The following is a 54,788-nucleotide window of genomic DNA, read 5'->3' on the forward strand; positions in this document are numbered from 1 at the left end:
TTATAAACATATTCCAGAATAAACATATGAAAAAGATAAATAACTAATGTAATGGATCCTATTTCAGTAAAAAATGTATGCTTTTTAGGAACAATACAAAAAAAGCAATAAGTTGCTGCTCCCATGATTAAATAAACGATCAACTTATATATAAAACCGAGGGCAATGGAACCTTCCATTAATTCCTTATAACCTAAACGGCCATAAAACCATTCCCTCCAAGTAATTTCACCATAGAAATAAATGCCGGCAAAGATTAACCCTAGTACACCCCAGCCGATTATGGCATTACTTTTCTTTTTAACCCATTCAAAATGATCTTTTTCTAAAAAATGTCCAATTAAAAAGAAAGGAAAGAAAAAGAACGTTCTCGACAAACTTAACCATTCATTTACTTCACCAATGTAACCAATTATTAGAGATACCATTATCGAAAAAACGATTCCATATTTCCTGGAGGAAAATATAAACAATAATATATTCCAACAGAATAAGCTTATTAAGAACCATAAGGCCCATCTTGGAGTCAAAATGGTGAATTCAATTGGTTCATCAAATAACCTCTGATAATAGAAGGTATAAATCACCTGGAATATTACATAGGGAATTAATATTTTCTTTATTAGCACCCAGAGGTCCTTTTTACTTTTTATCTTTCTTGAAAAATGGCCGGATACTAAAATAAAAGCTGGCATATGGAATGAAAAGACAAACAAATAAATAGTTAAAATCCATTCGTTTTCTTCCACCATTCGAGCTAATGTGTGTCCCAAAACCACTAGTACGATTAAAACAGCTTTCGCATTATCAAAATAAGGATCACGTTTCATTAAATCTTACCTCCTCTAAAGAAACCGCTAGTTATATCTCCTAATCCTTAATTATGCTTTGAATGAAAAAACCGGCTTTCCTCTAAAAAAGGATTGCCGGCTTTTTCAGGAAATTCATTGGAGTTACTACCATATCATAGCTTGTTTACAGTATAGTTAATGGAAAATAACAGTTTGATAACAGAGACTTAAACCAGGGGTCCAACCGCCAATCGCAGCCTTCTTATGGCACACGCACCCGTTTAGTGACTTGCCGGAACGAACAATCCCTTCCAAAATTCCAAAACTCCAAGCATCTCCATACGTTTTCGCCTTACCAAAACGGGTAGTGTATTATAGAAGCATGAGTATGATAACGTCTCTCTATAGGAGGAATGTTCATGAATCCGGTCATTTTATTTGATGGTGAATGCAACTTTTGCGATTCGAGTGTCCAGTTCATCATAAAGCGGGATCCGCAGGGGCTTTTTCATTACGCTTCGCTTCAAAGTGAGGCGGGACAAGAGTTGCTGAAGAAGTATGATGTTCCTGCAGATATAGATAGCATGGTGCTGATCGAAAGGGATAAGGCATACTATAAATCATCTGCAGCCTTGAGGATTTGCCGCCGCTTACAAGGGGCGTGGAAATTGCTTTACGGTTTCATCATCGTTCCAGGCTTCATCCGGAACTTCGTTTATGATTTCATTGCCAGAAACCGTTACAAATGGTTCGGAAAGAAAGAAGAAAGCTGTATGCTGCCGTCGCCAAGTGTTCGAAAGCGATTTTTATAAAAAGACGAGCAAAAAGGACATCTAGTATACGAGGTCCTTTTTGTTTGTTGTATTAGAAATGTTCAAAAAAAGGACGATCAGCGATATTGGCTTTTCGTCCTTTCATTGTGTAAATGTGGAGTATCTCCATAAATGATTGGCCGTAGGATGCGCCATCATTTCGAGGCCTTTGTTTTCCGCTAGGTGCAGGGGTTTCCAGTTTTGGTCATCTGCCTCCTTTAGGTAGACTTCGTGATGCGGTGCCTGATCATGATAGCCTGCTATATTGATTTCGCCATTTCGGTAAAAGGTCCCGATCACTTTATAATCCACGGCAGGAGAAATGATGATTGGGTTGCCTACAGAGTGTGACAGCTGAATTGTCGTTTTCTCATGATTGGATAATACGCGCTTCACTACAATGTCTTCATCCGAGGCAACTCCTTCCTCTAGGAAATCCCCATCATGATTGTAGGCCTCACTTTTCCCGACTGCTTTGGTAAATTCAATCTCGGCTTCACTTTCCTTTTCGTGAATGTACACATCGACCCTAGTCCTGTATCGGGGTGATTCAGGATCAAACCCGCGGTTGTCTCCTTTAAAATAGGGAACCTTTGAGGCAAGATTGGGGTTTTTCAGCCACTCTTCCGGTAAAAAGGTGGAATAGCGCAGCTGCCAATTTCTTTTCTTTATACCATCCACATCGTTTTCAACTGGCTGTAAAAGCTGTTTTACAGGTCCTATCTTTTTCGTATTCGTTATTTCCTCGATCGCTGCCTGTGCTTGGGATGAACCTTTTTTTACGGCACCGACAATACTCGCTACAAGTGATTTCACGGCATAGGACTCCTGCTCAGAACGCGGAAGGGGTCGCTTGGCTTTAATGGTATATGTGTATTCCCGATCTTCACTAATACTCCGATCACTGAAGGAGCATCCACCCACTTTCCCAATATCCACGCCGTTTCGGTAAATCGTATACTCTTTTATTCCTTTGATGGGCTCCCATTCCAGGCTGGCTTGGCCCTTTGCGACAATCGTGGTGAATACCAAATCCAAAAGGATATTATCCTCTTTTTTATTCTCGGCGGTCGTTGATGTCTGTATTTTCATCCTGTTCACTGCCTGTTCTTTTTCATTCAAGCTATCTATCGTGTACGTATAGATGGTTCCTGGAGTCAGTCCCCGATCTGCCATCCTTGGCTCCCGTCCGCTGTAAATCAGCTCTCGCCCCCTAAATACCCGATAGAAACCACCTTCATCAGGCCAAATAAGCTTAATGGAATCTTCTTTCCGTTCGATCTTACACATCAATGAAGCCGTTTTGAATACCGCTTGATGCTTCCTCTTATTGGAAATGAGATAAGCGATGCCCGCAAGACCAAGGGCAAGCAATGAATGCCGTGCAGTGAATGTAACTCCGCCTACTTTTAAACGGGGAAATGAATAATGGGCGATCAACTTCTTCATCACCTCTTTCTTTTCTAGGTGTTATTTCTTTACCCACTTTAATTTCCAAGCACACTTTGTAATGTGCTGTGAAGGGAATTTCCATGGGACACTTGCTGATGGCAGAAAAAAACCGAGGGAATGGTTACTCCCTCGGTCATTTATGAGATGTTTCCTGGATTATATATTAACGGCGGCTTTTTTCTCCGCCTTTACGTCCTGCTTCTTCACGGCTCATTTTTCCATTACCGGAACCGTCAGAGCTGCCGTCGCCATCTCGTTGATTGGCCCGTGCCTCTCCGCCTTTTTCGCCGATTTCCTGATAGAATTCCTTGCCATGACTATCGGATGTCGCTTCTCCGCCTTTTTGGCCAATCTCTTGATAGAATTCCTTATCATGATTTTCGGATGTTGCTTCTCCGCCTTTTTGGCCAATCTCTTGATAGAATTCCTTATCATGATTTTCGGATGTCGCTTCTCCGCCTTTTTGACCAATCTCTTGATAGAATTCCTTATCATGATTTTCGGATGTCGCTTCTCCGCCTTTTTGGCCAATCTCTTGATAGAATTCCTTATCATGATTTTTCGCTGTAGTTTCTCCACCCTTACGGCCTGCTTCTTCACGACTCATTTTATCATTGTTGTTAGTCATTAAAAATTCCTCCTTATTATTTGGATTTTCCATGAACTAGCTACATATGTCATGTACCCGCTTGAACAGCTATAAAACTGGAATCTGCTAAATACTTCAGGTCGCTTATTCTATTTAGCGGCGACTTTTTTCCCCGCCATTAAGTCCTGTTTCTTCCTTGCTCATTTTTCAATCATCGGACCCATCACGTTGATCGGCTCGAGCCTCTCCGCCTTTTTTGCCAATTTCCTGATAGAATTCCTTATCATGATTTTCGGAAGTGGCCTCTCCGCCTTTTTGACCAATCTCTTGGAAAAATTCCTTATCATGATTTTTTGCTGTCGTTTCCCCGCCTTTGCGGCCAGCTTCTTCCCTGCTCATTTTTTCATTGTTGTTAGTCATTAAAACTCCTCCTTATTGTTTGGATTTTTGATGAACTAGCTACAGTTTTATGTATACCCGATAGTTTTGATATGAAACTAGAATCTATTAAAACTTTTCCATTTCAAAAGGAAAAAGCATCATGAATGGTATCACTCATGATGCTCCCCGCTTATCCTTAACCTGACTTGGGAATCCCTTCTCGCAGGCGATCTGGCAGCTCCACAAGGGTTTCATTCAAAGTATCCAATTTCGTTTCAATCCTATGAAGCAAATAAAGGGTAACAATGATCGGGAACCCAATATCACTGACAAATGGCAGGATTTGATCCACTTTTATTCACCTCACTTCCAGGGTGTCCAACAAGATGACCTTCCCGTCCGTCAGATGAGTTCCACTTCCTCGACATTCCGCTCGACAAGGCGTGCCGCTTTCAAATCGGTGAAATCCCCAGAAGATGTAACGAACACATTCCCAGCAATGATTTTTTCCATTGCCAGTTTAAGCGTATTTACCTCGACCGGCTCCTTCGGATTATCAACGGAAATCGTCGCTGACTTTCCTTCCTCCGTAACGAAAATCATTTCCAGTACTTTAGCCATTTCAAATCACCTCCCCCTCGTACGACATCTCTCCAAAACCGATTAGCCAATCAATGAATACGTATCCACCCGGGTCACTTCACCCATTGGATAATTCTGCACACTCGCGATTGCAACAGCTGCCGAAAACAACTGATCCGCCGTCGCCTCGACCTTGATGTTCGAAAATGCCCTCCGCTTGAAAACGATGGCCCCTTTATCATTTAACCCCGTCTCAAAATCGATCCGCAACGTACTTGATACTGGAATCTGACTTGCCATGCCACTCACCCCCTTTCACACTCTATATAAACTTTTTCAGGATGAAAGTAGCATGGCCTTAAAATTTTTCAGGGGAAACGAAAAAAAGCTCCCCATCATTTAGGCAGCTCTTGATCCGTATTTTTAAAATCCATCGGTTTTCCTTTAAACCCATATCCACATTTTGGCCATTATCCATTGTCTTCTTCTCTCACTAAAAAATCTTTCTCAATTATTGGCGGTTTTTCTACAAAATTAATTCTTCTCATTATTTGTTGTATTACTCCCGGAAAAAAGTAAGCTCCAAAGAAAGCACAGATAAAAGCCTGTGACCAAGTTTTTAACCATTTAGATAAGAATATATGATCATAACCACTATTTATTGAGACTAATATAAAGGAAATAAAAAAGGACATACTAAAAGCCATAAAAAATGCATAAATAATCTTTCTGTATTTAACATTAATACTCATTATCTTTCTACTTCAACCCCTACCTAATAATTCTTCACAACTATATTTTATTTCTTCTATTTACATTAGTAAAACCAATTTTTATAATAGATCTATTAGAATTACTAATGTAAGGGGGTTAGTGAGGTTGAATTCGTATTATGCTTTTATCAAAACCATAGAAACAGGCAGTTTTACAAAAGCTGCTGAAGAACTTGGCTATACCCAGTCCGCCATTAGCCAAATGGTGCATTCATTAGAGGAAGAACTTTCCACCACTCTTATTTTACGCTCTCGAAAGGGTATTACACTGACACCAGATGGCGAGGAATTTTTGCCATTTATCAGGAAGATTTGTAATTCACATAGGGAACTGATTGAAAAGCATAAAGAGATGGAGGGACTCCAAAGTGGCCTTATTCGAATTGGCACCTTCTCCAGTGTTACATGTCATTGGATACCGGGATTGATCAAAGATTTTAAGGAACTTTACCCAACTGTTCATTTCGAATTACACCAAGGAAATTATACGGAAATCTCAAATTGGATTAAAGAAGGAAACGTAGACTTTGGCTTTGTGAATTCAAATGTTACGGATTTAACTACGATACCCCTGCAGGAAGAAGAAATGCTGGCTGTAATGCCAGTAGATCATCCTTTAGCATCATCCACAAAAGTATCATTGAAAGAATTGCTAAAAGATCCTTATATTCTGTTGGATGAGGGAGTTATTAATGAACCATTAATAGGTTTTAAACAGTACAATTTTGAACCTGATACACAATACCGAGTATTTGATCCCTATGCGATAATGTCGATGATTGAACAAGAGCTTGGCATTTCGATTTTACCGAAACTTCTCTTAAATAAATGTCCCTATAATATTGTAACGAAAGCTATCTCTCCTTCCATTATTCGAACAATTACTTTGGCGTATAAGGATAAAAGGGTATTGCCAATAGCAAGCAGGTATTTTATTGACTTTATTATTGAAAGGTATAGGGAAACTTAAAAAATTCGTTATCCATAAATGGGGCCGGATTCAAAAACGTTCGATAAAAATCCCTTCTAAATAATGAAGGGGTTTTCCAAGTTTTCATAACGCTTCTTTATATATTTTTCCACCCTTGATACCACTTTGATAGTTCAATCTTCTCAAATACATTACGGTTTAACTTGCTGACTAAATGTCTTAACTCATTTAACAATCCGACCCGGTTTGCTCCTCAGCCATTCCTTAAAAATGAATACCATAAAATACGATTACCGTTTTTGCCATTCATCTTATTTTCCCTTTACATTACTTTTTTATAACTGACATTTTCATTTTTTTGTTGAGCATTTGGCTTTAAATGGCACGTCATGTTCGTGTTTTCTGGGAAATAATAATCACGAAAGGATGTGGATGTTGATGTCATTAGAATGGTTTGACAGAGTTAGCGGGGAATTGCAGGATCATCTTCAATCAATTTGTGAGAAATACGACCGAAATGGCAGTATGATCGTGGAGCGCGGGTCGAAGCATCCACGGATCGAGTTTTATACAGAGCTGGATGACAATGAGAGGGATTATTTTTCCTCGCTGTTTTTTGATCCGTATAATGAAGAATTTTATATGGAATCGTTTGAGCCGGATTTAGGGCAGATCAGCAAGGTCATCCTTTCAGACATTGAAGATATCGTCGATGCTGTCCACGAGAGCTTCCATAACTATTTGGAAGAGGATGATGCCGATTACGAATATGATTTGGATATGGATGATGATAAAGATGATTTATCTGATCCAGACGGCGAAGGTTCCGATATATACGAAATCGATGTAGAATGGGAAACGCCTGAAGTGACCGCCTATATCCAGGATAATGAAGTCGAGGTCACGTATCAATTCGGTATCGTCCAGGAAACAGGTGATGGTGTGCTGAAACGGATCAATCGGATTCGGACCTCGGATGATGATCTGATAAAGGATGAAACGAATTTCATTTTCAGCAAGGAAGAAGCAAGCACGATTATCGCCATGATCGCCAGTCATATGGATTCACTTAGTGAAATGGAATAAAAAAACCAACAAAACCTTGTCCATGATCATCATGGACAAGGTTTTATCATATAAGAATCAGTTCATATACCTCTGATAATTGCGTGACCCGCTCCGTATCACTCGCTTCCTTCGCATGCTTGATTTCCTGAGGAAGAATATGGTTAAGGAGGCTGGCCTCTTTACCGGATAGCTTATTGACGAGTTCTTCTTCAGAATGAAAATGTCCGCTTTTGATTTTATTATAAATTTCCTGCGCTTCAGGATATTGGTCCGTATAGTTAGATAATATCTCACGTAAGTAACCAATCGTACGATCCATCAAACCATCCCTCTCGAATGTTAGATTTTTGCTTACATGCTATACCTTCCCCCATTTTTTGATGATAAATTCCTAAAAAAAAGATATCCAAGTCAATGGATACCCTACTCAGTTTTCCTCCCAAAACAAATCATCCAATGTACGCGATAATGCTTTACAAATACCGACACACAAACTCAATGAGGGATTATACTTTCCTGATTCAATCAATCCTATCGTTTGCCTGGAAACGCCGACAATTTTGGCCAGTTCATCTTGTGACAAGTCTTTTTCCACTCTCGCAAGCTTCAGTTTTATGTTTTTCAAGGGATTCGCACCTACAATTTCTTATTATCTTCGCTATTTTTCATTCCGATTTTCTTCGCCAGCAAGTATATACCACCAAAAAACAGAAGTAAAATCGGCAAATAGATCATAACGGATACAAACGATACCAATACAAAATACCATACGCCTTGGGAACTGCTATCCGCATAGGATACAGCACTATTCACCCCCATGAATATAGCGATGATGAGTGCTAAAGCAACCGTACCAATAATCGTCTTCCTGCTCATCGGTGTTTTGCTTGTGCGGTCATGCATTTCCACTTCATCCCAAAATACACCTAAGAAAATGGAACGAGCTAAGTAATACAGCCCTCCTGCAACGATGATCACGAATTCCAGATATAGCTCCCCGCTGCCTGCACCATATTTATATAGTTTGAAAAGTGCACTCACCAGGCAAATGGCCAAGATGACGTGATACATTTCTTTATAAATTTTATTTCTTACATGCTCAACCCGCTCATCCGTGATCTTTTTCGTTCGTTTAAATAAATTCATCATCGATCGACCTCCAATTAATTCCATCGCTCACTCTTATTATATGGTTGATTTAACTTTTTGCAACATATATATTACATTTTATAATTTATAAATGGCAAAACGCATAAAAAAAGGAACCCACACATCATGTATGGATACCTATTTATAGTTTTACTCGTAAGTTTTGGGGATTTACTCGTGAATTCTAAGCATTTACTCGTGAGTTTTGGGGTTTTACTCGTGAATTTCAACGTTTTACTCGTGAATTCATCATTTTAAATAATACAAAGACAGCCAATGATTTAATGACGGTGATCATGAATAAGCTGCTCAACGATTGTCTATGCGGCTACACGGTGCATCACTTCGGGTGAGATATTATCCGCGGGGACATGTTTTGAAAAAAAATACTTCAATAAACTAAGAATTTCATATATGGACTCATAAACAGATAGCAAATGAAATTCCCTAACAGCAAAAGCAAAAACTCCCTCATTAGTTGATGAAGAAATTTATATCATCATGCTTATCCTTCATTAAGATGATAGCAAAGTTGAACAACGCCAGAGGAAAATCTTTTTGTATCAACCAGTTTTAGATTCAATCTCTCCTTCATGTCAATAAACAAAGGTTTCCCTTCCCCTAAAACAACAGGGTGAACAGATAACCTAAATTCATCAACCAGTCCATATCTTATAAAAGTTGTAATAAGACTTGCCCCGCCATAAAGCCAGATGTCTTTACCTGGTTTTTTCTTTAATTTATTTACTTCTTCAACAATATTATCATTTATGATTGTTACTTTATCATCCGTGCCTTTTTTTGTTTTGGAAAACATGAATTTTTCTTTGCCATGTACTAACTTCCACATTTCTTTTTCAGTATCAGATACCTCATTTTCTGGAGTATATTGTCCCCATAAATCATAGCTTTTTCTCCCATAAAAAATAGTATCCATATCATTTAAGAAATCAATGAACCCCATTTCAGGGTCCATAATGCACCAGTCAACTTCACCTTTCGGCCCTTCAATAAATCCATCTAAAGTAACTGCTAAATCTAAAATTATTCTTCTTGGTCTTTCGTTAATGGCCATACTTTTATCTCCTTTTGTCTTATAGAATTTCATATGGTTTTGACCGCCCAGCGATACAGCCCCTGACCGATACCGGACAAATACCTCATGCTTTTAAGCATTCATTCAAAAGTTTCTTCCGTTTCGCTTACATGTAGTTTTATATTACAGCTTCTATCATAGTATTAAAAGATTGTATCAAAAACTAAGGAGACTCGCGATGAAAGCAATGGTATGCACAAAATACGGTTCACCCGATGTACTGGAACTCAAAGAGGTAGCAAAACCAACGCCCAAGGACAACGAAGTTCTGGTAAAGATTCATGCGGCAACAGTGGCTTCAGGAGACATAAGAGTCCGTAGTTTCAATAGCCCCTTCTTATTATGGCTGCCGATGCGGATCTTCCTGGGTCTTAGAAAGCCGCGAAAATCGATACTCGGAGTGGAGCTGGCCGGGGAAATAGAGGAAACAGGAAGGAATGTGAAAAAATTCAAAAAAGGCGACCAGATTTTTGCGATGACTGGAATGAATTTCGGGGCTCATGCCGAGTACACATGTTTACCTGAAGACGGCGAAATAGCTATAAAGCCTGCCAATGTGACCTATGAGGAAGCGGCCGCCATTTCTTTTGGGGGAACGACAGCCCTGCATTTTTTCAGAAAAGCCAAGATCCAGGACGGACAAAATGTCCTCATTTACGGTGCATCCGGGTCAGTAGGAACTTCAGCCATACAGCTAGCCAAATACTTTGGAACAGAAGTTACCGGAGTTTGCAGTGCAGCTAATTTTGAATTGGTGAAATCATTGGGAGCAGATGAGGTAATTGATTATACGGAGGAGGATTTCACGGAAAGACAAGAGCGATATGACATCATCTTTGATGCAGTCGGTAAAAGCTCGAAAGCCGCATGCAAGAAAGCACTGACCCCGAACGGGCAATACGTGTCCGTCGAAGGACAAGGAATAGCAAAGGTACTTACGGAAGACTTATTACTCCTCAAGGAGCTTATCGAAACTGAAAAAATAAAAGCGGTCATTGATAAACGCTACCCGCTGGAACAGATTCCCGAGGCTCATAGATATGTAGAACAAGGACATAAAAAGGGAAATGTAGTCATAACTGTTCCTCATGAATAAGCCCTGACAAAACCTACTTCAAATGCTTGGACATGAAAATACCCCTTAGACATTTGGATCTGAAGGGGTATTTTCGTCGCGTGATTCGTGTGTCATTATGCAGGAAGTGTTGAAACTTTTACCAGGAACAAACGTATATGGATGGTAGTTAGTAATTTCTGGAGGACTTAATGAATATAGATGCAATCGTACGATTAGTTTTAATGTTAGGATTCCGTCCTTCATGATGTGGCGGGGTTATAAAAAGATGTCAGAAGAAGAACGAAATGAAGCGAAGACTGATTTTACTAGTAAGCGTTTTATCTTTACTGGTGGTTTAGTGGCACTCAGTTGGGTACTCTTGTTGCTCGAACCAATTTTTGAAATGACATGGATGAAAACGGTTGGCACTGTACTTATTTCTATCGGAGTATTGGTAGGCATTGTTTTGATATGGCTGAATGCTCCATCAAAGCGGAAAGCCGTGCTAAAAATCATCCCCTTATTGATCCTTTTTCCCATCTTTTTATGGGCAAATTACTAAATAGGTGCAGCCCTTTGCACCTATTCTTCTCTCCTGTTATCATTTTTCTCCCTATTCATTAATGAATGCAAATGCCCTCGAAGTTAACAGCAGATTGCTGAAAAGAACCGTAAGACCGTAATTGAATTCTACGAAATCGATTAAGCCAATAATTAAGCAGATAAATCTATCTGTTTCAGACTGTAGACAAAATCGGAGAAAGTGGGCTTGCCTACAGTTTTTTTCTAAAAAATGTTCCAGTTGATTTCAGAAATCTAAAAAACTATTAAGAAAACCATAGTCTTGTAATCTGGATCGGGATGAGCCATCCGCCCCCTCCAGACTATAGCCAAATTGGAAGAAAAGTCAGATTGCCAATAGTTTTTTATTTAAAAAACGTTCCAGTTGATTGGAACGGAGGGTACGAGACTCCTGCGGGGAAAGCGCGTCTAGGGGAGACCCCGCAGGCGCAAGCCGAGGAGGCTCCACGACCGCCCGCGGAAAGCGAGTGCCTGGAGTGGAAATCAACGATCAGATTACAAACCCTCAAAAAAAACGTTCCAGTTGATTTCAGAAATCTAAAAAACTATTAAGAAAACCATAGTCTTGTAATCTGGATCGGGATGAGCCATTCCGCCCCCTCCAGACTATAGCCAAATTGGAAGAAAAGTCAGTTTGCCAATAGTTTTTTATTTAAAAAACGTTCCAGTTGATTGGAACGGAGGGTACGAGACTCCTGCGGGGAAAGCGCGTCTAGGGGAGACCCCGCAGGCGCAAGCCGAGGAGGCTCCACGACCGCCCGCGGAAAGCGAGTGCCTGGAGTGGAAATCAACCTTATTATCGACTTACACCTCCTTAAACACGAACATTATATTATATTTATATTTCAACGTTCACTTTTTTATTGATTATCTATCATTTGTTTGTTATATTAGCAAAGTAATAATCGTAATTTACTCGTATATGCTCGGAAATATGGTCTGAGCGTTTCTACCTGGTTCCCAGTGAAAGAACTAGACTACGAGTTAAAGTATTCGGCTGCCCGCTTTCTTGAGCAGCTAATGATTTAGCATTATAATCATCTTTACTTTAACTATCGTAGGTCTAGAAGGCATTAATCATTCTGCCGCTCTGGACCTTTTTCTTTGACCGCAACTGCGAGTGTATCAAACAATCGAATAATATGTTTTAAGGAGAAATTATATGAGAAAAAACATGTTCAAAAAGTACACTATATTAGGAATCATTACATTACTTTTCGTGTCGGTGATTGCTGCATGCAGTTCTGCTTCCAAAAATGAAACGGTGGAAAAAAAGACTCAAAGGCCTATCATAATTCAAGGTCCAATGCCGATCGAAGCTGAAAATTTCGCGAAAAGGTTAAAAAATGTTAAAGAAGAAAAATCAGGGGATTTTGTATTTTACATTGGAACGTTAGACAATTATCCTGTAATCGTTGCAAAAACAGGTAAAGGGATGGAAAACACAGCTGCCGCTACAGCATTGGCCATTGAAAGATATAACCCTATTGCCATCATCAATCAAGGGACATCAGGCGGACATGATCCAAGCTTAAACGTTTTCGATATTGTTTTAGGAAAAAGAACGGTAAACCTAGGTTCATTAAAAACAGCAGATAAAACTGAAAACCAAGGAATTGATCCAACCATTTGGAAACCAATGGACCTAATGGCTTCTGAAGGAAGTGCGGGAGAAGATCCTAACGCTGAAAAACCACGCTTCTACGAGGGAGATAAGGATTTACTCGCAGCTGCTCATGCAGTTAAAGATACCTACACAAAAGGTAAGGTTGTCGATGGTACTATCGGTTCTGCAGACGTTTGGAATAATGAAGTGGATCGAATTAAATGGTTCCATACGAAATATGGTACATCTGTTGAAGAAATGGAAGGAGCTTCGGCAGCACAAATCGCTAAAGCTTATGATGTGCCTTTCTTAAGTATACGAGTGCTATCCAATAATAAAGTGAATGGCGGTAAATATAACCCTAATACAGCAGCAGCCAATCAAGAATATGTTTATGAAGTAGTCAAAAAATATATCTCTACGATGCCAAGCAAATAAGACCGGGCTCGGAGCATATAAAAGAATGAGAATCTTTTGGTCAACTATCCCTATAGTGAAATAAAGAAGAGCACATATTATATACGATAATATGTGCTCTTCTTTTATTCGCGGAAGACTGTGCCCGATTCTTCCTCCTTGCAAAATAATAAGCTGAGGTTATTCAATGTGTAAAGTCTAGCGGTAAAAATGAATAAGTCACTGTAGTTGTTTTCAACGTACTCTTCAATGATGCCCATCCCTTTCCTGAATCTATCAACTAATAAATGCGTGTAGTTTTCATCCCAAGTAAACCGATTGATTCGTTTAAGTTCATCTGCCAATACTTGAAACTTAAACTCCTCAACAAGAAGCTTCAATTGATACAATTTATCTCTATTTAAACAAAAGCAATTATTTTCTTTTTCATGATTTTCCCGGACGAATGTAATGAAACCATTTATATTATCAGCCAGCATATTCGCTATTTGCATCTCGAAGTTCATTTCTAACATCTCCTCAACTTCTAAAATCTATATGAAGAGTGTATGATTTGAAATGATATTTTAACACCAACAATTATTCTTAGAGTAGATTTCCTTATTTCGTACTATGATAGATTTTACAAAAAAAATTGCCCCCTTTCCTTCCAAGGGGACAATCTCACTTTTTCGTTATCACATCGAATCCAGAACTAAAGAGATAAGCAGGCCGGCTGCGGTGAATATCCCCGTGATCGCTCCTCCGTCTTCATATGCTTCAGGCATCATCGTTGAGGCAATCATGGCGATGATTCCGCCGCCTGCAAATGCTGCCATCGCTGCCAGGACATAGTCCGGGGCATGATCGAGGAATAGATAGCCCGACATCGAGGATAGTGCCGAAATGAGCAGGACGGAAAACCACAGCAGCATGATCTTCTTCTTGGAATAATCACTTTTGAGCAGACCAGTTGTACTCGAGAGCCCCTCCGGAATATTACTGATGAAGATGGCAATGACCAATAGCCAACTTACCGAGCCACCGCTTATTAAGCTTGCGCCAATCATGATCGACTCCGGTATGGCATCCATCACCGTCCCGATGAAAATGGCCAGGCCCGCTTCCTTCGAAGAGCTATTATTGGACCGTTTCCTTTTATCCGCACCTTTTTTGGAAATAAGAAAATCCAAGGCAGTAAATACGGCGGCCCCTGTTATGAATCCGATTGCAGTCGGCCAGATTCCTCCATCACTCACCGAATCAGCAAGCAGCTCATATGCCGCTGCACCAATCAATACACCTGTACCAAAAGCCATAATATAGCCAATGATGTTTTTCTTAATAGGAATGAAGATGGCGGCTAGTGCGCCAAGCAGGACAGCAGAACCCGAAACCCCTCCCCAAAAGACCGCATTCCACATAGAATTCCCCCATTTCCTGTTTATAGGATAGTGTACCCTGGTAGATGTTGGGGTAAACAAGGTGCCCCTTTTTGCAAATTCCAGCAAAAAAAAGCAGTTATATGCGCTGCCATGTTTTTTGTGTATAGAATAGTAGAGTGGCATGATTATCCTAGCCTTCGCTGCCTTATATGACGGATATTTGCGGTTTTCCTTCTTCTCTTTCACTAACCTTTTCAATTTTATCGACAAACATTTGGAAAACCTTTCTCTTTTCTTCCAGCTCTTTTATTGATTCTTTCAATTCGTTCAATTTTTGTTCAAAAGGTTTATGATATTGCTCGCGGATGTTTCTAATAATTTCATCATTTATAGTGGATTGTACAACTTGCTTGGTGATATTGAATTTATAGGAATAAACCTGAAGGTCACGCTTAACTTCTTCATACTCTTTTTCTATCCCATTTAATACATCACTAATTTCTTCATTCCATTCTACTAAAGCCTTTTTCACATGTTCCTCCACCCTTAATCCCCCTCTTTAACTAACAAAAAATCCATCTCCATAAAAACTTATTTTATCAAAAGTTCATTTCGGTTTCTTTTCGGCTTGGTTACTTAACATATTAGTTTCATTAAAAACAGATAACAGCGAGTTCGAAACACTTTTGAAAAATCACATAGAATGAAACATGACAACTATAACCTATGGAGGTGTTCAGTCTGATTCATACAGTTAAACCAGGTGAAACACTGACACAGATATCCAGGGACTACCGGAAACCGCTATCTGAAATCATCACCGCTAACCCGACCATAAACCCAAATGTCATTTATCCTGGTCAACCCATTATGATCCCTGGTTTTCCTCCTGCTGATACCATTCCATTTCAGATCGATGTGTCCGTTAACAATCGTAAGCTAAGGCTGCTAAAAAATGGAGTACTGCAAAAACAATATCCTATTGCTGTTGGAAGAATGCTTTTCGGTACACCAGTAGGACAATTCATCATCATTAATAAAGCCCCCAATCCCGGAGGCCCATTCGGTACAATGTGGATGAGTCTATCCAAGGAGCACTACGGCATTCATGGAACGAATGACCCCAACTCGATCGGTAAAGCCGTCTCAAAAGGCTGTATTCGCATGCATAATCGGGACGTGGAGGAATTATCAAGAATCGTTCCAATCGGGACACCGGTTACGATTCATCCTTAATGTGTTTAGGGAAACCTGGACACTTTTTTTCAGTCAAAAAAAGGCAGGGATTTCCCCTGCCCATACAATAGTTTCGTTCAATCTATCAATTCATATTGATCGGCCAATAATAAAACACTAGTGTAACCATGATAATCATGACACCGCTAATCATTAAATAGGCTGGGTACCTAAGGGTGATGTTCATTTCTTTTTGCTCGTCTATTTCAATCGGGGTTTGAAGGATATTTGCCTGAAACTCCCTTTCTTCGATGGTGATCGTTCCATACTTGGAGCCAATGATAAGTGCACCTATGCTTAAAATTAAACCAATGATGACAGGATTGAAGTAAACTGGAAGGCTTATTCCGAACATGCCGAGGCTTTCTCCGAGAATCACTCCAAAGAAGCCGAATACGATGCTCCAAAAGGCTCCTTCTTTCGTTACCTTCTTTGAAAATACGCTTGATATGGCAATCGGCCCCCATGATGCGGCAAATAATGTTGCCGCAAAGTAGCCAATCCACATGACGGCAGGCGGCTGGAATAATCCAATCAATAAGATGATCAAGCTGATCACAACCATGGAAATGCGGCTGGCCCGTAATAGATGGTGATCTGTGTATTCCTTTTTCCTTGATTGTTCCATGATATCCCGTGTTATGCTGCTTCCTATAATCTGCAGGAAGCTCGAACAGGAAGATAATGCCGCAGCCATGATGCCGCTGACGATGATGACTCCAAGCCATGTCGGGACAATATTCATCGCTGCCCAAATGAATACCTTTTCCGTCGGGGCAATATCCGCTCTAATGGTGGTGATTGTCGAGATGCTGATATGAAGAAACAAATAGACGGTCAAAATGGATATCGTTGCCCATACGCCGGCCCGGATGGCTACGTGTTCATTTTTTGCAATTAAATATCGGCTGCTTTGCCATGGACTCACTGCTATGACAATGCCCCAGACTAAGCCCATGATGACGGCCCAGGCCAACGCTTCCCAAGGAGCACCCATCGTTGCGGCTGGTCCGGTAATGCCATGCCAGCTTAATAAATCAGGCCGTTCAGCCAGGTTTGCCGCTTTCGTAACGGCATCAGGAAACCCGCCTGCTGATTTGATGATATAAGGAAAGCTCAGATACGTTGCGATCGAGAATAAAAAGAACATCACGGTATCATTGACCATGACCCCCTTCGCACCTGAGAGAATGGTAAAGGATGAATACACGACCCACATGATCACCAGGGCCATTGGATAGGAAACACCGGAAACCTCGGCCAATAAAACGGCTGCCCCTTGGGTAACGGCAACCAAGTATGCTGCAATTCCGAGAATCGTCGTGATTGCAGCCGCCAGACGGACCTTCTTAGAATGAAAGCGGTTACCGAAAAATTCAGGAACCGTCAATGATTTGCTTCTTCTTAAATACCTGCCAAACAGGAACACCCCGAAAATATAGCCGCTTGCATTAAAAATAACGAGGATAAGCAGCAGGATCGGATACCCTTCATAGGAAAATCCCGCCTCTCCCATGAAAGATACAGTACTTAGGAAAGAGGCAACTAGCGTACCGGTTATCATCAATGTGTTTCCGCTACGTCCAGATACATAATACTCCTCTGAGCTTTTCACTTTCCTGAATAAGAAAATGCCGATCGACACATAAACACAAAAGGATACGATAATACCAAGCAGAAAGGCCACTTACATCCCCACCTTTTCAATCGGATCTTTTGCTTTTATTTCTTCTTGGCTCTTTTTCATTTTCACCAGGAACACCTTCGTGATCCACCCCATGACAATTAAGGAACCCCCATAACTTAAAGAGAAAATCAACTCGCCCATTATTTGACCCCCTTATCAAAATAGAAATAATCAATAATTAAATATGCAATATCCATACCAAGTTTTCTTAATTTTCAGATATTTACAAAGGTCATCGTTATTTATTCTCATCATATACAAATTGGTATTTACCTAGCTTGCGCATGATCGTCGTTTGACTAACCTCCAGGGCTTTGGCCATTTTTCTGGTTGATTTATATGTAGAAAGGGCCTGTGATAATAATTGTTTTTCCGTTTCCTCTAACGCTTTTTTCAAGGGAATGATTCCTGTTAAATTGACTAGTGCCGTATCTTTGTAGGTTAAGTCGGATGGCAAATCCTCTATCGTTACGATAGGTTTTCTAGCCGTCACGACAATTTGTTCAATTACATTTTCTAATTCCCGAACATTCCCCGGGTAATCCTGCAGTTGCAGAATTAACTTGGAATGATCATCGATAGTGATTGATTGACCGTATTTTTCATTGAACTTCTTCAGAAAATAATCGGTTAATAATAGAATATCCTCCTTTCGCTCACGCAGCTGCGGGATTTCCAATGGAACGACATGCAATCGATAATATAGATCCTCGCGAAATTGATTATTCTTGATCATTTGTTTCAAGTCTTTATTAGTAGCGGAGATAATCCGAATATTCACCTTTCTCTCTTTGGTTCCTCCAACCTTCATGAATGTTCTGTCCTGGACCAGATGCAGGATTTTCACTTGAATGTCGAGCGGCATTTCCCCGATTTCATCAAGAAACAACGTGCCTCCATCAGCACTCTCAACAAGCCCCTTTTTCCCATGCTTATTAGCTCCCGTAAATGCACCGCTTTCGTAGCCAAACAGCTCGGACTCAATTAAAGCCGATGGAATCGCGCCGCAATTCACTTGAATGAAATTCTTATCCTTTCTGCTGCTGAGATCATGAATGACCCTTGCTAAAACCCCTTTTCCGACTCCTGTTTCTCCATGGATGAAGATCGAGGAATCCATCGGGGCGACTTTTTCAGCTAATTCCAAAACCTTTATCATCTTATCCGAATTTGTAATGAAGTTATTGAATGAAACGGTTCTCGAATTTTCATGCTGGGCCCGCTGGTTCCTAAGGTTCACTCTGTTCAATTGACTTTTCATCTCAACCAATTCCGTGATATCCCTGGAGTTCGAAACGATTCTATATAAGTTCCCCTCTTCATCAAAAATCGGCTTTGCTGTGCAGAATACAGTCACTCCATGCGGATAGGTTTGTTCAGCTGAATGGATCGCTTTCGTTTTCATCGTTTTTAATGTAACCGAATTATTGATCAGTCCCTTTTCGACCAGCTCATTAATGTTCTTATTAATAAAGGCCTCCGGCGGCAGCCCTGTAAGCTTCTTGCACGCTTCACTCACGAATAACGTGTTTCCGTTCGCATCCGTCACGAAAATTTCATCATAGCTGGAATCCAGGATTTGCGTGAGCTCCTTTACCTTCTTTCTTGTCACCTCCAGCTCTTTCTTTAGTGATTCATTTAGACTGATTAAGCTCTTCATCTTCTTTTTAAGCAGCATTTCCCTGACTTCAGAAATCGGATGGCAGCTATATTGGTTATCGCCATGTTGAATCACAAAATCATAGGTGCTCATATCCTCTTCACTTAGCTTATCTAAATCATCAACGACGACAAACGATGTATTAAGATAAGCCGTGATTTCCTGATTTTGACCATCGCTATCCAATCTCTTTAAAAAGAAACCTTCATCCAATATGCCGAGGATTTCCAAGTGATTTTTCATGACAATAAAAGGCGAAGAATTAATTTTCAATAATGCTTTCACATCCAAAATAGAAATATCGGAAAATACAATTAGTGATTCCTTTTTTACTTCCATCACATCACCCCCATATTTTGAATTCGAACCGATTTTGTTACACTTTTTGATACGAAAAGAGATAAGTGTCATATTCATAAGCGACGAACGTCTCTATATCAACCTATCTAATGCTGAACCTTTTATGAATCACCACTTTCCAAAAAAGGTTCACTTATCTATATATAAAATACTATATTCCTGAGCCATACCCTCTTTATCCAAGTAAAAAAACGAATATGAAACCACACTCCCCCGGAACGGCATGGTTATTGCATATTGAACCTGTATAGAGATAGATAGGAGGCGGCTGCCCTCTATACTCTCATTCTATCTAACATTAGGGAGTGGTCATGGATATGGCTCAATTCAAGAATCTGTTTACCCAATTAACGATCGGTTCTACTGAATTAAAAAACCGGATCTTAAGTACAGCACATCAAACAAATCATGTCACGGACGGAATCCCCACTTCGGATATGGTCGCCTATCATGAAGCCCGTGCTAAAGGGGGCGTCGGATTGATCATCCTTGAAGCGGCATCGGTACATCCATCCGGAATGCTTACGTCCAAAACGATTGCCGGATATGACCAGAGAATCGTCGATGCCTACAAAGAGCTTTCCGAAACGCTTCATAAGTATGGAACGAAGGTTTTCTCGCAGCTATTTCATGGCGGAAGGGAAGTCGTATCGAGCGACTACCGAAATGCGGCATGGGCGCCCTCCGCCGTTCCCAGCCTGCGCTTCGGCGTGATGCCAAAACCAATGAGCTTGGAGGATATTGAAGGAGTGATTGAAGGGTTCGCCCATTCAGCACAGCTGGCAAAGGAAGGCGGACTTGATGGAGTCGAAATTTGCTGTTCACACGGATATCTTCCTGCCCAGTTTTGGTCGGTGCATACAAATAAACGCACCGATCTCTATGGCGGATCATTCGAAAATCGGATGCGATTCATTGTCGAAATTTTGGAGAAAGTATGGGAAAGAGTCGGGGAAGACTTTACCGTTGGCATTCGCATGAGCTCAGATGAACTGACGATGGACGGGACAACGATGAAGGATTCCGTGCAAATCGTCGAATATCTTGTGGAAAAGGTCCGATTGGATTTCATTAATGTCACAGCCGGAGATTCAAGCACCTTTGAAGGATCAACACATATCGTGCCGCCATCACCGATAAAGCACGCATACCTATCACCTCATGGATTTAAAATCAGGATGGCAGGAGCCGTACCGGTCTTTGTTGGCAATCGAATCGTCGACCCCGTTGAAGCCGAGCAGATCGTATCGACCGGAAAAGCCGATGTCGTCGGAATGACCAGGGCCTTAATCGTCGACCCTGACATGCCCAACAAAGCAAAGAACGGCGACCTGCAAGCAATCGATGCATGCATAGGCTGTTTACAAGCCTGTATCGGTCACTATCATAAAGGACTGCCGATTGGCTGTGTCCAAAACCCGACAACCGGTAAAGAAGCATGGATCTTACCAGAATTAAAGAAAACGAGAAACAAACAAAATGTCCTGGTGATCGGTGCCGGACCTGGCGGATTACAGGCAGCCATAACAGCGGACTCACTAGGTCATTCCGTTACACTGATCGATCAAAGCAAATCAATCGGCGGCCTGCTCCGCACCATGCGCAAAGCACCGATGCGGCATGAACTCGCAGAATCGATGCTCGATAACTACTCCCGGAAATTAATGAGAAGCAATATAAATGTGCAATTAGGAAAAACAGCCACCGCCCAGGAAATATCCGAATCGAATCCGGACGCCATCATCTGTGCAACAGGCTCACGGCCCTATATACCAACCATCGAAGGAATCGATGACCCACGGATCATCATGAGTGATGACCTCTTCAGCTCAACAAAAAAAGTTGGGGATAACGTATTAGTATTCGACTTCGGCGGTGACTGGCCCGGCATGGAAGCAGCCATCTACCTAGCCGAAAAAGGCCATGGAGTCACACTCATATCATCACGACTGCACATCGGCGAAACCGTCCACCAATATCTCAGGAACGAATACCTAAAAAAACTATACAACCTGAACGTCACACTCCTTCCCCATTACGACATCGGGGCAATCAAAGAAGATCACGTCATCATCCGGAACCTATTCACCCAACAAAAAGAAGAACTAACAAACTGGGACTCCATCGTCCTCTCCCTTGGCCGCATTCCCAACACAGAATTATTCGAAGAAATGAAAGGCCATGCACCTATTGTGAAACAGATTGGGGATTGCCTTGGCCCGCGGACGATTGAGGAAGCTACGCATGAAGGGATGATGAGTGTTATAAGTTTATAGGGGAAAGAGACATTCCTTAGGGGGATGTCTCTTTTTTTGATGATATAGGTCTGGCACGACCTGCTTATTATTTTTATCTTCTTGTCTAACACTTTAAACTAATATAAACCAACAGCAACAACTATTAAATACTCTAATTTTTTCTCTTTATCTCCAATTCAATTCCTTTTATTCTTTAAAATGTATTATTTTCAATCCATTTTGTATATAATACTATACATAAGAGGTGGAGAATTTGAAAAGAGGAAAAGTAAAAAACAACGTGCGATATTTTCGAAGATTACATAATTTTACACAAGAGGAACTTTCGGATCGAATAGGTGTACACAGACAAACCATTGTTGCATTGGAAAAACAAAAATACGAACCCTCAATAGGAATTGTTTTAATGCTCTCTGCTGTATTAAATGAACCAATTGATAAATTATTCTTTTTAGAAGAAAAAACAGATTAAATTTCAGGAGGGATTTTTATGCGTTTTAAAAAGTGGATGATTTTAGTTGGTTATATGTACTTATTCTTTTCCTTTGGATATTCATGTTATTTAAATTTTATAAATGATGGTAACTTATGGTTCTTGTGGGGAATAGCTTCTCTCGTTATTGGTTATCAAGTAATTAATTTCTTAATCAAGAAAAAAAATGATAAGTGGAACAGTAGTTACGTTGTTGCAGATCAACGTATTTTTCGTAGAATTCTAGTTTCTCTCTCTATATCATATGTTTTTATTCTGATTTTTTTATTGATTGGAACAATTGGATTCTATAATGACTTCATTTCAGGCTATAATATTTTGGTCGGAGCTATTATTCTAAGTTTGTTAGTTTTTATGATTTCCCAAATTGTTCAAAGTTTTGTAAACTAATCTAAATAGGTTGTAAAAAAGTTAGTAAATCCTCCCTTATAGAATTGTAAGCTAAAAAATTATAAGGAGGATTTTAAATGACAATCATTAAATCATTATCTTTAAATGCGCTAGAAAAACAATCCTTTAAAGAGAAAATTCAGGAAAAAGTAACAGCCCAATTTAATCTTGCAGCTGACTTTGGTAAGTTGCAGGCAAATGAAATTGATTATTCTGTGTTAAATGAAGGCAAAGTTGCAAAAATGGAAAGTACCATTGGTAAGCAATTTACTATTCCCGTGAAAACACACGAAGGATTAGATGGTGAAGTACATTACACCGAAGTAAATGGGGCCTACCTTTATAACGTTGCAACTAAAACGACAAATAGAAAGCTATTAGCAGATCTAAGTAAACTTGCTAATTCAAATGAGGAATTTAACAAACTATCAAAGCACCTTATTAAAGATGGTTATACTCTAAACAATGATGAAGAGTATGTCATTCAGAACACCAAGTATTTAGAAGATAAAGAAGGTAAAGTACTTTCAGAGTCCCTAAATATGTTTTCTCTTCCTTTATACCAAAAGGAAAATTTAGTTGGTATGCTTTTTTTTGATGAAAGTAATATGAAACCAGTTATATTAATTGGTAATGAGAGAACATTCGTTCATGAAAATGGAGAAATCGTTACAATCCAGGCCGATTCTTGTAGTCTATCATGGACAAAATGTATGAATAAACAATTAGATTGTGGAACTTGGAATAGTTGTTTAATTATATATGGAAGTTGTATTGGTGGGTGCTGTACTTGTTTTAATCCACTTTCTTGTATTGTATGTGCAGTATGTGCAGTTGCGGTTGTAGGTGCTGCATGGACCTGCAGAATGTGTGTTCCAGGTGCTGCAAGACCAAAAGAATGTCCAACAAAATAATTTTCAGAGACTGTCTAGTTTAGGCAGTCTCTTTTTCTATTTTAAAATACTAAAAAACTAAATTAAGAAAATCACTAAAATGGTTGTTTTATTTGAGACTTTCGGACTTTAAGAAGAGAAGGGGGAAATCCTAATATTCTGGTTGTACTGCAGGAAACAATGGAAATGTGGATAGTTATATTTTCAAATCCCCGATTACTACCCATTTGAGCTGTTAACTATCCTATTATCCTTAGGTTAAAAAAGGAATATTAACAAACATATGCTCCAATTATTTCTTTCTATAAAATAGGAGTAAATAACCAATTAAAGTATTATTTAACTAAATAACAACCAATGTTATAAATGTTAAGTAGGATATAAAATGAATAAAGATTTATATGAATTGGTGAGTGAAGCTAAGTCTAAACCTCATAAGTTAGAGCCGGTTATCTTTTTATTTCAACCTAAGATTCTAAAATCATTATTTCAAACAAAACAACAAGAAAGAGAAGATTTAACTCAAGAATTAGTTATTTTGATTATTAAAATCATTAATAGATACGACGTTGATAAAACTCCAGGATTTTTTGAGTTTCAAACTAAATATCACAAAAAGAAATAAAATGGAGGGGATCTTATATGGAAACTTACACGACCCTTGTTAATATAATTGGTAATTTCGGATTTCCAATCTTTGTTGCCTTATATCTTTTTATTAGGTTCGAAAAGAAATTGGAAAAGCTTGAAAAAGCTATTGTGGAATTAGGAAATAATATTCGAGGTGAGAGAAAATGAATTCAAATATTTTCAAGTGTTTTTGCGAAGTAAGAAATACACAAACATTTATCACAAAATGTTTAGATGACAGCTCACTCTCCAATGAAGACAGAGATTTTCTGATTGATTTAGTTCAACGGACATCAGAAATCTCTAATAAAATAGAAAAGTATTATCCACAAAAAAGAGGTGATGATAATGACTAAATCTGATTGTTGCAGCAACCAACTTTTCGAGTTTGAAGATAACAATAGAAAGTTTATAAATAGTAAGATTATAAAATCCTTTTTAAAAGAAGAAAAAAATTATGCACTGTATAAAAAAGCCATATGCACTCCTTCAATCATAAATAAGAATAAATTAGATGAAGAATTCAAAAAACATTTATTTTATATTCGTTTTGTATCGCTCATATCCAAAACTATACATTTTACAGCAGTTAAATACGATATAAGTATTAACGATCAAAATAAAAATTTCCCTATCATTCTAAATGCTGAAAATGATGAGTCTATCCCCTTATTAAACACGATTGAAGTTAAAGAAGAAGGATATGAAAAGATTTATAATGAAGATGCCGAAACCATCGAAGATATTACCTCAGATAAGGAAATCGCCAACGCTCTTTCCCAATTGACCAATACTCAAAAGAAAACACTAAAGTTAAAATATGTTGATAATTTGGCATTTAAAGAAATAGCAGTAATAATGAACGTTTCGCAGCAGGCAGTTTCTAAAAACCACAAACTAGCAATTAATAAATTAAGGAACCTCCTTCAAAAATAGTTACTTGTCCCCCCCCTTTTTCCTGCAACCACACTCCCCTTGGGAACCACAAAAATAAGCTCCCATATTAATGCGAAATGAAGTTTCAGATCTTTTTTTAATAGATGTTTTTCATTTTGGGTTCCTAACTGCTGAAACAATAAGGAGTTGGAGACATTCCTTTTGGGAATGTCTCTTTTTTAGGATGGGTTCTTTTATTTAGCCTTCCGCTCAAAGTGATAATGAAGTCGATATTCACAAATATCCTTGGTCATATCAAACAAATCCCACTGGTATTCTGTTTGATTTCAAAGTTAAGCTGGAGAGCTTCCACAGAATAATCCTCTTTTGACCAAGCATGTCGTTCATCTCCATTATTAAAACTCTCTGTTAGACCAATACTCTTAATCTATAAAATGATTCATTTTATATTTTCCCCATTGACTCGATTCCTACTCTTATATATATTTCAAATCTATCATTAAATAAGGGAATGAAGAGCATAAGGGAACATATTCTAACCACCTTTTCCACTTATACCTTAGTCTTACTAAATCCCTTAGCAATATAATCTTTTGTTGAAAATTCCTTAACAAAGGTTGATATACGTTTTTCCGGATCCTCACTAGCTACGAAATAGAGAAAAGCCTCTTGTTTCGTCCTCGTCAAAGAAACATATAAGATTCGCTTTTCTTTTTCTTCAATTTCCTTTTTATCGGAAAGGAAGGCCTCGGAACGAAATTGTTTTATTTTTTCCAAATCGTCTATTTCGTCTTTATGCGGGTAGTAGAAGATGCTGAAGTCCAGTATAAAGACATAGTCGAACTCCAATCCCTTTGTAGCCTTAGCTTCAAGATAGTAGATTTTCGGTTCCTCTACATGCCTCGTCGCATTATTTACGTTTATCTTCTTGATATAAGTGTTTGTACTAAAAAACCGTCCAAAAAATGTCTTCATATCTCGTTCCTTTTGGATGTCATGCTGACGATGGATGATCGCGAAAGTTGAATCCGGTTTACTCTTGCGAATGTCCATGATTTGTTTGCCAACCTGGGTTAGCATATCCTTATAGGATTTAAAGGCCCTAATTAGTGGCTTTTCTCCCTGCCTTGGAAAATATTTCTCGTCGTCATACTTGGAATCTTCATCCGATCGATTAAAATTCAACGAGTTTGCCAGTTTCATGATTTGGTAAGTTGACCGCCAATTACGCTTCAATACGACGTTGTTCCCACTTTGTACTTTTATGCCAAGTGATTGATAGGAAAAGGGACTGCTTTTATAGATTCGCTGCCTTTCATCCCCACTCAAAGTCAATGTTCCCTTATTAATGGCAACCAATAATCTCAGCTGCATTGGTTGAAGATCCTGCACTTCATCTATGAAAATATGATCGAACTTCTCCGAATTAAGCAACTTGTGAAGATTCTCCATGATTAAGAGGGCATAATCTTCCCGGTCAATCCTATTTTTAAAATCTTTCTGTTGTTCCTCCCTATAAATCTCAAATAGGCGGTAAATAGTAATCCGTTGTTTGGCAGAAAGGTTCGGCAGCTTTCCACGCCCTTTACGCTCACAGGTAAGATAATCATCTTTTGAGATGAAGCCATTCCCCTTCATCCAAGCGAATTCGTCCATTAAAAATGCAGTATTTTTTGTCTTCTTTATCGTGTGAATGGAAGGGTAACCTTCGAACTCTTCCGTATCGAGAAGGTTCAATATCCTTAGCATCATCCCTTTTGTGTTATTATCTTTATGATTCAGGTTCCTGTGGGATGTTTGAAATAATTTAACCTCGATTCCCATCGATTTTAATAATCGATACGCTAGTTCATGAAAGGTCATGAATTGGACTTCATGACCGTGTTTCTGCAGCGCGTCATGATATTTTGATTTAAAAAACCTGTTTCCCGCATCCTTAACCAATTCCTGACTGAAAGATACAAACAAGAATCGTTTTCCGAAATCTTCCGACATTTTCTGCATCATTCTTGTCAGGAGAGTGATGCTCTTCCCACTTCCAGCAGATCCTTTTACCAGAAGGTGGGTCGAATTCATTTTAGCCACTTTTTGCTGTTCCTCGCTTAACTCGATGTTCTGCAGAAATCGTTCAGTTTTTTCTGAAATGTCCTCTTCGATGGAAGGCACCTTCTCCATCGCCTTTTCAAGTAAGTCGAAAGCTTTGTTTATTTTTAATTCATATGTTCCCTTGTCGAATAACAACTCACTCAATGTCATCAAACCCTTTTTTTGAAATATCCACCGAATATAGAGCATCCTCACAATATTCATTATGGGGGCAGAGCTTGCATAACTCTGAAGGTGCCGCTTCAACCAGAAGGCCATCCTTCGGAGAAATGAATTGATCCATGTCCTGTTTATTGACCTTCCTGTTATTCATCAATTCGAATGAGCCCTTCCACCTTTCGTTTTGAAAAGCTCCATGATGTGTTAGAAACTGAAAATACATAGTGCTCATCGGATATTCAAGATTTTCATAATATAGTCTACGTCCTAGCCCATATTTTCTCATTCCTTGTACAAGATACTCCTTCAGATTTTCCTCGACGATGAATCGGAGACGTATGCGGGTCAAATAGGGAAACAACCCTTCGAGAATCTCTATGATTTCCGACTTGTCCTGTCCGCTAGCAGCATAAATTTTCACCAGGTTCCCAACCAGAAACTCTTGGTGAAAGGGAGATCGGTAACTAGAATAGCCATTCACGACGGAACTATAGTAGAATCGGCGCTGGCATAAATACATCTCTACGAATTCTTCCCTTGGAAAACTCAGAAGCTTATTTTGCACGGTCGCCATCTCAATATCATTTGGTTGAATGTTAATCGGCATATATTGATAATTAGTCTTCCCAGCATTCGCCTCTTTCTCCAACCCTAAAAGCTGAACATAAACCGACCTCTCCAACTGCTCATGGATATCCCAATTTTTAATCCATGAAATTGAAATTTGCCCCTCATAACATAACGCCAAGTAAAACAGGTATTTCGCAAAGGCCCCTTGATTGCCCTTTCTATATAAGTACATATCAGACGCTGGACGATTCAATCGCTGTATCAATTGTTCCGACAGCGGCCATGGCATAGGCGAACTATCTTCTGGAAAGTGCTTTTCATCCATTCCGCAAAGGTGCAACCCCTTTCCCTCATTCAACAGGATTAGGCCATCCAATTGTTCGAGTCTTTGAATGGATACTTTCTGGTCGTTCATTTCGTTTTCTTTCTCCAATTCTAACTCGAATCCATTCTTTAGATAGACGACGATGGCTTCAGCAAGATCGCTGACATGATATGTACGTCCATCTTCTACTGGCCTCATCAGCATTCCTTCTAACTGATTAACCAAATCCCTTTCCACTGAACCTAGAAATGAATTCTTCACACCCGATTCATCCAGAAGCTTTTTGACCCTGTCAAAATGGGTCTTGATGGTAATCCGCTCATTTTCGATGTTCACTAACCATTTGGCATCAGAAATAAGCTTTTCCATGAACCCTTTAATAACATTTAAATCCTTCAGGGTGACGGAAAAGAAAGAGAACCTCAATACAGGATTGATTCTGACCGCCTTGAAATAATCCGTTTTCTTCAATTGATTCTTCCTTATCGAACGGGAAGAAGATCTTTTGGCAGCCTGCAATCTCAACATCTGGTCGCGCCATTCATCGATGGTCTCGCAATTTCTGAAATAAGGGAGGATGGCATTCAGTTGCTCCGTATAATCTCGGGCATTGTCTGTCCCATAATTGAGCCAGCCCGAGGAAAAACACTCCATTAGGATTTTATCGTTCAAAAAATAATCACCTTTATCCTCATTACTAATCGAATGTAAATGGAGCAGGTACTGTCCGATGGGATAAGACAGAAAATGACTTTCTCCTTCATACGCCTCTGGCCTAAATTCACGAATCCGTTCCTGTAGCTGATCATTGCTCGGAGAAACATAATGTACGCCATCCTCCAGATCCCCGACAAATTCTATCATGTATTCATATGATTTTTCATGGATGCCTTCGAACTTTCCATCCAATACATTCCCTTGTAAAACCGAGGCGAATCGTTCACTCCGTAATGTCGATGGATCTGTCGTCAAGGTCCAATTATCTCGTTTAGCCCATCCATACTTTTCGGAAAAATTCTCATCCAGAAAAGAAAAGATTTCTGGAAACTGTTCATTGTATAGATTAATGAATACAAGTTCGAACCCCGCTTCCTTCCATTTTGAAAAGACGAAATGCTGTCCTGGCGATATATAATAGAAACCATGGAGCACGATCGTTTTGTTCCTGATCGGCAAATCTTCATTTAAAAAAACCTGAAAGATAGTTTCATAATCTTTCAAATTCCGCTCGGAGTCTACCATATACGGGGTAAAGCTAGGAATCATTTTCTCCCAGACATCACAGAAAAGCTTCTCTTCTATCTTTTTTGAAAAATCAAGGATATCATCCGGCCTTAACCCAATTTCTGTCAGATTCCTCATCGTGATAAGCAGATTTAGTTTATTGCGTTTAAATGAACGGATGACTTTTGAGTTCTCTTCACCTTCCCAGTCACGCAAAAGGTCAGACAGTAGCGAATATTGGTTGAAACGATGTTCTGTATCATTCCATCTTGGATAAAACTTCTTCATGAGCTCCCCAATGGAATACGCATGAAGTATTCGGTTCTTCCTTTTCACTCCTTGTGCCAGAGAGCTCGAAGCACAAATATGTACAGTATCCATATAGGGCTGAAAGTCAGGCAGTAAATGAAAAGTGTATGGATTTTCATATGTAACTACACGAACTGTATCACTCACATCTATCATCCTATCTAATTTTGAGTTAAAAGCTTCGACCAAGTCCAGTTAAAGGAATCATTTTTCATATTCCTGATGATGACCAGTTCTTTCTTTGCCCTTGTCATTGCAACATAAAGCAATCTGGTTTCCTCCTGAATCGACTCTCGGTCTTCAAGGTTATTCATGGATTGGAAATTACTATTTTCCTTCAATCCATACCCAGGCTTGTTGATTTTCCAGCCTATCTCTTTCCTTGCTTCATCAAAAATGATATTACTGAAAGAAGTGGTGAAAGGCCTTTCCGTGAACGGTATAATGACCGTATCGAATTCAAGTCCTTTCGCTCGATGGACAGTCAAGATATGAATGTAATCCATGACTTTTCCATCCGTCAACATTAAATCTTCTTCCTCACGGTTAGTTGCTATCTGCACTTGCAGCCATGAAGCTATCTGATAAAGGGAAACGAAATCTTCAGAAAATTTTTGATGCAACATTTCAAATAGCTTACCTATTGCAAGCTCATAATTATTCGTATACCCAGCAGCCTCCTGAAAAATATAATCATCCGTGTATTCATAGGAAGCTTTATCCCTCAATTCATCTACCTTCCTGGAAAATACCCAATCATAAGGTTTTCTCTCCAAAATGACCGACCTGAGAACAGAAAGAACAGGCTGGGAAGCTAGCCGACTAGCATAATCTTCAAAGGGGAAATTAGTGGCCCCCTTAATGGCACTAATCGCATCCTGGTCATGACCTTCTACTGAGATGACCTTATGCAAGATATATTTTTGGGCCTGTCCATATGGTCCATAAACTAGGTTCGCTAAGTATTTACCGTTATCCGGATATAGAAGGGCTAAGACAAGGGAGAAAAATTGTCTCACAGGTTTCGAGGTGAAAAAACCGCCTCCGACTTCAAGTTTTGCCATCAAATCTAATTCCCTGCACCATTTATCCATTAATCTTGCCTCTTCGATGGTCCTTGTCAATATAGCCATCTTCCCTTTATCCTCGCTTGGTTTCTGGCTATTTGATTCTTTCAGTATTTTGAACCTTTCCTTAACAAATGGCATGATATATGTTTTCATGTTCTCCTTCGTATCTTCTCTTCTGCTCTCTATAGTAAGTGGTTCTTCCCGATTGTCGTCCTTCACTCCCTGCAGAATGTCGCCTTCCATTCCATATTTCAGGAAGCCTTTTTCACCCCATTGTGTAAAGTATTCACCCATTTGCCCTAGAAGAGGTTTAGTTGTCCGGTAGTTTTTCGTCAACGCGTATTCCGAATCATCGATTTCCACTCCGCGTTCATCCAGCTTTTCCTTCAACCTGGTGAATGCAGTATGGTTTGCACCCCTGAACCGATAAATGGACTGTTTGACATCTCCCACCACAAATAAGGTTGCCGAAAATGCTTCCTGAATTGTGCCTATCAGTCGAATTTGTACATCATCGCTATCCTGGAATTCATCCACGAATAGGTACGAAATCGGATTGGACAAGTTCTGAAAAGCCTCCATACCGTGGTCATGCCTTATTTGATCGATTTGCCGTGTCAGGTCATTGACAGTCACAGCATTCAACGTTTCTTTCTCGATAGCAAACCTTCGTTCCACATTCCTTATAACAGTCTGAATCAGGTCATTAATCTTCTGATGGGGTCCATCCGCTTCTCCAAACTCCACTTCATGAAGGATTTCATCTGTGGAAAAACCTTTTTGTTCGAATTTTTCCCAAAAGCTAAGAAGGGTATCGACCAACTCATATACTTTCAGTGGAGAGATTAGAACTTGTATGCTCTCTTCTCCATTCGCCAATTCTGCCTTGAGATAGGAATCCAATTCCTCTTCAATCCACTTCTTCTTATCCATTTTGAAACTGCGTAATCGTACATTCAACCCGAAGCCCCTTAATGAACCGATTTCCTTCAAAAGAGATTTACAGAATGAATCGATAGTCTGTATTCGGACCTTATTTAAATTCTCTATCACAGTTAACAATTCCAGTTGGCCTGTCAGGTGGTACCGCTTAAAAAGATTCTCTCTTAATTTTGTATACATATTATGTGCGGCATCCTTGGTGAAAGTAATCATGACAATCTCAGCAGGGTCAACTTTCGCTTTCAATAACAAATAGAGTATTCTGTCAATCATGACCGTCGTTTTTCCCGTGCCGGCGCCAGCCTTCGCCATTATGTTTTTCTCATGGGGTGCATGTTCAATTCGATATTGTTCCACATTAAAATCTGGATAGGTAGCTATAATTGAATCAAGGTGATCGAGTCCTTGACCATCCTTAATCTGGATTGCTTTCTGAATGGGATGCCCAATACAAATCATCTCCTGGTATAACTTCGCCTTTTTGTATTTACCAATTTCGCAATAATCAGCAAAGTCTATCTTTCCGTTCGTGAATAAAAATACTTTTATTCCCCTCTTCAGAAGTCTGTATAGGAAAAGTTTCTGTTCCCCTGCCTCTTTATGGTCCACATAATAAACATAGGAATATTCTATATCTTCTACCAATGGGTCCCCCCCTTAATTAAACTCCAAAATAGTGCATATATACCATTATATATGAATCAAATTTTATATACAGGTTATTTCTTCTTTTACCTTAAATTGTAAGTGAATCAAGTTATATAAACATTAATGATGTTTATAAATCGGAAGGATTGGTACTAATAAAGTAAAGGAATAAAGGACAACACTTCTTTGCTGAAAGGGGATTCTTCAAATGGCAAATAAAGCACGATTACCAGAGACGAAAGAAACCCGGAGTAAAATCATGTCATCCATTAAAGCCGTTTCGAAGCTGGAAACGTTTGTTTCACATGAACTCTGGCATAGGGGTTATCGATTCAGGAGGAATGTCAGGGGAATGATGGGCACACCAGACATCGCCATCAAAAAATATAAGGTCGTCATATTCATCGATTCGTGCTTTTGGCACTTTTGCCCGATACATGGAAAAATGCCGAAGAGCAATGTTGAATTTTGGGAGAAGAAGCTTGAGAGAAACCAGGAACGGGATTTAGAAATCACAAAATATTATGCAGATGGAAATTGGCATATCTTACGAATCTGGGAGCATGAGGTAAGGAAGGATTTTGAAAATACCATCGAAAAAATCACCACTTTCATCGATAATGCCAAGGAAGATGAGATACAATAAAAATGCCCCTGAAAATTTTTCCAGGGACCACTCTAAATTTAATATAAACTAAGTTGTAGTTGTTGTGGATTCACTTTAATGGCTTCCATATCTTCTTCCTCGATTTCAAGGATTCGCTTGGCCATTCTTTCTACCAGTCCGACCACCAAAGCATTTCCCATACAGAAGTACCTCATCCGTTCGGACATTCCTTCCGTCCAATGATCAGGGAACCCATTCAATCGTTCACATTCCACCGGGGTAAGGATGCGAAGCCTTTTCGTTTCGGGGTCTTCCACCACATGGCTACTCCGATTCACTGTACCTTCACTTGTCAGCATCGTACGGCCGGGCTTATCCAAAGCATCCGGGAAAGCCATCCCACCTTCGGAGAAGGTATATTTATGTCCAGTCACAGCGATTCTCTCAATCTTTTTCGGCCCTTTAAACTCTTTAAACTTGTTGATTGCACTTTCGTTCAAATAATACTTTTCATCGACACCTGACTGTAAGATTTCACCTAACATACGTGGTTTCTCCTCTATGGGAACCAGTTGCTCAGTATAAACCTTGCCATTTCTCATTATCCCTGCATTCAAATAAGTCTTCGAGAATGAATCCGATATTTCCAAAAGATCTTCTTCCATCATGAAACAATCGGGCTTATGCTTTGTGGAAATTTCCAACTTCACCGGGAATGCATTTGCGAAGAAACCTCGCTCATGCAGCATGGCGGCTTCACCTTCGTTAAATCTGCTTATGGCATACGGCGTATCGTTCCTTATAGCAAAAATGAAGACCCTGCGTCGCCTCTGGGCTTGTCCATACTCAGCGGCATTAACTACTCTCCACTCAACCGAATAATTCTTATCCCTGAAGCTTGCCAGCATGATGGAAAAGTCCCTTCCCCGCTGTTTCGATGGTGACTTCAATAATCTGTCCACATTTTCCAGCAAGATATACTTTGGCCTGATTCCATCCACTAGCCTCATTATTTCCCAGAAAAGCACCCCTTTTTTACCTTGGATTCCCTTTTCTCCGGAAAGACCCCTGGCAACTGAATAATCTTGACAGGGAAATCCGCCTACAATTAATTCAATCCCTTTATTTACAAACATCTTTTCGTCCACTGTTGTAATATCTTCGTTGGAGTGAACGCCTTTTTCGAACTGTCTTGCATAACATTCAAAAGCATCCTGTGATTTTTTTGATGGTTCCCATTGGTTACCCCAAACCACTTCAAATCCTTTTGCAGCTTCTAGGCCACGGCGAAACCCCCCGACCCCCGCAAACAATTCAATTGCATTTATCATGACCGAACATCCTTTCGGCTTTTATACCTATAATGAATGATAATCCCCTAAAGAATCAAGGATTACCTTAAATAATTTATTTAAATTCTCTTTGCTACTGAATATAATAGTTTAATATTATATATCCTATCTCTATCATTTTAAAGTGTAAAGAAGTAATAGTAAAAGAATTAATGATTCCATTTTTAAATACCCATACTATGGAGAACTAAAATATAAATGCCGCAGCATTAATTAAGAAAGGGTACCATGCAAATGATATCAAGACGATAAACAAAATAAAAATATTAAAAGGCTCCTAGAAAACAGGAGCCTTTTGTATTTCATTTCAATCTTTCATCCAATGAACTTATATCAATGACAATCGGCATACTATGTTTCAATGTACCATCATCCTGAAGCATAGGCCCCGAGACGACACATTGCCCTTTTTTTAATGTGGATAATTTGCGTTCCCATTCTTTTCTTGCATGACTATCTTGAGCAAGATTGGCGGCAATTGAACTAATTTCATTTTCCGGTGGCATAAAGTAAACTTTTTGGCTCGAACCTTGCAACCTGGATATTTCATCGATGGTAAACTGACCTCTGAATGATTGAGTGGCATACCAACCTGACCAGCCAAACTTTCTTCCTTCCGACAAAATTTTAGCGCTTGGGGACTTTTCACGGTGATCCAAATTTTGGGCTTCATCTAAAATGACAGCCAAAGGTTTAGTCTTATCTCCATGATTTAATTGATAATTCCATAAATCCCACAAAATGAATTCAGTAATCATCATCTGAACATCCCGATTATAGCCAGTTAGCTGAACTATGCACACCTTACCTTTTTGAGATAAAATTTCTCCCCAATTATATTCACCATCGCTCTTGAATGGATTTTTATCTATAAGTGGCTTGATTTGAGACCGTGCAGTTTTGGCTGGACCTGTATTGTCCTCTCCAAGTTCCACTAAGAGCAATTCTAAATTCATGCTGTCCCCATACTTATCCAACCCGCGAAGTACAGCTTCATAAATTGCATTTTGCTGTTGGATGCCCAAATCTTTATATACCGACGAGAATACACCTTTAATTCGCTCAGCAATGTCCGTGTTATCCTCATCCATGTATTCATCCTCATCAAGTTCCTTTTGATTACGCTTGAAAGGGTTGATTGGGAACTTATCCCTTGCAACCAGGAATTGTTCCAAACTACCATTTAATTGCTCTTTGAATTGTGGCTCAAGTTTAGAATTTTTAAATCCATCCGTATAATCAAAAATGATGTTGGAGATACCACTTCTCGATAATTCCAATAATAAGCATTGGATGAAATAACTTTTTCCCTGCCCTGACTTTCCAGAAATCAAAATATGGCGATTTGCTAGTTCCCGGTGACCGTATTCCCAGTACACTTTTTTCGTGGACCCTTCTACAGTTCCTAAAAGAACCCTAACATCCTTTAACTCAGGAATGGTTGGAATACTCGGGTCTACGATAACTGATTCTGGTTCTGGTTCTGGTTCTGGTTCTGGTTCTGGTTTTGCTTTTGGTGGTTCTATACCAGTTATTCCTGTAACACCTTCGGACAGTGAATCAGTGGGATCCACTATTTTAAATCGATATTTATGGAACAGTAAAGTTTCTGGTTTAATGTCTGTTTTTGCACTTCTAATATTCCTTTTAAGGGTTTCAATCTCAGTGATAACACCTGAATATCCATCATCCTCAGTTAAATCGACGACCAAAATATCATCATCCAGTCTAATCGATCTCCATGTTTGTTCCTTTTTAAAGGATAACACCGCCCCTTTTCCGATAAACGGTTGGAGATGGTTACTTAATTGATAATCATCATTCAACAATTTTTCTTTCAGGGAATGGATTCGGGAGTAATCCTTTTCGGGCCAGATATCATTATCAATCAATTTCTCAGCATTAGACAATAACAATTGGATGAAGAAGTTCCTAAAGAATTCATTTTTGAATAATGCTTGGTCATCCTCATTATATTTGGCTAATTGAGTTTTAAACAATTGTTGAGTTTTGTTAATTTGCTCTTTTGCTTTAACGATAGTCGATTCTTGATTAAAACCTATTTTCACTTCTACTGGATAATAATGCACAAAGGTATCCTCACCTCTGGTTTCAATGCCAATCAAAAGCAAATCATCACTATGCATACCTTTGACATTAAGGTTTTTCGCAGAAAATACACCTTCACTTTTCGTTAACCTTACTGCTCCTGCAATACGCAATACTTCCTCCAATGATATAGGCACCCAAAGAATGTTTTCGTGATCCAAAGTACTGAGGATATAACGTATCGCTGAAATGATACTTAACTTTTCTCGGGAAAAGTGTCCTTTACTGCCAATTATCCGGAGTAGCCACTCACCATTTAAGCTATTGAACCCACGAATTGCCGTTTCAATTTGACTTGGCTGAGCATTGATTTCCTGACCAGCTAGATATTGCTCGATTATTAATTTATATTGTGCTGATTTATCCGTAACGGTGATTGCATCATATTGTGTGGAGGACGAATATTGATCACTATAATGAATTACCAATAGGTTCCGGGATGCACTTTGGAAAAAGTTCAAATCGACATTAGGTTCTATAAAAGTCACCCAATATGACGTATCATACAATTGATTCAGTATATCTTCATCATAATTGGCTGTTCTTGTAACGATTGTTTCATCCTTACGATAAGGGTTGGTACCCCCGCTATCGAGGTTGCTAGCTAACTCATTCAAACAAATGGCAATAGAGATAAGTTCATTGGTTTGATGTTCAGCGTTCTTCAATCCAAAACCCGTACGATAATCCTTCTCCGTTTCCAAGAATGATATGGATGAAAGAAGCCCTTTCAATGACAAGCCAGTATCAATATCCTGGATTTTATTTTTAGCTGGTGAATCGTTCGATATCATTTTATAAAACGAAATATGGGCATAGCCATATTCATTTACATTCAATGGTTTATAATAGAGCACGTTTTCCCGAATCAACCTTAAAACATCAACTGCATCCAATTTTTTGGTGGTTAATGATACATTGAACGTTGCTTCAAATTCTTCCACATCGTCATTCATGGAAAACTTTTCGAAGGCACTGACGGAAGCTTTATCATCATAAAGGGCAACTTCAATCGGAACGATTTCAGATGCACCTTTTTTATCAATTTGCTTTTTGATGAAATTGATGAGTCCTCTAACTACCTCATGATCATTACTGATGTTAATTACATTTATTTGAATCGGTGATTTAGATTGTTTTAAAAATAGAAAAGGGAAGTGCTGCACGAATTGATTTAATTTTTCCTCCACTACATTAGCTAGGAACGCATTTGATTCCCCTATTGCCACTTTTTGCATCGGCTCATAAATCATCCATTCTGGAGCATCTTTCTGATTTATAGGGCGATAGATTTCTTTATCCTCCCCATAAATATATGGAAGTAAATTATTGGGATGTAGCCTATCCAATATATGCAATTCTATTGGCTCATTCTTCAACCTTTTATTGATTTCCAATTGGTATGCCACATTTAAAGGGTGTAAAGGTGTAAATGAAATTTTATCTTCTTCTATGATTGTTCCAAGTTTAAATAAGTTCTTGGATTGTTCCGCCAAAATTACATTCTCCTGAATTCCCGAAATCAATTTAATGAAAGAATTTACGTACTTTAAGGATAAATCGAAAAGCTCTTCGTTCATATATGAAAGACTAGGTAATAAGTTTCGCGATTTATAATACCCAAGCAAATCGTTATAAGCCCGTTCAATTTCCACGTTTAAATCAAGACTAAAACCTTCAAGCCCAGTTACCTCTCGCTTCGCATGGAAAAGTCCTTTACCCACCCACTCTTTTTCATCCAATAAATATACTTTTATTTCTTCACGTGCTGAAAACTCACGTGTGTTTTGTTTTAACTTATTATTTTCGACATCATAATGGAAATCCTCTAACTGTTCCCTTTTAAGTTTCCATATTCTGCTTCCCGTAATGGGAGTTACCCTAGAAATTTCTTCCTTTATATTGAATGGAATTAGGGCTCCATTTTTTTGTATCTGGAAATGTAAGTTATCATCATTCCAAGCTGAAGAGGCATTTGAAATTTCAATCCCTTGATCCGATTCCATGATGACTTGGTTTTCTTCTTCAACGAATATTTCATTCCTACCAGAATCTTTATCTCCAAAGGTAATCATTTCGTCTTTTTTATTTAAAATGATCTTTTTGGTTTTACTATTGACTTCATATAGCGTTTTAATTTCCCCCAAGAAATCCTGGTCGCATTCAACAATGGCAATATTGAAATCATACTTGGATTTCGATTGATTGTTATGTGTATAGACGACTTGGTGGAAAGTGGTGCTATTAGGTTCATGAGCTAGGGACATCACTAGCTTTTTCCCTGATACACTACACAAGTTTTCGGATTTTTTATGGATGAATTCTTTTTTTAGACGCTCATCAAATTCAAAGGTAAGATTTACTTGGCTTACTTTTGTTGTATTAAAAACAATCAAATGCCGCTTTCTTTGGCCAACATTGGTATCTTTGTGAGGCTTTTCCCAATAGAATAACCCTTCACTGGATTTCTTTTTCGGACTTTCAATATAACCAAGAGTCCGTCCAGTTACTACATTATCGGCTGATTCCTTCACAAATCCATAGTCTAGTTCATTCCAACTTTCCTTGCGTAAGGCTTGGACACCTTTATCATCAAATATTTTTTCCAACTGGTTTTGAAGGTTTTCATATTCATGTATATGTTGCACTTTTTCGAATAAAGCATAGTTTTCTTCCAATCTTTTTTTCATTTGGCTTTGAGGATACTGATTCAATTTCCCGTCATAGAAAAGTCCTAAATGGGAATAGTCTTCTTTTTTTATCTGTCCTTGTGATAGGAAGCCTAGTATCTCTTCATAATCCCATAATGATGATTGAATAAAAGATTCTTCCAATTTCTTGTTAAGGTGAAATTTCAACAACTCTTTTTGATCGGCTGCCAGGGACTTATTCTTTTCGATTTCTTCTTTCAAAGTCCTTAATATTGACTTTACATTGAAAGGCATTCCTTCTTTTTGTAAGTCACTACTTCCACCCCTTATACTGTCCAGTGTTTCATGACAAATGCTCAGTAATGCAGTTCCTGACCAAATTCCCTTCTGTTCCCCCACTTGATTCCGAAGTGTTACCAAGAAATCGGGGGTCACATTTTCGGAAGTTGCCGCAACGACGATTTTCACTCTTCCGGATTGAAGCGAAAATGTTGTATACGGGGAGCCTTGATGATGCTGATATCTAAAAATGCCTGATGTTTCATCAGATTCCAGGAACTCGTAAAACGCATTAACTTGTTCCTCATTATCAAATTGCAGATAAAAGCGTTCTCCACCTTGTAAAGTGACTTGATTAAAATAATTGATTAATTTCTCAGATAGGTATTTATAAAATTGGTTTAACATATTGGGCATCCCCACTATCACTCTTTTTGTCTAACAAATTCAATTTATCATATAATTTAACGATTTCTTCTCGGGAATATCTATCTAAATATAAGCCCCGGAGTTCCAAATCAAGGAAAACCTGCTTTAATGACTTTCGTTCTTTTTTTAAACTAAGTGCGGTTAACAACAATAATAAATCCTGGCTAACATTCAACATGTAACCTAATGAACCCCTTGTTTTCAGGAAGAACTTTTTTCCGATTTCTTCAATTGACAAACTATACCGATTTCGTGGACCTTGCATCGTCGGCTTTTCGTATGCCTCTTCAATGCTTGAATATAGCTTTGCAACCAGATCTTCATATGTTAAATTCTCAGGTAAGTTTTGTTCGGGTAGAGCTAGATGAAAGCGATACTCCACTATCCATTGATTAAGCAGGCCCAATAGCACCTCTTTTTCATCAGAAGACAACTGTTCATATGTCAGCTGCAATTCAGAATAACTCTGGGAATCATCAGTTCCCATCAAGAAGTTCAAATGCTCTAAACTATTGATATCAATTAATAGAGTACGTGCGGCTTCCTTGATCATCTGGTAACCATAACCATAGCTCTTACGATTTTTACTCGTTGCTTCCCAATCCAAAGTGTAAAAAATTTCATTGTTTAAATCGAGTTTACCTTTTCCTTTTTGAGAAATCTTTAAAGTCAATTGGGTAATATAAAAAAAGTAATAATAACTTAAGAATATTTCATAATGACTTTTAAAGTAATCCTCATGTTGCGCCAAAAACAAGAAATCCTCTTTAAACATCTTTGAAATGTATGGAAGTTTGCTTGAATATTTTATTTTAGCATCCGTCTTCTCCACCCCGGCAAGTTGATGCAATACTAACTTCGCCACTAAATCATCGGATGAATTCTTTTCAAACATTTTCCCGAATTCCTTATCCGCTTCTATCAAGACATCGGACAAAAATTTGGCAATCTCCTGTTCCCCTTTCATTTCAGGACCCTCATTAAAGGGCAGGTATTGAAAAACGTGTGGGTGGAACACTTTAATATTGCCCTTTTTATCTTGTAAATACAGGCGGAGTATTTGTTCAAAGAATGGTTTATCCTCTTCTGAAACATCGACTACCTGGCTGATATTTTTAATCAAATCCTCAAGATTCAACTTTTCCTTCAAATGATTTGATGAAATATTACGGGTAAACTCACCTAGAACGCCTTCAAATCCCTTACGGAACTTAGGTCGCTCCGTACCCCTCGTGGTAAATGGCAAAAAGGTGCTCTTACGATTGATTGTATGTTTAAGCCCTGCATTATCAGGCTTGATAGATAAGGAATCTCTTAATTCTTGTAAATTTTTCTGCTCAACCATCACTTAATCCCTTCTGAACGTGAATTCTTCGTAGTCATCATCATAAATCAATTTAAACGCTTTATTGGATTGAAGGTTTACGAATAATAACTCCTTTTCCCTATTTCCGTGCTGCATGATTTTATCTATAAATTCAACATATTGAATGCAATCTTCTTTATCCTTCTTATTGGGACGATATCCTTTAGACAACTTAACCAACATTTCATATAAAGGATAATCAATCTCCATAAAGAAAGGATTTCTCCTTGATTCATCACCAAATGCTAAACGAATCGTCAAATGAAACCTATTTAATACACCATCGCCACCACTTTCCAAGTGCCCAAAATAAGGTTTGATCATTAATGATTGCGCCACTTGAATGTTTTCATTCGATTTATCTATATATACATAATCATTCTTTGGGGTACCGTTCCAAAGGAAAATGGATTCTTTCAATAAATTCGTTATCCTCCTCAAACCATTCCTATCCCCTATATTAAAATGATATAAATATGAAAGATATTCCTTATAGTCGCTGTCCACAAAGACTTCCTTCACTTCATTGGCTAAAAAATAAGCCAAGCGGATTAACGCCTTATTATACAGATGACGGGAGGCTTCCGTTAAATCATGGAATGCACCAACACCCTCTATTTCCTTTGCCCAATCTCCAAGGGAGGACAGGTCAATATACTTATTGAAGGTATCCTTGATATCCAATGAATTATTCAATTCAATCAGTATTTGATCGACTACATCCGTACGCTTATGAATTGGGTCCAATGCTGAAATCACTGACAACAAATGGGAGCGATCCTTTCCTTCGAAAAGAAGGTAAGGAAGTAGACCTTCCGTCTTTTGAACAGCATCAGAATTAATATAATCCACTTCCTGATTAGCCGGCACCATGATATCATGAATGAAATTGAGTAAAGATCGTGTTGAAATGATCATTTTATGCTTGATGATAGCCTGAATTAGCAAATCCACTATTCCTTTCCTAATTTCCGGCAACATCAGTAATTCATAGTTAGTGATAAAGAAACCTTTTATCCTTTCCTTATCCCTTAAGTACGCTCGGTAGAAAGGATTTTCCTCCGTGTTATTCACTAAACGCTCTAAAAGGGTTGAATAATATTCCGAAACAGATCCACTTGCCGTTAATTCAAAGGGTTGATAATCGCTAAAACTGATTAAATGAAAGTTGTCATTCTCTTTGTTTTCCGTAATGGTTGAAGTTTCAAAGACATTGGCCGCTTTAATGAATTCAGATAATATTTTGAAGTTTTCCAACGCATAAGGTGATTCCATGAAGTTATTCAGGACTCCCAAATTAATGGCCAAAATCAATTTATCTTGAGCACCTTTAATTTTTTCATCACTGAAAGGCTTCAAAATTTCAGCCAATGTATCCAAAGAACTCTTTTGCGGATCGAAACTCTCGGTGGCATCGTTATGAATCATGAACTGATTTACCAAGTCAGGATATTTATTTTTCAAATATGCAAGCAAATGGGATTTTCCATCACCAACACTTCCACACAAGAAAATCAACTGAGCCTGATTCCTACTTACCGACCTATTTAATGCCTGCTCCAAATCATCTTGAATCGACCTTTTCACATGTAAATATTCTTTAAAACCACTAAATTGATTTGAATTCTCGATGGCCTCTTGCGAAGATTCCTTTAGTTTCGATAGCTCTTTAAGTAAATAACTTTCTCCTTCTTCAAGAGTGAATTCAAATTGGTCACTTATTTCTTTTTCATATACAAGATTAGGCTGTGGCGCATTTTCCCGAATTACAGGAACTTCGCTCTCAGTTTCAACTGTAGCTGCAGCTGCTTTGGATGCTGTCAATATCAATTCCAATTTTTTCTCTAAGCTTGAGGTCTTTTCCTCAAGTTCACTAAATATATTTAAATCACTTTTCGGTTGTGGATATTTATATTTTTGTGCAACAAATGAATAATCCCCATAAAGTTCCATGAACCAAACTGATACTTCAAACAACCGTTTATGCATCTTGAAGGCATTTTCCAAATCATTATCAATGAATTCATGTGTTCCTTTATTTCCTAAATAACGGATTGTATCGAAAGATCTTGCAATATCCTTTGTTAAAATCTCCTCTTTCTCTAGAAGCTGGATCCGTTCCACCAATTTTAAGTAGCTTATATTTTCAAGCTCTTCATGTTGCTTAGCAATTTCCTTCAATAGCTCTTCAGAAAATATTCTTCCTTTTATTAAAACCGTTTGTGGATCATTATAAAAGACATCTTCAATCTGCCGACCAATTTCCGCTAATTTCGGAAACTTCCCCTCTAAAAATCCAAAATTATTATTCTGCAATTACTAAAACACCTCAGTATGTCTTTAAATTTTTTTAAAAGCCTATAAAAATATATATTCAAAAAAATGAACACTGATCATTTTCTACCTTGAAAAAATTAAACATGAAACTATATACTTATAGTTTCATGTTTAATTATAGCAAACGGTTTACAATGGTCCTAGAGTAATAATCCATATGTTTTCCAAAGTTTAAGTTTGTTGTACAATCATTTTAATATGTCATACGAATTCCATATGAATTATTCAAGAATAAATCCTTTAATGTATACCCAATTTTTGATTAAGACAAAAAAAGCAACCAACCAAAGGTCAGCTGCCATCATTTTCTACTATTTATTTAGCATGACCTCATCCATTAATTATTCATGCTTTAAGTTCTTTATAAAATCCCTAACAAACATTTCATGCTTAATATTGGATTTACTTTGGAGTTCTTTCAATGTGAGCTCCCCTGTATTCAGCGGTAGTTCATCTTCTTCATTATAGTCTAACCCTATCACTAAGATTGGGAAATTAAATATCCCGTTAGCCGATTCCATTTCACCCACAGTTTTTTCGTATGTTGCTATTCCACTGTCTATTCGCTTTGATAAACTTTCCGTAGGTAATATTAACACACCAATATTATTACTTTTTTTATAATTTAAAAATTGGAGTTTAAAATAGTTCCGATAAGTACTGGCTACGTTTCCAAATTCCACTTCAAGATGAATATTGTAGTTTTGTTCCTCGTTTGAAACAATTTTTTTATAGTCAATCGTTAAATATTCCTTATCATTTATAGGAAAATGCTCATCATGGTTCCAGCCATCGAATTTTAGTCTTAGATTTAAATATGAATCTATAATTTGTTGAATTACATCCAGTTTCTTTTGATTCGCGGATTTATTTTTATATATAGGAATTGGGGCTTGTTTGCAAATATTCATTAGCTCATCATATGTTTGTTTAAATGGCTCTTGAGAGAGAATATTCTCGGCGAAATTATGGGAATGAATCTTCAGTTTCATTTTCTTCTCCTATTTTACAATTTTTAGTTTATTTTTCCTTTAACACTCAAGAAAAATTTTTGATGATTCCCCTTTTACTATAAACTAAATTAATGGACTTTTCTTTTCATTTCTTTTTATCTAAATTATACAAGCATCTCGTATCAAAGGCACTATATGATGCCAATAAATAAGCGTCCGTGATAAGGACTTGATCGCCTGTGAAAAAAAGAACTTTTGCACGACTTTAATTGAAAGTCCAAAATGTGGTTTGCTAATCTTAATGTACCATTTCGGTTTTAAAAATAACAACATTTTCATTAATAAATTGGCCAATTGTTGAACCAAACTCTTGTACTCCCTCAGTATAATAAAGTAAAAGCGGCTTTAAAGAAATTTAAGCACACGCACAATTAGTTCAATAAGAAATTGGTATTTACTATTTCTTATTCATATTTCGAAAGGAGTAGATATCATTAAGCAATTTAAATAGTTCTCAACTCTTGGATAAATTGTACATCCATTGGGTTTCATAATATAGATAGACTAAAATTCATTTCTTTTACAAATCGCTTTAAAAACAAGTAAAAGTTTCATACAGAAAATGTTTTAAAAAAGGGAGTGATGAGGATTTCTCATTTTTCTCTTTTTTATCCATACTTTTGCAAAACTGTTCTAGGTTTAATTTGTAAGCAATTATTATTGAAGATTTATCTGGGATAAAAGGGATTATTTAAATATGTCATAGATTCATTTGTATACTAATCATTTCTGTCTTTTATCCAAACATAAAACCCCGGCAAGTTTCCGGGGCATTGCTTATAAAAGAAAGAATCATGATTTCTTATTATCCCAGTCCAACCTATTAGTTCCTTAAATTTTATGCTTTATGTATAAATTAGAATCAATCTCCTTCAGCAGTGAGGAGGGTTGGTCATAATAATAGAGCTGTAAATACGTTTTGGCACGTGTAATCGATACATAGAGAAGACGGCGTTCGACTTCCATGTATTCCTCATCCTGAAGTTCTTTATCACCATTATCCTCAAATAAATCTAAGATAATAACGTAATCAAATTCCAAACCCTTTGCGGAGTGGAAAGTTGTAAGTTTAACCCCGGGAGTATGGACATCACCTTGTTCCTTTTTAATAAACTCATGTGGAATCGATTCAGCTTGCAATCCATAGTAAAGCCTATTGATACTTTTCCAGCCCCTTGAAAGAACTCCAATAGTTTTATCAGGATTCTCCTGCAAAAAGGTTTTTATTGTGGTTACAATTGCGGCATCTTGTTTTTCTTTTGAATCACATTGAAATACATCTGGCACAGGACCGGTGTATTCTGGTAAAATTGTGGCAACATATTCCTCGTCCTTGACAATAGAATCATGTAATTGCAGACTATGAGCCATTTGAATAATCTGTTTCGTCGACCGGAAGGAGTTTTGTAAAATTTTCGTTCTTCCTCCAAGTATATTAATACCAATTTCTTTCCATGAAAAAGACGTCTTGTAAATCTTCTGCCCCTTATCCGCGGCAACAACAAATCCTTTTTTGGCAATAGACCGTAACAGCATCAGCTGTACTTGTTGTAAATCCTGACCTTCATCAATCATGACTTGATCAAACTTAAATGTATCCTTTATCTTTTCCTTATTTTCCAGTAACGTCAACGCAAAGTCATCATAATCCATTTTTCTTGCGTTTCTCTTCACCCTCTCGTACTCTTCGAAAATACCATAAATAACCTTTCGATCCAGTTTCGTCACCCTAATTGAACTGCCTCGTCCGGCACGTGATACAGTTTGGTATTCTATTAAATTCTTAATCCCTTTCCCTTTAATCCATGAAATCTCCTCGCCTAAGAATTCACCGAATTTCTCTTCAATGACAAAACGATGCTTGGATTCCTTTCTAATAATAGCCATGGCATTTTTCAAGTATTCCTTTTGATCTCTTGTGCTTGTAACAATCAACCTACTTCTTTTCAATGCATCACGCAATGCTCCATATGCCCAGCCATGAAAGGTATAGACAAATAAATTATTCGGTCCAATTTGCTCAGCAATCTTCTTAGCATATTGACTTAACGTTTTATTATAGGTAAAAAGGCCAATCCTAACGGATGGATCCTTTTCAATCATTTTCCGTGCTTTCCTAAGTAGCACAGTTGTTTTACCGCTCCCGGCAATCCCCTTTAGTAATAATTCCTCGCCTTCATAATTGACGACTTCCTCCTGTTTATCCGTTAACTGGTGTTCGATTGCAACTGCAGTCATGATCTTCTCTCCCTTTTTACCAATCTTCATCATCATCTTCATCATCGGCATAGATATCGTCCAATGCAGACGGGACGGGATTGCTTTTTTCTATTGTTTTTTTTACGATGGCCAGATTTTCACCGAGATTCTCTTCAAGCTTTGCTCTATCGATTTTCTGTTTACGAATACGCCACTCTTTGGCCAGGATTCCCCATATTGTGGTCGTCATTTAGTCCGCTTCCTTTCTGCATCATCGACTGGATGAAATGCCTCAGGACAAATTTGGGTATGCGGGCAATAGCGGCATTTACCACTCGGGGTTGCTTCCATTTGGATTGGAAATTCTTGCAGTTGTCTTTCGAATTCCGTTCTCAAGGTTGGAATGACGATGCCAGGCTGGTTATAAAGATGTCCGATTTCGGCTGCAACCGCTTTGCTTTCTTCGTCAGCCTTACTATTTTGAAGAACAGGAAAGAGAAACAACTTGCGCAAATCACTAAACTTTTCTTCTATTCCGTATGGCGTATATCCCCCATAGTTCTTTTTCGCCCAATAACGGTACTTTAGATTTCCTTCGGCAATCAAATTCAATTTGAATTCATCCCAATATGGGAAAAATTCAAACACTTCTTCCTTGATTTTTTCATCACTGAGATTCGGCAACAAAGCACCGATTGATTTCAAGAGGTTGCCAAAAAGAAATTCATGGACAAATTCACTTTGAAACGGCCCGGAACTGCCTGATATATAACTATAATAAAATCTCCGCGGGCAGAACATGAATTCTGCTAAAGCATCAATCGGATAAGCCAAAAAGGAATCCAACTCCTGCTTCGTGATTTCCCTCTCAAACTTTACATCAAGCAATTCATCTTGCATAACTACATCCTCACTGTTTGGTTCCAAGTTCAGCTGGCTCAAATAGATAGCCTTATCCAGGTTCTTTTTATCCTCCAATTGAACCATCCACGACAATTCAAGTTTCTTAGAGAATTGAAGAAGATTATAAACCAAGTATCTCGTAATCTCCTTCACACAGTCATTCCGTAAAACCAGAAAAGACAGAGGGATATTTCTTTTAGCGACATCATGAAAGACCTGGTCACTTAGTGGCCATGGAAGTTTGAACTCAGAATAAGGAAGACTGTTTTCATCAAGTCCTGTCACATGAGTGATACCATTTTTCTTGAAAGCTTCCCCATCAATTTCAATGAAAGGCCGAATTAACTCTTCATCTTGATGATCCTTTTTTAAATGCCCCGATAAATACAGACTAATAGCAGTACTAATATCATTGACATGAAAAGCTCCGATATCGGGAGTTGTTTGTAGTGTTTTTCTAAGCTGAGCAATCAAGACTCTTTCTTCATTTGAAATTTCATGCTCAAGGTACGGATTGGATGCTTCGAGCAATTGACGAAGTTTCGTAAAATGATCAGAAAGTGATATCCTCTTATTTCCAGCGCCAAACAGGTCGTCCGAAACTTTAAGAATCAAGTCTATAAAACGCGATATTTGAAGAACATCCTCTTTTGCTGTTGCAAACTGGGAAAACATCGCAAATGGACTAGACATCCTTTTTTGAAAAGAATCATCTTCTTCCTGTTGAAATATTGGAACAACATTTTCAAGTATAGTGAGCAAATGTTTTACTCTTTTAGTCCATGATTCTTTTGTTACGCACCCTTTGAAAAATGGAAGTACATCTTGAAGAACCTTTGTGTAATCCTTCGCATTGTTCCTCGTTTCCTTATCATGCAACCACCCCGAGGCAAAGCATTCAAAGAGACCATTCTCCGTCAAAATAAGGCTCTCCTCTTCCTCACTCCACATTTGATGGAGTTGATAAAGATACTGCCCAATCGGAAACCCAAGAAAATGCCTTTTAGCTTTGAATAGCTCTGGATAATATTCCTGTAAACGATCATTCAAGGAATCTGCATTTGGAGCAAGATATGTTTTATTAACCTCGGTTTTTGATTTTTCAAGATTGCTTTCATAATCTTGAAGGAAGTCATAGAAATCCTGAAAATCCTTGACCTTTAAATATTCCGGTTTTTGATAGTTTTCGACTAGTTCTCCATCAAAATCACTTAAGAACTTATCGGCTATGGTTCTTTCTAGTCTCGTGCACTTCTCAATTTCCCACTTGTTTTTATCTATCCAGCCATGTCTACCATTTATGAATTTTCCAATAAAAGAAAACGTTTCTGGATAACGGTCATCATAAAGATTCAAAAAGACGATGTTCACTCCGGCATTTTTTAATAATGAAAATACTCGTTGCTGTTCTGGTGTCATAAAGTAGAATCCATGCAGGACAATCCTTTCATAACTGACCGAATGGTTAATCTTATTAAAAACGGTCTCATCCTCTGTATAGGAATTCTCAATTATCTCTTTGATAATTTTGTTCCAACGATTATTTAATGTGCTCTTCAGACCAAAAGTAGAAAGCTTTCTTACTTCCTTGATGGATGCGTTCTTTTCAAAATTTCTCCAAATAGTTAAAAATACTTCCTCCTTAGGCGAAAGTATGAGCTCTTTTGAGTCTAAATCAGCAGGTGTCACTCCTGATAATTCCATCATTCTTATGGTTTCAAGCACCTCGATTTGATTGCGCCGAAAGGATGAAAGGTAGTTGCCTTCTAATATACCTTCATTTTGGATGATATCTGATAGATGTAAATATTGTTTAAGTTTAACTTCAGAGCTGTACCAATCACCTAGCAAACACTCAATCAATTGAATTGAACTCACAATAGGTGCTGTGATAAACGGCTCGTCCTGATCTTTTTGATATCTTTCATACACCCCATCCCTCATGTTTTTGGTTGCACATACATGAAGGACATCGGTATAGGGCTTAAAACCATCAAATTGATCAAGTTTTTTAGGATTGCTATAGGTCATCACTTTACAATTCATACTTAGCTGAACTCCCCTCCTAATACCCCATGTCCAATTGCATGGACCAGGTATCATCCATTTGTTTACTTGGTAGGAAAATAACCAGTCTTTCCCGGGACCTTGTCATCGCGACATATAGCAATCGCGTTTCCTCTTTAACAATTTCCATTGTTTCAGCATCATTAAAACCCTCATAAAAACTGTTTTCAAGTTTATGATTCTTCACAAACCAGCCGACCGTTTTCTTTTCATCATCAAATAAAACTTCATCCCATTCAAAATGGAAAGGTTGCTCTGTGAAAGGCATAATGACCGTATGATATTCCAAACCTTTTGATTTGTGCACGGTGACGATTTCGACTACGTCCTTTGCGTCCATAGTTTCGACGCGAGGTTCATCTTCTTCACGATTGCTTTTTATGTTGATTCCCAGCCACGAGTGAAGAGCGTAAAGTGTCGCATTCGTACTGTCAAATTGCTGGTGAAGCAGATTCATCAAATGATTCAGGTTGGATTGATATTTCCGAACATCGAATTTCGCCTTCTCTCTTTCTCTCTCTGATGGCATTCCCTCGAATAATACGAGTTTTTTAGAATATAGAGTCTGAAAAACATCCGGGGTCATGAAATTCCGAATCACTGCAAATACAGGCTTGACCCTTAATTGCTGGACATGGATTTCAAAATCTTTTTGAAACCAAGTATTCTCTCGTAAATACCTTAGGATTTGATTATTATCCCCCTTGAATTGCACCAATTCGTCTACCAGCACCTCGTTTTTAAAAAATGGAGTGGCCAATGCATTCAGTACACTTTTCGCATCATTCGGATAGAGTAGAGCGCCTACTAAACGATAAAAGTCCTTAACCGCCTCGCTATTATAAAAGGTCCCTCCTACATTCATTTCCACTGCAATGCCGTGCTCATCCAGCCAATCATAGACACGCTTCGCTTGGTTGTTCGTCCTAACAAGCAAAGAAATCTTCCTTTGCTTTGATTCATGTATCTGATTTTTTATGAGCTCTTGAGCATTCTCCACTTCATTCAGTACTTTGCCTTTTAGCTCATCAGCCCATTTATTGTACTTTTTCACACGGAATTCATTCATTCCAAAGGTCGAATCTTCATTTCCAATCAAGTGATCTTTTTCTTTGTATGTCAACTCGCCTCGCTTACCCCAAATTTTAAAATAGCGATGCAGTTTTTCCAACAGTGTCTTGGAGGTCCGGTAATTGATTCGAAGCGGTTCATCGATGAATGGTTCGTCAACATTTTCCTTCAGTTGAGTAAAAGCCGTATAATCCGCCCCCCTGAAACGATAGATTGACTGTTTGATGTCTCCAACAACAAATAATTTTGCTTTGATCATCTTATTAATTTGGGCAACAAGCTTGATTTGAACATCATCGCTGTCCTGAAATTCATCAACAAACAAGTATTTAAACTGATATGGTAGTTCTTTTAGCGTTTCAGGGTTTTCCGAACTGATTTCATTAATTTTCCGCACAAGATCACCGATTGTAATAGCATTTTCACGCTTTTTCACTTGATTAAAGTTTTCTTCACAACGTGGGAATGCATAAGTAAACAGGTCATTTAGCTTTTCAAAAGGTTCATCTGGGAAGTCGCCCTCCCGCCACTCCAAGCCGGAAATTTGTTTTTCACTAAGCCCTTTTCTTTCCATTTCATCCCAGAAAGACTCCACGATTTTCACAAGTTCATAATGTTGGAAATTTCCAAGCCCCAGCTTTTCAATAGGTCTGCCAGCTACAAATTCATTTAAAATCGCACTGATGATTTCCCTACGTTTGACCTTATAGCCTTTAAGCTGTACATTGCGGCCAAAACCAAGGATGAAACCAAGTTCCTGAATCAGCGACTTCGCAAATGAATGTATGGTGCTGATGTTCATTTCTCGCAGTTCCTCAGCATACTGCAGGTATCTTGGCTGTCTAGTTACCTGTTGCCTGAGTACCAATTCTTGCTTCAAGCGATGCTTCATCTCCTGAGCAGACTCTCTCGTAAAAGTAATCATCACAATATCCTTCAGGGAAACCCCTGGAACCATCGCAAGTAAATACATGATACGCTGTATCATGACCGTGGTTTTCCCTGTACCCGCACCAGCAGAAATGGCTAAATTTGCCTCTACTGGTGAATGCTCAACCTTATATTGTCCTTTATTAAAGTGTGGAAATTTATCCAGCCACTCACTCATAAATGCCTCATCAACTCCGATTCCATCGACAACCTTAATTGGTTCTTCCAATTCATAAGGATCATCGGACGAGACATATTGAAACAAAAGTGTTTTTTCGAATTTTTGATAGAACGGGCTAGGGAACCATTCTGATTTCTTTTTAAAACAAGAAAGAATAATCACTTTAACTCCTTTTTCTAAAAGCGGTTCAAATAATCGCATATCCTGAAGGAGCTTCATCTCTGTGGAAGCGATGTATAAAAGTGAATATTTCGGTCCCTCCTCCACCTCAAGACTCCCAGGTAACTTCTCTCCATGAATCAATTCCGTTAGGCCCGTCCATTCGTTATCCTTTAGTGGGATGCCGGTCCGGTAAAGGAAAGCAGATGTTACTTTCTCGAGTAGGCCTTTCTCATTGGAAAGGTCCTCCTTGAATAAGATAGGGGGATTGCTAGGAAGACGATTAAAGCCACGTTCCGCCCACTCTTCCTTAGTTATATATGGAAGGGATACCAAAATCCTCTTTGAAAGCTTGTTCGCTAATCCTTCTTTTTCATTAACCCAATCCATCAAACTATGCATTTGATCTTCAGCCTGCTGGTACGGATTTCCTTCTTCCGTATAAAAATTTTGATAAATCCATTTATGTCCTTGTATTCCAACGATTTGATCAATCGTGATTCCTTTTACTTCGATAATCGTTACCCCTAATTTCTTATCTAACAGCAAGACGTCTGGTTCCTTCCTTCCAGAGAAATCGTCCGAGAAGATGGGATAGTTCCAATAACCTATACATTCTCTATCATTGAAAGCAGCTTTAAGGGCATCCCATACGATTTCTTCCGCATTGCTGCCTTTCTTTTTTCTCATAAAGGTAGAAATAAATAGTCCAGCCAAAACTTTCACCTTCTTTAGTTATTTTTTCCTATTTTTCCATTTATCATTATAGCAAAAAAGTAGATAATTGTAAGCAAACCCTTAAAATTTCAATAAAACATCCTATTACTTTTATACCGAACATCAATATAAGAAAATTTTTTTATCGGATACTTAATACTTTTTTAAAATAATACTTCTTCCCAATTAGAAATAAATGTTTCATAGCTTCAACCAATATGTCTAAAGGCTTATTTATTGTAGTCATTTTTTACTTCTAACCACCAATTATAGTTGACGTGAACTTTTATTCCTTCAAAAGCATGGTGACACAATAGCGTTTTAATTTCCAAACTCATTTTTAACATTTATTATGGACAAATAACCCCTTCTTATTTAAGAGGGGGCTTGGTCAAAGGATATAGATACTATTAAAAAACACGTGAACTTTCCTTATATAAAAGGGCAAGATGAGAAAACATATACAAGATTACTGACTAATAGAAAAAATAGATTGGATACAGTTGAAATACCTATATAACAGAACCAGGAGAGAATACAATAAGCCCCTTTCATTTGATAAGGGCTTATTGTTATTATGCATGATCAAAATAAAGGACAGTTAATAGAGAAGAATAAAAGTAGACAGCAAACCATCTGAACGATTTGATTGGGCAAACTTTTAATGATTCAATACACAAAAAACCTCAATAATTCCAATTGGAGCAATCGAAGGCTGAATAGTCTGTATGTTCGTTATGAAACACTGCGTCTATCATAAAGGAACCGCCGTATATCGAACGGTACGTACGGTGGTGTGAGAGGTCGGGGGTTAGTCATTTAATTGGTTCGAATTGGCAGAACATATCAATATACATTATATCTTTTTTTGTCCAGCACAATATGGACATCCAGAGCCCTTCGAAGTGCGATTATTTGGAGTAGCTTGCCATTCATGTCCGTTGTCGCAAAACCACCACCGCTTTATATTGGACTTTGGAAAAACATCCTCAGGTTGGATACTATTGCGTGTTCTATGCCAATACTTGGATATTTTTGGGTATTTCATTTTCAAGCTATTTTCTGTAAGCAGTTTACGCCCTGAACAGTATGGACATCCATTGCCCTTTTTACGGTTATATACACTAGCCTCCCATTCATGGCCTAGTTTACATTTCCACCAAACTTTTTTTTCAGAACCAGGTGTGACATCAGATGGAGTCAATGTATCATTTTTTACTGGATGCCACTCTAAACTTAAATCAGGATGAATAACTTCCAGATTATATTCAGGGCTTGAACGGCGGCCAGAGCAAAAGGGACAACCTCTGCCTTTTCCTCTGTTGCTAATCCAATCTTCCCATTCATGACCTTTTTGGCAAATCCACCATACCTTTTTACTAGAGCCAGCCATGACTTCTTCTGGAATAAGTTTATTATTTTTGGAAGAATGCCATTCTTTTGATAAAAATGGATTTAAGAAGGCTAAAGATTTTTCAAAACTGACTTTTTGCCCAGCACAATATGGACAACCATACCCTGAAGTTCGGTAATTAATCGGTGCCTGCCAAGTATGTTTATTTTTACACTCCCACCATATTTTCTTATTCGAACCAGGCGAGAAATCGAAGGGTGTTAAATTATTATTTTTTGTTTGGTGCCACTGGGATGATATTAAGGGCTCTAACACCCCTAGACTTTTTTGTATTCCAATTCTTTCCCACTGGTCATAAATATCGTCTTCATCCTGTTGTAAGTTCACTTTTATTAGTTCTTTTTTATTTAGCTTAATTAACAATTTATGAAGTGCTTCTTCCAAGTTATCAAACTCAATTACTTCTACAAAATTGTCCAATGGAGTTAGTATAGTTTCATGGACACATTTTAGTTAAGTCCTTACAATGATTTTTGAGAGGATGTGTCCGTCTTGGA

General features: G+C 38.3%; 47 protein-coding genes, 1 pseudogene and 1 riboswitch (1 of these 49 only partly in view). Of the genes and pseudogenes, 17 read left to right on the forward strand and 31 right to left on the reverse strand.

From position 1 onward, the window contains the following. Positions 1 to 830, reverse strand: partial view of an acyltransferase family protein gene (locus ACFX4I_RS10705; protein ID WP_377420486.1) — the 5' portion only. The gene continues 142 nt to the left of window position 1, outside the view; only the first 830 of its 972 coding nucleotides appear in the window; it begins with the start codon at positions 828 to 830; its stop codon lies beyond the left edge, outside the window. A gap of 380 nt (positions 831 to 1,210) precedes the next feature. Between ACFX4I_RS10705 and ACFX4I_RS10710 the strand changes: the two genes are divergently transcribed. Beyond that, a complete protein-coding gene (locus ACFX4I_RS10710; RefSeq protein ID WP_230300813.1) occupies positions 1,211 to 1,603 on the forward strand; it encodes a thiol-disulfide oxidoreductase DCC family protein in 393 nt (130 codons plus the stop codon). 102 nt (positions 1,604 to 1,705) lie between these two features. Here the strand turns inward: ACFX4I_RS10710 and ACFX4I_RS10715 are convergent, their stop codons facing one another. From ACFX4I_RS10715 to ACFX4I_RS10745, 7 genes and pseudogenes are all read right to left on the reverse strand, one after another. Further along, positions 1,706 to 3,052, reverse strand: a complete 1,347-nt coding sequence (locus ACFX4I_RS10715; RefSeq protein WP_377420488.1) for a DUF3238 domain-containing protein — start codon at positions 3,050 to 3,052, stop codon at positions 1,706 to 1,708. Positions 3,053 to 3,218: 166 nt separating this feature from the next. Further along, entirely contained in the window at positions 3,219 to 3,683 is a 465-nt protein-coding gene (locus tag ACFX4I_RS10720) for a KGG domain-containing protein (RefSeq protein WP_230300815.1), read from the reverse strand. A gap of 183 nt (positions 3,684 to 3,866) precedes the next feature. Further along, positions 3,867 to 4,064 (reverse strand): annotated as a pseudogene (locus ACFX4I_RS10725) (KGG domain-containing protein); the annotation flags it as partial. A gap of 157 nt (positions 4,065 to 4,221) precedes the next feature. Beyond that, entirely contained in the window at positions 4,222 to 4,377 is a 156-nt protein-coding gene (locus ACFX4I_RS10730; protein ID WP_057913045.1) for a YvrJ family protein, read from the reverse strand. Positions 4,378 to 4,427: 50 nt separating this feature from the next. Further along, on the reverse strand, positions 4,428 to 4,646 hold the full coding sequence (locus ACFX4I_RS10735) for a DUF2922 domain-containing protein (protein ID WP_377420490.1): 219 nt from the start codon (positions 4,644 to 4,646) through the stop codon (positions 4,428 to 4,430). A gap of 42 nt (positions 4,647 to 4,688) precedes the next feature. Continuing rightward, positions 4,689 to 4,907, reverse strand: coding sequence for a DUF1659 domain-containing protein (locus tag ACFX4I_RS10740; RefSeq protein WP_230300817.1), 219 nt, complete (start codon positions 4,905 to 4,907; stop codon positions 4,689 to 4,691). A 170-nt stretch (positions 4,908 to 5,077) separates the two neighbouring features. After that, complete coding sequence (locus ACFX4I_RS10745) at positions 5,078 to 5,359, reverse strand: DUF2798 domain-containing protein (protein WP_230300818.1); 282 nt, start codon at positions 5,357 to 5,359, stop codon at positions 5,078 to 5,080. A 127-nt stretch (positions 5,360 to 5,486) separates the two neighbouring features. Between ACFX4I_RS10745 and ACFX4I_RS10750 the strand changes: the two genes are divergently transcribed. Next, positions 5,487 to 6,350, forward strand: a complete 864-nt coding sequence (locus ACFX4I_RS10750; RefSeq protein WP_377420492.1) for a LysR family transcriptional regulator — start codon at positions 5,487 to 5,489, stop codon at positions 6,348 to 6,350. 399 nt (positions 6,351 to 6,749) lie between these two features. Next, entirely contained in the window at positions 6,750 to 7,397 is a 648-nt protein-coding gene (locus ACFX4I_RS10755; RefSeq protein WP_377420494.1) for a hypothetical protein, read from the forward strand. Between the two features lie 46 nt (positions 7,398 to 7,443). Here ACFX4I_RS10755 and ACFX4I_RS10760 read toward each other — a convergent pair whose 3' ends face one another. From ACFX4I_RS10760 to ACFX4I_RS10770, 3 genes are all read right to left on the reverse strand, one after another. Beyond that, a complete protein-coding gene (locus ACFX4I_RS10760) occupies positions 7,444 to 7,698 on the reverse strand; it encodes a sigma-G-dependent sporulation-specific acid-soluble spore protein CsgA (RefSeq protein ID WP_207438891.1) in 255 nt (84 codons plus the stop codon). Positions 7,699 to 7,806: 108 nt separating this feature from the next. Continuing rightward, positions 7,807 to 8,004, reverse strand: coding sequence for a helix-turn-helix transcriptional regulator (locus ACFX4I_RS10765; RefSeq protein WP_377420496.1), 198 nt, complete (start codon positions 8,002 to 8,004; stop codon positions 7,807 to 7,809). An 11-nt stretch (positions 8,005 to 8,015) separates the two neighbouring features. Then, complete coding sequence (locus ACFX4I_RS10770) at positions 8,016 to 8,528, reverse strand: DUF6773 family protein (protein WP_377420498.1); 513 nt, start codon at positions 8,526 to 8,528, stop codon at positions 8,016 to 8,018. A gap of 126 nt (positions 8,529 to 8,654) precedes the next feature. On the opposite strand from ACFX4I_RS10770, the gene ACFX4I_RS10775 reads away from it, so the two are divergent. Beyond that, a complete protein-coding gene (locus tag ACFX4I_RS10775; RefSeq protein WP_309518521.1) occupies positions 8,655 to 8,786 on the forward strand; it encodes a hypothetical protein in 132 nt (43 codons plus the stop codon). Positions 8,787 to 9,033: 247 nt separating this feature from the next. Here ACFX4I_RS10775 and ACFX4I_RS10780 read toward each other — a convergent pair whose 3' ends face one another. Continuing rightward, entirely contained in the window at positions 9,034 to 9,603 is a 570-nt protein-coding gene (locus tag ACFX4I_RS10780) for a dihydrofolate reductase family protein (RefSeq protein WP_377420500.1), read from the reverse strand. Positions 9,604 to 9,802: 199 nt separating this feature from the next. Here ACFX4I_RS10780 and ACFX4I_RS10785 point away from each other — a divergent pair, with 199 nt between their 5' ends. The 3 genes from ACFX4I_RS10785 (at position 9,803) to ACFX4I_RS10795 (ending at position 13,307) form a co-directional block, all read left to right on the forward strand. Then, complete coding sequence (locus ACFX4I_RS10785; protein ID WP_377420502.1) at positions 9,803 to 10,720, forward strand: NAD(P)-dependent alcohol dehydrogenase; 918 nt, start codon at positions 9,803 to 9,805, stop codon at positions 10,718 to 10,720. Between the two features lie 247 nt (positions 10,721 to 10,967). After that, a complete protein-coding gene (locus ACFX4I_RS10790; RefSeq protein ID WP_377420504.1) occupies positions 10,968 to 11,243 on the forward strand; it encodes a hypothetical protein in 276 nt (91 codons plus the stop codon). A gap of 916 nt (positions 11,244 to 12,159) precedes the next feature. Then, positions 12,160 to 12,263: riboswitch (purine riboswitch) on the forward strand. 162 nt (positions 12,264 to 12,425) lie between these two features. Then, positions 12,426 to 13,307, forward strand: a complete 882-nt coding sequence (locus tag ACFX4I_RS10795; protein ID WP_377420506.1) for a 5'-methylthioadenosine/S-adenosylhomocysteine nucleosidase — start codon at positions 12,426 to 12,428, stop codon at positions 13,305 to 13,307. A 104-nt stretch (positions 13,308 to 13,411) separates the two neighbouring features. On the opposite strand, the gene ACFX4I_RS10800 is transcribed toward ACFX4I_RS10795, so the two are convergent. From ACFX4I_RS10800 to ACFX4I_RS10810, 3 genes are all read right to left on the reverse strand, one after another. After that, positions 13,412 to 13,792, reverse strand: coding sequence for a hypothetical protein (locus ACFX4I_RS10800; protein WP_230300827.1), 381 nt, complete (start codon positions 13,790 to 13,792; stop codon positions 13,412 to 13,414). A 171-nt stretch (positions 13,793 to 13,963) separates the two neighbouring features. Next, complete coding sequence (locus ACFX4I_RS10805; protein WP_377420508.1) at positions 13,964 to 14,689, reverse strand: ZIP family metal transporter; 726 nt, start codon at positions 14,687 to 14,689, stop codon at positions 13,964 to 13,966. A 166-nt stretch (positions 14,690 to 14,855) separates the two neighbouring features. After that, positions 14,856 to 15,194 carry a hypothetical protein gene (locus ACFX4I_RS10810; protein WP_230300828.1) on the reverse strand — a complete coding sequence of 113 codons (339 nt, stop codon included), beginning with the start codon at positions 15,192 to 15,194 and terminating at the stop codon, positions 14,856 to 14,858. 197 nt (positions 15,195 to 15,391) lie between these two features. Between ACFX4I_RS10810 and ACFX4I_RS10815 the strand changes: the two genes are divergently transcribed. Continuing rightward, positions 15,392 to 15,886, forward strand: a complete 495-nt coding sequence (locus tag ACFX4I_RS10815; protein WP_377420562.1) for a L,D-transpeptidase family protein — start codon at positions 15,392 to 15,394, stop codon at positions 15,884 to 15,886. Positions 15,887 to 15,971: 85 nt separating this feature from the next. Here ACFX4I_RS10815 and ACFX4I_RS10820 read toward each other — a convergent pair whose 3' ends face one another. The 3 genes from ACFX4I_RS10820 to ACFX4I_RS10830 form a co-directional block, all read right to left on the reverse strand. Next, positions 15,972 to 17,573 (reverse strand): sodium:solute symporter family protein, encoded by a 1,602-nt coding sequence (locus ACFX4I_RS10820; RefSeq protein ID WP_377420510.1) that lies wholly within the window; start codon positions 17,571 to 17,573, stop codon positions 15,972 to 15,974. Then, positions 17,574 to 17,714 (reverse strand): hypothetical protein, encoded by a 141-nt coding sequence (locus ACFX4I_RS10825; RefSeq protein ID WP_179085980.1) that lies wholly within the window; start codon positions 17,712 to 17,714, stop codon positions 17,574 to 17,576. A gap of 97 nt (positions 17,715 to 17,811) precedes the next feature. Further along, positions 17,812 to 19,572 carry a sigma-54 interaction domain-containing protein gene (locus ACFX4I_RS10830; protein ID WP_377420512.1) on the reverse strand — a complete coding sequence of 587 codons (1,761 nt, stop codon included), beginning with the start codon at positions 19,570 to 19,572 and terminating at the stop codon, positions 17,812 to 17,814. A 338-nt stretch (positions 19,573 to 19,910) separates the two neighbouring features. On the opposite strand from ACFX4I_RS10830, the gene ACFX4I_RS10835 reads away from it, so the two are divergent. From ACFX4I_RS10835 to ACFX4I_RS10870, 8 genes are all read left to right on the forward strand, one after another. Beyond that, positions 19,911 to 21,869: an oxidoreductase gene (locus tag ACFX4I_RS10835; protein ID WP_377420514.1), complete on the forward strand. Its 1,959-nt coding sequence runs from the start codon at positions 19,911 to 19,913 to the stop codon at positions 21,867 to 21,869. A 226-nt stretch (positions 21,870 to 22,095) separates the two neighbouring features. Next, on the forward strand, positions 22,096 to 22,323 hold the full coding sequence (locus ACFX4I_RS10840) for a helix-turn-helix transcriptional regulator (protein WP_377420515.1): 228 nt from the start codon (positions 22,096 to 22,098) through the stop codon (positions 22,321 to 22,323). A gap of 18 nt (positions 22,324 to 22,341) precedes the next feature. After that, a complete protein-coding gene (locus ACFX4I_RS10845; protein ID WP_348963305.1) occupies positions 22,342 to 22,734 on the forward strand; it encodes a hypothetical protein in 393 nt (130 codons plus the stop codon). Positions 22,735 to 22,811: 77 nt separating this feature from the next. Further along, positions 22,812 to 23,648 (forward strand): hypothetical protein, encoded by an 837-nt coding sequence (locus ACFX4I_RS10850; protein WP_377420517.1) that lies wholly within the window; start codon positions 22,812 to 22,814, stop codon positions 23,646 to 23,648. A gap of 364 nt (positions 23,649 to 24,012) precedes the next feature. After that, positions 24,013 to 24,252: a hypothetical protein gene (locus ACFX4I_RS10855; RefSeq protein WP_377420519.1), complete on the forward strand. Its 240-nt coding sequence runs from the start codon at positions 24,013 to 24,015 to the stop codon at positions 24,250 to 24,252. A gap of 17 nt (positions 24,253 to 24,269) precedes the next feature. Continuing rightward, positions 24,270 to 24,425 carry a YvrJ family protein gene (locus tag ACFX4I_RS10860; RefSeq protein ID WP_072273495.1) on the forward strand — a complete coding sequence of 52 codons (156 nt, stop codon included), beginning with the start codon at positions 24,270 to 24,272 and terminating at the stop codon, positions 24,423 to 24,425. Continuing rightward, on the forward strand, positions 24,422 to 24,613 hold the full coding sequence (locus tag ACFX4I_RS10865) for a hypothetical protein (protein WP_377420520.1): 192 nt from the start codon (positions 24,422 to 24,424) through the stop codon (positions 24,611 to 24,613). Before ACFX4I_RS10860 ends, ACFX4I_RS10865 begins: the two co-directional genes overlap by 4 nt. Continuing rightward, a complete protein-coding gene (locus ACFX4I_RS10870) occupies positions 24,606 to 25,193 on the forward strand; it encodes a sigma-70 family RNA polymerase sigma factor (protein WP_377420522.1) in 588 nt (195 codons plus the stop codon). Before ACFX4I_RS10865 ends, ACFX4I_RS10870 begins: the two co-directional genes overlap by 8 nt. 513 nt (positions 25,194 to 25,706) lie before the next feature. Here the strand turns inward: ACFX4I_RS10870 and ACFX4I_RS10875 are convergent. The 3 genes from ACFX4I_RS10875 to ACFX4I_RS10885 are packed head-to-tail and all read right to left on the reverse strand — an operon-like array spanning position 25,707 to position 32,504. Continuing rightward, positions 25,707 to 27,404, reverse strand: coding sequence for a UvrD-helicase domain-containing protein (locus ACFX4I_RS10875; protein WP_377420524.1), 1,698 nt, complete (start codon positions 27,402 to 27,404; stop codon positions 25,707 to 25,709). Beyond that, positions 27,397 to 29,994, reverse strand: a complete 2,598-nt coding sequence (locus ACFX4I_RS10880; protein WP_377420526.1) for a hypothetical protein — start codon at positions 29,992 to 29,994, stop codon at positions 27,397 to 27,399. The genes ACFX4I_RS10875 and ACFX4I_RS10880 overlap by 8 nt, the downstream gene beginning before the upstream one ends. A gap of 14 nt (positions 29,995 to 30,008) precedes the next feature. Continuing rightward, positions 30,009 to 32,504 (reverse strand): UvrD-helicase domain-containing protein, encoded by a 2,496-nt coding sequence (locus ACFX4I_RS10885; RefSeq protein WP_377420528.1) that lies wholly within the window; start codon positions 32,502 to 32,504, stop codon positions 30,009 to 30,011. A 211-nt stretch (positions 32,505 to 32,715) separates the two neighbouring features. Between ACFX4I_RS10885 and ACFX4I_RS10890 the strand changes: the two genes are divergently transcribed. Next, complete coding sequence (locus ACFX4I_RS10890) at positions 32,716 to 33,153, forward strand: very short patch repair endonuclease (protein ID WP_377420530.1); 438 nt, start codon at positions 32,716 to 32,718, stop codon at positions 33,151 to 33,153. A 38-nt stretch (positions 33,154 to 33,191) separates the two neighbouring features. On the opposite strand, the gene dcm is transcribed toward ACFX4I_RS10890, so the two are convergent. The 10 genes from dcm to ACFX4I_RS10940 form a co-directional block, all read right to left on the reverse strand. Then, complete coding sequence (gene dcm / locus ACFX4I_RS10895) at positions 33,192 to 34,445, reverse strand: DNA (cytosine-5-)-methyltransferase (protein ID WP_377420532.1); 1,254 nt, start codon at positions 34,443 to 34,445, stop codon at positions 33,192 to 33,194. A 323-nt stretch (positions 34,446 to 34,768) separates the two neighbouring features. Next, positions 34,769 to 39,913 carry a DNA phosphorothioation-dependent restriction protein DptH gene (gene dptH / locus ACFX4I_RS10900; protein WP_377420534.1) on the reverse strand — a complete coding sequence of 1,715 codons (5,145 nt, stop codon included), beginning with the start codon at positions 39,911 to 39,913 and terminating at the stop codon, positions 34,769 to 34,771. Continuing rightward, entirely contained in the window at positions 39,894 to 41,279 is a 1,386-nt protein-coding gene (dptG, locus tag ACFX4I_RS10905; RefSeq protein WP_377420536.1) for a DNA phosphorothioation-dependent restriction protein DptG, read from the reverse strand. Before dptG ends, dptH begins: the two co-directional genes overlap by 20 nt. 3 nt (positions 41,280 to 41,282) lie before the next feature. Then, a complete protein-coding gene (dptF, locus tag ACFX4I_RS10910) occupies positions 41,283 to 43,616 on the reverse strand; it encodes a DNA phosphorothioation-dependent restriction protein DptF (protein ID WP_377420538.1) in 2,334 nt (777 codons plus the stop codon). 362 nt (positions 43,617 to 43,978) lie between these two features. Then, complete coding sequence (locus ACFX4I_RS10915) at positions 43,979 to 44,629, reverse strand: BglII/BstYI family type II restriction endonuclease (protein WP_377420540.1); 651 nt, start codon at positions 44,627 to 44,629, stop codon at positions 43,979 to 43,981. A gap of 852 nt (positions 44,630 to 45,481) precedes the next feature. Next, positions 45,482 to 46,888 carry an ATP-dependent helicase gene (locus ACFX4I_RS10920; protein WP_330501566.1) on the reverse strand — a complete coding sequence of 469 codons (1,407 nt, stop codon included), beginning with the start codon at positions 46,886 to 46,888 and terminating at the stop codon, positions 45,482 to 45,484. 16 nt (positions 46,889 to 46,904) lie between these two features. Continuing rightward, positions 46,905 to 47,099 (reverse strand): hypothetical protein, encoded by a 195-nt coding sequence (locus ACFX4I_RS10925; protein WP_330501567.1) that lies wholly within the window; start codon positions 47,097 to 47,099, stop codon positions 46,905 to 46,907. After that, positions 47,096 to 49,798, reverse strand: coding sequence for a hypothetical protein (locus ACFX4I_RS10930; protein ID WP_377420542.1), 2,703 nt, complete (start codon positions 49,796 to 49,798; stop codon positions 47,096 to 47,098). The genes ACFX4I_RS10925 and ACFX4I_RS10930 overlap by 4 nt, the downstream gene beginning before the upstream one ends. Before the next feature lie 19 nt (positions 49,799 to 49,817). Next, positions 49,818 to 52,877: a UvrD-helicase domain-containing protein gene (locus ACFX4I_RS10935; RefSeq protein WP_377420544.1), complete on the reverse strand. Its 3,060-nt coding sequence runs from the start codon at positions 52,875 to 52,877 to the stop codon at positions 49,818 to 49,820. 856 nt (positions 52,878 to 53,733) lie between these two features. Next, positions 53,734 to 54,675, reverse strand: coding sequence for a zinc-ribbon domain-containing protein (locus tag ACFX4I_RS10940; protein ID WP_377420546.1), 942 nt, complete (start codon positions 54,673 to 54,675; stop codon positions 53,734 to 53,736). Between the last annotated feature and the right edge of the window lie 113 nt (positions 54,676 to 54,788).

The sequence above is a fragment of the Peribacillus sp. YIM B13472 genome (genome assembly GCF_042788005.1).
In the GTDB taxonomy this organism is placed as follows: domain Bacteria; phylum Bacillota; class Bacilli; order Bacillales; family DSM-1321; genus Peribacillus; species Peribacillus simplex_E.

Excerpts from the sequence above, each read along its gene's own strand:
- ACFX4I_RS10710 (WP_230300813.1), top strand. The coding sequence starts at position 1,211 with ATGAATCCGGTCATTTTATTTGATGGTGAATGCAACTTTTGCGATTCG.
- ACFX4I_RS10715 (WP_377420488.1), bottom strand. The coding sequence starts at position 3,052 with ATGAAGAAGTTGATCGCCCATTATTCATTTCCCCGTTTAAAAGTAGGC.
- ACFX4I_RS10720 (WP_230300815.1), bottom strand. The coding sequence starts at position 3,683 with ATGACTAACAACAATGATAAAATGAGTCGTGAAGAAGCAGGCCGTAAG.
- ACFX4I_RS10735 (WP_377420490.1), bottom strand. The coding sequence starts at position 4,646 with ATGGCTAAAGTACTGGAAATGATTTTCGTTACGGAGGAAGGAAAGTCA.
- ACFX4I_RS10740 (WP_230300817.1), bottom strand. The coding sequence starts at position 4,907 with ATGGCAAGTCAGATTCCAGTATCAAGTACGTTGCGGATCGATTTTGAG.
- ACFX4I_RS10745 (WP_230300818.1), bottom strand. The coding sequence starts at position 5,359 with ATGAGTATTAATGTTAAATACAGAAAGATTATTTATGCATTTTTTATG.
- ACFX4I_RS10755 (WP_377420494.1), top strand. The coding sequence starts at position 6,750 with ATGTCATTAGAATGGTTTGACAGAGTTAGCGGGGAATTGCAGGATCAT.
- ACFX4I_RS10760 (WP_207438891.1), bottom strand. The coding sequence starts at position 7,698 with ATGGATCGTACGATTGGTTACTTACGTGAGATATTATCTAACTATACG.
- ACFX4I_RS10770 (WP_377420498.1), bottom strand. The coding sequence starts at position 8,528 with ATGATGAATTTATTTAAACGAACGAAAAAGATCACGGATGAGCGGGTT.
- ACFX4I_RS10775 (WP_309518521.1), top strand. The coding sequence starts at position 8,655 with ATGTATGGATACCTATTTATAGTTTTACTCGTAAGTTTTGGGGATTTA.
- ACFX4I_RS10780 (WP_377420500.1), bottom strand. The coding sequence starts at position 9,603 with ATGGCCATTAACGAAAGACCAAGAAGAATAATTTTAGATTTAGCAGTT.
- ACFX4I_RS10785 (WP_377420502.1), top strand. The coding sequence starts at position 9,803 with ATGAAAGCAATGGTATGCACAAAATACGGTTCACCCGATGTACTGGAA.
- ACFX4I_RS10790 (WP_377420504.1), top strand. The coding sequence starts at position 10,968 with ATGTCAGAAGAAGAACGAAATGAAGCGAAGACTGATTTTACTAGTAAG.
- ACFX4I_RS10795 (WP_377420506.1), top strand. The coding sequence starts at position 12,426 with ATGAGAAAAAACATGTTCAAAAAGTACACTATATTAGGAATCATTACA.
- ACFX4I_RS10800 (WP_230300827.1), bottom strand. The coding sequence starts at position 13,792 with ATGAACTTCGAGATGCAAATAGCGAATATGCTGGCTGATAATATAAAT.
- ACFX4I_RS10805 (WP_377420508.1), bottom strand. The coding sequence starts at position 14,689 with ATGTGGAATGCGGTCTTTTGGGGAGGGGTTTCGGGTTCTGCTGTCCTG.
- ACFX4I_RS10825 (WP_179085980.1), bottom strand. The coding sequence starts at position 17,714 with ATGGGCGAGTTGATTTTCTCTTTAAGTTATGGGGGTTCCTTAATTGTC.
- ACFX4I_RS10830 (WP_377420512.1), bottom strand. The coding sequence starts at position 19,572 with ATGGAAGTAAAAAAGGAATCACTAATTGTATTTTCCGATATTTCTATT.
- ACFX4I_RS10835 (WP_377420514.1), top strand. The coding sequence starts at position 19,911 with ATGGCTCAATTCAAGAATCTGTTTACCCAATTAACGATCGGTTCTACT.
- ACFX4I_RS10845 (WP_348963305.1), top strand. The coding sequence starts at position 22,342 with ATGCGTTTTAAAAAGTGGATGATTTTAGTTGGTTATATGTACTTATTC.
- ACFX4I_RS10850 (WP_377420517.1), top strand. The coding sequence starts at position 22,812 with ATGACAATCATTAAATCATTATCTTTAAATGCGCTAGAAAAACAATCC.
- ACFX4I_RS10855 (WP_377420519.1), top strand. The coding sequence starts at position 24,013 with ATGAATAAAGATTTATATGAATTGGTGAGTGAAGCTAAGTCTAAACCT.
- ACFX4I_RS10860 (WP_072273495.1), top strand. The coding sequence starts at position 24,270 with ATGGAAACTTACACGACCCTTGTTAATATAATTGGTAATTTCGGATTT.
- ACFX4I_RS10865 (WP_377420520.1), top strand. The coding sequence starts at position 24,422 with ATGAATTCAAATATTTTCAAGTGTTTTTGCGAAGTAAGAAATACACAA.
- ACFX4I_RS10870 (WP_377420522.1), top strand. The coding sequence starts at position 24,606 with ATGACTAAATCTGATTGTTGCAGCAACCAACTTTTCGAGTTTGAAGAT.
- ACFX4I_RS10890 (WP_377420530.1), top strand. The coding sequence starts at position 32,716 with ATGGCAAATAAAGCACGATTACCAGAGACGAAAGAAACCCGGAGTAAA.
- dcm (WP_377420532.1), bottom strand. The coding sequence starts at position 34,445 with ATGATAAATGCAATTGAATTGTTTGCGGGGGTCGGGGGGTTTCGCCGT.
- dptH (WP_377420534.1), bottom strand. The coding sequence starts at position 39,913 with ATGTTAAACCAATTTTATAAATACCTATCTGAGAAATTAATCAATTAT.
- dptG (WP_377420536.1), bottom strand. The coding sequence starts at position 41,279 with ATGGTTGAGCAGAAAAATTTACAAGAATTAAGAGATTCCTTATCTATC.
- ACFX4I_RS10915 (WP_377420540.1), bottom strand. The coding sequence starts at position 44,629 with ATGAAACTGAAGATTCATTCCCATAATTTCGCCGAGAATATTCTCTCT.
- ACFX4I_RS10920 (WP_330501566.1), bottom strand. The coding sequence starts at position 46,888 with ATGACTGCAGTTGCAATCGAACACCAGTTAACGGATAAACAGGAGGAA.
- ACFX4I_RS10925 (WP_330501567.1), bottom strand. The coding sequence starts at position 47,099 with ATGACGACCACAATATGGGGAATCCTGGCCAAAGAGTGGCGTATTCGT.
- ACFX4I_RS10930 (WP_377420542.1), bottom strand. The coding sequence starts at position 49,798 with ATGAATTGTAAAGTGATGACCTATAGCAATCCTAAAAAACTTGATCAA.